This window comes from Mucilaginibacter sp. (assembly GCF_965225845.1).
GTDB lineage: Bacteria > Bacteroidota > Bacteroidia > Sphingobacteriales > Sphingobacteriaceae > Mucilaginibacter.
Window position 1 is genome coordinate 2,419,246 of sequence record NZ_CBDDBL010000002.1, and the last position, 57,671, is coordinate 2,476,916.

General features: G+C 41.9%; 51 protein-coding genes and 1 tRNA gene (2 of these 52 only partly in view). 29 read left to right on the plus strand and 23 right to left on the minus strand.

Features of this window, described 5'->3' with window-relative positions; all coding sequences use genetic code 11:
• From ACYZ0U_RS15015 to ACYZ0U_RS15025, 3 genes are all read right to left on the minus strand, one after another.
• A protein-coding gene (locus ACYZ0U_RS15015) for a RagB/SusD family nutrient uptake outer membrane protein (RefSeq protein WP_461453357.1) crosses the window boundary here: on the minus strand, positions 1 to 934 show its 5' portion. 572 nt of this gene lie to the left of the window's left edge; the window shows 934 of its 1,506 coding nt (coding positions 1–934); its start codon is at positions 932 to 934; its stop codon lies off the left edge, out of view.
• 18 nt (positions 935 to 952) lie between these two features.
• Positions 953 to 4,330 carry a SusC/RagA family TonB-linked outer membrane protein gene (locus ACYZ0U_RS15020; protein ID WP_461453358.1) on the minus strand — a complete coding sequence of 1,126 codons (3,378 nt, stop codon included), beginning with the start codon at positions 4,328 to 4,330 and terminating at the stop codon, positions 953 to 955.
• Between the two features lie 262 nt (positions 4,331 to 4,592).
• Positions 4,593 to 5,690, minus strand: coding sequence for a FecR family protein (locus ACYZ0U_RS15025; RefSeq protein ID WP_461453359.1), 1,098 nt, complete (start codon positions 5,688 to 5,690; stop codon positions 4,593 to 4,595).
• Positions 5,691 to 5,865: 175 nt separating this feature from the next.
• Here ACYZ0U_RS15025 and ACYZ0U_RS15030 point away from each other — a divergent pair, with 175 nt between their 5' ends.
• The 4 genes from ACYZ0U_RS15030 (at position 5,866) to ACYZ0U_RS15045 (ending at position 9,225) form a co-directional block, all read left to right on the plus strand.
• Positions 5,866 to 6,411, plus strand: a complete 546-nt coding sequence (locus ACYZ0U_RS15030; RefSeq protein ID WP_461453360.1) for an RNA polymerase sigma-70 factor — start codon at positions 5,866 to 5,868, stop codon at positions 6,409 to 6,411.
• A 342-nt stretch (positions 6,412 to 6,753) separates the two neighbouring features.
• Positions 6,754 to 7,413, plus strand: a complete 660-nt coding sequence (locus ACYZ0U_RS15035; protein ID WP_461453361.1) for a hypothetical protein — start codon at positions 6,754 to 6,756, stop codon at positions 7,411 to 7,413.
• A 476-nt stretch (positions 7,414 to 7,889) separates the two neighbouring features.
• A complete protein-coding gene (locus tag ACYZ0U_RS15040; protein ID WP_461453362.1) occupies positions 7,890 to 8,669 on the plus strand; it encodes a hypothetical protein in 780 nt (259 codons plus the stop codon).
• A gap of 1 nt (position 8,670) precedes the next feature.
• Positions 8,671 to 9,225, plus strand: a complete 555-nt coding sequence (locus tag ACYZ0U_RS15045) for a hypothetical protein (protein WP_461453363.1) — start codon at positions 8,671 to 8,673, stop codon at positions 9,223 to 9,225.
• Between the two features lie 96 nt (positions 9,226 to 9,321).
• On the opposite strand, the gene istB is transcribed toward ACYZ0U_RS15045, so the two are convergent.
• Together istB and istA are read right to left on the minus strand one after the other, a co-directional pair.
• Positions 9,322 to 10,074 (minus strand): IS21-like element helper ATPase IstB, encoded by a 753-nt coding sequence (gene istB / locus ACYZ0U_RS15050; protein WP_354431475.1) that lies wholly within the window; start codon positions 10,072 to 10,074, stop codon positions 9,322 to 9,324.
• Between the two features lie 20 nt (positions 10,075 to 10,094).
• Complete coding sequence (gene istA, locus ACYZ0U_RS15055; RefSeq protein WP_461449803.1) at positions 10,095 to 11,624, minus strand: IS21 family transposase; 1,530 nt, start codon at positions 11,622 to 11,624, stop codon at positions 10,095 to 10,097.
• Between the two features lie 297 nt (positions 11,625 to 11,921).
• Here istA and ACYZ0U_RS15060 point away from each other — a divergent pair, with 297 nt between their 5' ends.
• Positions 11,922 to 12,359: a hypothetical protein gene (locus ACYZ0U_RS15060; protein ID WP_461453364.1), complete on the plus strand. Its 438-nt coding sequence runs from the start codon at positions 11,922 to 11,924 to the stop codon at positions 12,357 to 12,359.
• A gap of 59 nt (positions 12,360 to 12,418) precedes the next feature.
• On the opposite strand, the gene ACYZ0U_RS15065 is transcribed toward ACYZ0U_RS15060, so the two are convergent.
• The 4 genes from ACYZ0U_RS15065 to ACYZ0U_RS15080 form a co-directional block, all read right to left on the minus strand.
• The gene (locus ACYZ0U_RS15065) at positions 12,419 to 15,601 is read right to left on the minus strand and encodes an error-prone DNA polymerase (protein WP_461453365.1); all 3,183 of its coding nucleotides are present in this window, start codon (positions 15,599 to 15,601) and stop codon (positions 12,419 to 12,421) included.
• Positions 15,598 to 17,100 carry a Y-family DNA polymerase gene (locus ACYZ0U_RS15070; RefSeq protein WP_461453366.1) on the minus strand — a complete coding sequence of 501 codons (1,503 nt, stop codon included), beginning with the start codon at positions 17,098 to 17,100 and terminating at the stop codon, positions 15,598 to 15,600. The genes ACYZ0U_RS15065 and ACYZ0U_RS15070 overlap by 4 nt, the downstream gene beginning before the upstream one ends.
• Positions 17,101 to 17,103: 3 nt before the next feature.
• A complete protein-coding gene (locus ACYZ0U_RS15075) occupies positions 17,104 to 17,826 on the minus strand; it encodes an ImuA family protein (RefSeq protein ID WP_461453367.1) in 723 nt (240 codons plus the stop codon).
• Between the two features lie 575 nt (positions 17,827 to 18,401).
• Positions 18,402 to 18,474 (minus strand) — tRNA-Phe (locus tag ACYZ0U_RS15080).
• 163 nt (positions 18,475 to 18,637) lie between these two features.
• Between ACYZ0U_RS15080 and ACYZ0U_RS15085 the strand changes: the two genes are divergently transcribed.
• Positions 18,638 to 19,948, plus strand: coding sequence for a 4Fe-4S dicluster domain-containing protein (locus tag ACYZ0U_RS15085; RefSeq protein WP_461453368.1), 1,311 nt, complete (start codon positions 18,638 to 18,640; stop codon positions 19,946 to 19,948).
• A 49-nt stretch (positions 19,949 to 19,997) separates the two neighbouring features.
• Positions 19,998 to 20,801 (plus strand): (Fe-S)-binding protein, encoded by an 804-nt coding sequence (locus ACYZ0U_RS15090; RefSeq protein WP_461453369.1) that lies wholly within the window; start codon positions 19,998 to 20,000, stop codon positions 20,799 to 20,801.
• Between the two features lie 29 nt (positions 20,802 to 20,830).
• Here ACYZ0U_RS15090 and ACYZ0U_RS15095 read toward each other — a convergent pair whose 3' ends face one another.
• On the minus strand, positions 20,831 to 21,769 hold the full coding sequence (locus ACYZ0U_RS15095; protein WP_461453370.1) for a DUF5996 family protein: 939 nt from the start codon (positions 21,767 to 21,769) through the stop codon (positions 20,831 to 20,833).
• A gap of 101 nt (positions 21,770 to 21,870) precedes the next feature.
• On the opposite strand from ACYZ0U_RS15095, the gene ACYZ0U_RS15100 reads away from it, so the two are divergent.
• From ACYZ0U_RS15100 to ACYZ0U_RS15130, 7 genes are all read left to right on the plus strand, one after another.
• On the plus strand, positions 21,871 to 22,476 hold the full coding sequence (locus tag ACYZ0U_RS15100) for a hypothetical protein (protein WP_461453371.1): 606 nt from the start codon (positions 21,871 to 21,873) through the stop codon (positions 22,474 to 22,476).
• A 61-nt stretch (positions 22,477 to 22,537) separates the two neighbouring features.
• Complete coding sequence (lpxK, locus tag ACYZ0U_RS15105) at positions 22,538 to 23,611, plus strand: tetraacyldisaccharide 4'-kinase (RefSeq protein WP_461453372.1); 1,074 nt, start codon at positions 22,538 to 22,540, stop codon at positions 23,609 to 23,611.
• Positions 23,574 to 24,389 (plus strand): purine-nucleoside phosphorylase, encoded by an 816-nt coding sequence (locus ACYZ0U_RS15110; RefSeq protein ID WP_461453373.1) that lies wholly within the window; start codon positions 23,574 to 23,576, stop codon positions 24,387 to 24,389. Before lpxK ends, ACYZ0U_RS15110 begins: the two co-directional genes overlap by 38 nt.
• The gene (locus tag ACYZ0U_RS15115) at positions 24,389 to 26,509 is read left to right on the plus strand and encodes a putative porin (protein ID WP_461453374.1); all 2,121 of its coding nucleotides are present in this window, start codon (positions 24,389 to 24,391) and stop codon (positions 26,507 to 26,509) included. Before ACYZ0U_RS15110 ends, ACYZ0U_RS15115 begins: the two co-directional genes overlap by 1 nt.
• 34 nt (positions 26,510 to 26,543) lie before the next feature.
• On the plus strand, positions 26,544 to 26,912 hold the full coding sequence (locus tag ACYZ0U_RS15120; protein WP_461453375.1) for a hypothetical protein: 369 nt from the start codon (positions 26,544 to 26,546) through the stop codon (positions 26,910 to 26,912).
• A 159-nt stretch (positions 26,913 to 27,071) separates the two neighbouring features.
• Positions 27,072 to 28,388: a DEAD/DEAH box helicase gene (locus tag ACYZ0U_RS15125; protein ID WP_461453376.1), complete on the plus strand. Its 1,317-nt coding sequence runs from the start codon at positions 27,072 to 27,074 to the stop codon at positions 28,386 to 28,388.
• A 184-nt stretch (positions 28,389 to 28,572) separates the two neighbouring features.
• Positions 28,573 to 28,872: an FtsB family cell division protein gene (locus tag ACYZ0U_RS15130; RefSeq protein WP_461453377.1), complete on the plus strand. Its 300-nt coding sequence runs from the start codon at positions 28,573 to 28,575 to the stop codon at positions 28,870 to 28,872.
• A 19-nt stretch (positions 28,873 to 28,891) separates the two neighbouring features.
• Here the strand turns inward: ACYZ0U_RS15130 and ACYZ0U_RS15135 are convergent, their stop codons facing one another.
• The 3 genes from ACYZ0U_RS15135 to ACYZ0U_RS15145 form a co-directional block, all read right to left on the minus strand.
• The gene (locus tag ACYZ0U_RS15135; RefSeq protein WP_461453378.1) at positions 28,892 to 30,364 is read right to left on the minus strand and encodes a PAS domain-containing sensor histidine kinase; all 1,473 of its coding nucleotides are present in this window, start codon (positions 30,362 to 30,364) and stop codon (positions 28,892 to 28,894) included.
• 496 nt (positions 30,365 to 30,860) lie between these two features.
• Positions 30,861 to 31,418, minus strand: coding sequence for a DUF5606 family protein (locus ACYZ0U_RS15140; protein WP_461453379.1), 558 nt, complete (start codon positions 31,416 to 31,418; stop codon positions 30,861 to 30,863).
• 86 nt (positions 31,419 to 31,504) lie between these two features.
• Positions 31,505 to 31,966, minus strand: a complete 462-nt coding sequence (locus tag ACYZ0U_RS15145; RefSeq protein ID WP_461453380.1) for a peptidylprolyl isomerase — start codon at positions 31,964 to 31,966, stop codon at positions 31,505 to 31,507.
• 237 nt (positions 31,967 to 32,203) lie between these two features.
• Here ACYZ0U_RS15145 and ACYZ0U_RS15150 point away from each other — a divergent pair, with 237 nt between their 5' ends.
• Positions 32,204 to 33,466 (plus strand): asparagine synthetase B, encoded by a 1,263-nt coding sequence (locus ACYZ0U_RS15150; RefSeq protein ID WP_461453718.1) that lies wholly within the window; start codon positions 32,204 to 32,206, stop codon positions 33,464 to 33,466.
• 261 nt (positions 33,467 to 33,727) lie between these two features.
• Here ACYZ0U_RS15150 and lspA read toward each other — a convergent pair whose 3' ends face one another.
• The 6 genes from lspA to ACYZ0U_RS15180 form a co-directional block, all read right to left on the minus strand.
• Entirely contained in the window at positions 33,728 to 34,246 is a 519-nt protein-coding gene (gene lspA, locus ACYZ0U_RS15155) for a signal peptidase II (RefSeq protein ID WP_461453381.1), read from the minus strand.
• A gap of 204 nt (positions 34,247 to 34,450) precedes the next feature.
• Entirely contained in the window at positions 34,451 to 35,746 is a 1,296-nt protein-coding gene (gene eno, locus ACYZ0U_RS15160) for a phosphopyruvate hydratase (protein ID WP_461453382.1), read from the minus strand.
• A gap of 381 nt (positions 35,747 to 36,127) precedes the next feature.
• Entirely contained in the window at positions 36,128 to 36,436 is a 309-nt protein-coding gene (locus ACYZ0U_RS15165) for a hypothetical protein (RefSeq protein WP_461453383.1), read from the minus strand.
• Between the two features lie 88 nt (positions 36,437 to 36,524).
• A complete protein-coding gene (locus tag ACYZ0U_RS15170) occupies positions 36,525 to 37,649 on the minus strand; it encodes an ABC transporter permease (RefSeq protein ID WP_461453384.1) in 1,125 nt (374 codons plus the stop codon).
• 101 nt (positions 37,650 to 37,750) lie between these two features.
• Positions 37,751 to 38,515, minus strand: a complete 765-nt coding sequence (locus ACYZ0U_RS15175; RefSeq protein WP_461453385.1) for an ABC transporter ATP-binding protein — start codon at positions 38,513 to 38,515, stop codon at positions 37,751 to 37,753.
• Positions 38,516 to 38,633: 118 nt separating this feature from the next.
• Entirely contained in the window at positions 38,634 to 38,837 is a 204-nt protein-coding gene (locus tag ACYZ0U_RS15180; protein ID WP_461453386.1) for a hypervirulence associated TUDOR domain-containing protein, read from the minus strand.
• Positions 38,838 to 39,243: 406 nt separating this feature from the next.
• On the opposite strand from ACYZ0U_RS15180, the gene ACYZ0U_RS15185 reads away from it, so the two are divergent.
• Complete coding sequence (locus tag ACYZ0U_RS15185; protein WP_461453387.1) at positions 39,244 to 39,450, plus strand: hypothetical protein; 207 nt, start codon at positions 39,244 to 39,246, stop codon at positions 39,448 to 39,450.
• A 296-nt stretch (positions 39,451 to 39,746) separates the two neighbouring features.
• Here the strand turns inward: ACYZ0U_RS15185 and carA are convergent, their stop codons facing one another.
• Positions 39,747 to 40,847: a glutamine-hydrolyzing carbamoyl-phosphate synthase small subunit gene (gene carA, locus ACYZ0U_RS15190; protein WP_461453388.1), complete on the minus strand. Its 1,101-nt coding sequence runs from the start codon at positions 40,845 to 40,847 to the stop codon at positions 39,747 to 39,749.
• Between the two features lie 642 nt (positions 40,848 to 41,489).
• On the minus strand, positions 41,490 to 41,783 hold the full coding sequence (locus ACYZ0U_RS15195) for a hypothetical protein (RefSeq protein ID WP_461453389.1): 294 nt from the start codon (positions 41,781 to 41,783) through the stop codon (positions 41,490 to 41,492).
• 12 nt (positions 41,784 to 41,795) lie between these two features.
• On the opposite strand from ACYZ0U_RS15195, the gene panB reads away from it, so the two are divergent.
• A complete protein-coding gene (gene panB / locus ACYZ0U_RS15200; protein ID WP_461453390.1) occupies positions 41,796 to 42,611 on the plus strand; it encodes a 3-methyl-2-oxobutanoate hydroxymethyltransferase in 816 nt (271 codons plus the stop codon).
• Positions 42,612 to 42,614: 3 nt separating this feature from the next.
• Complete coding sequence (locus tag ACYZ0U_RS15205; protein WP_461453391.1) at positions 42,615 to 43,337, plus strand: RluA family pseudouridine synthase; 723 nt, start codon at positions 42,615 to 42,617, stop codon at positions 43,335 to 43,337.
• Here ACYZ0U_RS15205 and yiaK read toward each other — a convergent pair whose 3' ends face one another.
• Positions 43,338 to 44,327, minus strand: a complete 990-nt coding sequence (yiaK, locus tag ACYZ0U_RS15210) for a 3-dehydro-L-gulonate 2-dehydrogenase (RefSeq protein WP_461453392.1) — start codon at positions 44,325 to 44,327, stop codon at positions 43,338 to 43,340.
• Positions 44,328 to 44,475: 148 nt separating this feature from the next.
• Between yiaK and ACYZ0U_RS15215 the strand changes: the two genes are divergently transcribed.
• The 8 genes from ACYZ0U_RS15215 (at position 44,476) to rodA (ending at position 53,457) form a co-directional block, all read left to right on the plus strand.
• A complete protein-coding gene (locus tag ACYZ0U_RS15215; RefSeq protein WP_461453393.1) occupies positions 44,476 to 44,997 on the plus strand; it encodes a hypothetical protein in 522 nt (173 codons plus the stop codon).
• A 108-nt stretch (positions 44,998 to 45,105) separates the two neighbouring features.
• Positions 45,106 to 45,684: a phosphoribosylglycinamide formyltransferase gene (gene purN / locus ACYZ0U_RS15220; RefSeq protein ID WP_461453394.1), complete on the plus strand. Its 579-nt coding sequence runs from the start codon at positions 45,106 to 45,108 to the stop codon at positions 45,682 to 45,684.
• A gap of 429 nt (positions 45,685 to 46,113) precedes the next feature.
• Complete coding sequence (purH, locus tag ACYZ0U_RS15225) at positions 46,114 to 47,640, plus strand: bifunctional phosphoribosylaminoimidazolecarboxamide formyltransferase/IMP cyclohydrolase (RefSeq protein ID WP_461453395.1); 1,527 nt, start codon at positions 46,114 to 46,116, stop codon at positions 47,638 to 47,640.
• A 104-nt stretch (positions 47,641 to 47,744) separates the two neighbouring features.
• Positions 47,745 to 48,767 carry a rod shape-determining protein gene (locus ACYZ0U_RS15230; RefSeq protein WP_091369587.1) on the plus strand — a complete coding sequence of 341 codons (1,023 nt, stop codon included), beginning with the start codon at positions 47,745 to 47,747 and terminating at the stop codon, positions 48,765 to 48,767.
• A gap of 93 nt (positions 48,768 to 48,860) precedes the next feature.
• On the plus strand, positions 48,861 to 49,694 hold the full coding sequence (mreC, locus tag ACYZ0U_RS15235) for a rod shape-determining protein MreC (protein ID WP_461453396.1): 834 nt from the start codon (positions 48,861 to 48,863) through the stop codon (positions 49,692 to 49,694).
• Positions 49,687 to 50,205, plus strand: coding sequence for a rod shape-determining protein MreD (locus ACYZ0U_RS15240; RefSeq protein ID WP_461453397.1), 519 nt, complete (start codon positions 49,687 to 49,689; stop codon positions 50,203 to 50,205). The genes mreC and ACYZ0U_RS15240 overlap by 8 nt, the downstream gene beginning before the upstream one ends.
• On the plus strand, positions 50,202 to 52,190 hold the full coding sequence (gene mrdA, locus ACYZ0U_RS15245) for a penicillin-binding protein 2 (protein WP_461453398.1): 1,989 nt from the start codon (positions 50,202 to 50,204) through the stop codon (positions 52,188 to 52,190). Before ACYZ0U_RS15240 ends, mrdA begins: the two co-directional genes overlap by 4 nt.
• Positions 52,180 to 53,457, plus strand: a complete 1,278-nt coding sequence (gene rodA, locus ACYZ0U_RS15250; protein WP_461453399.1) for a rod shape-determining protein RodA — start codon at positions 52,180 to 52,182, stop codon at positions 53,455 to 53,457. The genes mrdA and rodA overlap by 11 nt, the downstream gene beginning before the upstream one ends.
• Here rodA and ACYZ0U_RS15255 read toward each other — a convergent pair.
• A complete protein-coding gene (locus tag ACYZ0U_RS15255) occupies positions 53,448 to 54,461 on the minus strand; it encodes a hypothetical protein (protein WP_461453400.1) in 1,014 nt (337 codons plus the stop codon). The genes rodA and ACYZ0U_RS15255 overlap by 10 nt on opposite strands.
• 74 nt (positions 54,462 to 54,535) lie before the next feature.
• Between ACYZ0U_RS15255 and ACYZ0U_RS15260 the strand changes: the two genes are divergently transcribed.
• From ACYZ0U_RS15260 to ACYZ0U_RS15270, 3 genes are all read left to right on the plus strand, one after another.
• Entirely contained in the window at positions 54,536 to 55,129 is a 594-nt protein-coding gene (locus ACYZ0U_RS15260; RefSeq protein WP_461453401.1) for a thymidine kinase, read from the plus strand.
• A gap of 135 nt (positions 55,130 to 55,264) precedes the next feature.
• Positions 55,265 to 55,642 carry a response regulator gene (locus ACYZ0U_RS15265; RefSeq protein WP_461453402.1) on the plus strand — a complete coding sequence of 126 codons (378 nt, stop codon included), beginning with the start codon at positions 55,265 to 55,267 and terminating at the stop codon, positions 55,640 to 55,642.
• 196 nt (positions 55,643 to 55,838) lie between these two features.
• On the plus strand, positions 55,839 to 57,671 hold the 5' portion of the coding sequence (locus tag ACYZ0U_RS15270; RefSeq protein ID WP_461453403.1) for an alpha-amylase family glycosyl hydrolase. Its footprint extends 84 nt past the window's final position; 1,833 of the gene's 1,917 nt are visible here — the first part of the coding sequence; its start codon is at positions 55,839 to 55,841; its stop codon lies off the right edge, out of view.

Here is a 57,671-nt window from a genome sequence, read left to right on the forward strand (position 1 = left end):
AAGATACTTCGTAGTTGTTAACAAGGCTTTGCGTTGGATAGAAAAACCCATATCCTCCAATTGAGCGCGGGGCAAACCAAACATTTAAATTGTTACCCTGAAAAGGAACCAAACCTGTTTGGTGCTGAATTGAAAATATTCCCTCAGCATTATTTTTTGTTGCAGCCCTAAAATTATCTGCATAAACAGGTAATAAGCTGTAAATGCCCAGTGCATCTACTGCTTGCGCGGTTGATGCTGCAAGTGCCCATTTTTGCTCAAAAAGATAGGTTTTTGCTAACAAGGCCAAAGCCGCTCCTTTAGTAACACGGCCTAAATCACCGCCGGTCCAGCTGGTTGGCAATGCTGCAGCCGCAACCGTGCAATCCGCTTCTATCTGCGCAAAAATCTGCGCCTGTGTAGATACCGGCTTTTGAGCTTCAGCAGGTGTTTCTACCTTCAAATGCAAAGGTATCGCACCGTAAGCCACTGTTAGGTTAAAATAATAATAAGCGCGTAAAAATTCCGCCTGGCCTAATGCTTGGGTTTTAACAGTTGCCGATATAGCGGAGTTATTTGCCAGGCCATCAGTAACAACGTTACAGGTAAAAACGCCCTGGTAAAATCTTTTCCACAAGCCTTCTACGGCTGAATTCGTCGGGTTGATGTTAAAATCACTAACGGATTGAAAATCAGCCTGGTCGCCTGCGCTGCCGCCTTTTATAGCATCATCCGAAGCTACATCGCCCAATACCCAAATCGTATTAGAGGATGCATCGGTAAACGTAAGTGAGGTGTAGGCGGCATTTACCGCAAGTATGGCGTTAGCATCATTTGTAAAAAAATTCGAAGTTGAATATTGTCCTTCTATCGGCTGATTTAGTACCTTTTTGCATCCCGCTGTGGTAATAAGCAGGATGGCTGATAAGTATATTGAAATATTTTTTGCTTTCATCTTTCTATCAATTAAAAATTAGAAATTAGCACTAACACCAGCTGTTAACACGCGCGACGACGGGTACGTGCCCCAATCAATCCCCACTGCTTGTGGTGTACTACCATTGTTGCTATTGTTGTATTGCTCAGGATCCAAACCAGTGTATTTGGTAAAGGTTAACAGGTTTTGCGCGCTGACGAAAATTCTTCCGGAAGACATACCCACCGCCTTTAAAGTGTTTTTACCCAACTTATAACCCAGCTGAACGTTTTTAAGCCTCAGGTAAGATCCGCTTTCTAAAAACCGTGTTGATGGTTGCTTATTATTTGTGGCATCAGACCATGACAATATCGGCAATGTATTGCTTGTACCCGGGCCTGTCCAGCTTTGCGTAGCAGCACGCTCAGTAATATTGAACGGGCGGTAAAATCCTTCTATATCGGTAAGCACCTGGTCGTAAATTTTATTTCCGTGCACTCCCTGGAAGAACAGGCTTAGATCGAAGTTTTTATAGGTAACATTGCCTGTAAAGCCGTAAGTAAAATTAGGTATCGGACTACCTACAAATGTCCTGTCGTTTTGATCGATAACGCCATCGCCATTTACGTCTTTATACATTACATCACCCGGTCTTATGCCTGGCCCCTGGTAAGCATGTGTAAATATTTGTTGTTGGTTTTGAAATATCCCCTCCTGCTGTAATAAGTAAAATGAACCGATGGGGTGACCTACAGCTGTAAGTGTTGCATTGTAGTTATTATCGATACGTCCGTTAGAAATTGGCGGAGCTCCGTCAAGTGAAACAACGTCATCTTTTAGCGTGGCAAAGTTGCCGCTTACAGTAAAGCCCCAATCGTTATTGATCGTGTGACTGTAGCTTAGCTCCAGTTCAAAACCCTGGTCGCGAACTTTACCGGCATTAACAAATGGCGCAGATGCCTGACCGGCGCTTGATGGCAGCGATAATGGCAATAACACGTTGTTTGTGTTTTTGATATAGTAATCAACTGTTGCTGTTAAAGCATTATTAAAAAATCCTAAATCTAAACCAACGTCTTCCTGGGTGCTAACTTCCCAGCGTATGGTTGGGTTACCTATAGCGTTTATAGTATAACCCTGGTTTGTTGTACCATTAAACGGATAATAAGTGTTACCCAGGAAAGTAGATAAGTAATTATAATCTCCCAATTGATTTGAGTTACCCACCTGCCCAACATCAACCCTTAATTTTAAATTCGATATTGATTTAATATCCTTCATAAAATCTTCCTCATTAATACGCCAGCCTAATGACCCAGAGTAAACAGATTGTGATTGCGCATCAGGATCTAACTTTGAAGAAGCATCATACCTGTAATTAAAGCTCGCCAGGTACCTGTTGTTGTACTGGTAATTGATACGGCCAAATAATGAAGAATAACCATAATGCGATTCCCCGCCACCATTTTGCTCGCCAACGGCGCTTCCGTTATCTAAATATTGAAAGGTTACCCCCTGGTTAACATAATTGGTACGTGAGGCCCCGAGGCCTTGCTGATCCTGCTTTATAATTTCAGTACCCACTAAAAAAGTAAATGCATTTTTATTAAAGTTTAGGTCATAAGTAGCAGTGTTTGTCCAATTGTAGTTTAAATCGTTATTATATGACTGGGCAAGCGAGTTTGGTGAATTAGTTGTTTGGATAGGTTGCGATCCCAGGTTACCTGTATATCCGGCTCCCTGATAAGGGTCATTTGCAGGCGTACCATAAGTGGCGAAAAACTGCTTATAGGTAGACATGTTCATATCCAAGCCTACATCTGTCCTTATCTTTAAACCTTTTATAGGCGCTAACTCTGCGAAAAAGTTACCTAGAATAACGTAGTTATAGTTATTATCATTCGCGTTTGCAGCTTCCTGTACGGGATTTAAACCATCCCCTAAAAAGTTGCCTATACCGCCTGAAGTTCTGTTATCCTGGATGGGAATAGAGACGAATTGCCCGGTAGGGTCATAAACAGGAGTACCCGGTGTACGGAATAAAGCATAGCGGACAACACTGGCCGCGGCACCCGAGTAACCATCACCCGATGTTCCTACTATTCTTGTTTTTGAGTAAGCTAAATTAACGTTAGTACCTATTTTCAAATATTTACCGATGTCGCTGTTTATAGCTGTTCTTAAATTATACCTGTCGAAAGAAGAGTTTTGGATTAAGCCGTTCTGGCTAAAAATATTGCCTGAAACGATGTAATTTGAATGATCGGTACCACCGCTAACTGACAGGTTAATGTTTGTGATAGGTGCCGGTTTAAGTACTGCCTTTAGCCAATTGGTATTGGTTAATGTACTGGCTAAGCTATCAGATATACCCGGGCGGCCATCATTTGCAGCGGCCGTATTATAGGCTTTTACATATTGGGCATTATCAGCCATTTTGATCAAATGATCGGCAGACTGGACACCTGTGTAAAAATTGAAACTAAGTTTTTGTTTACCCGCGGCCCCATGTTTTGTAGTGATAATTACTACGCCACCAGCCGCACGCGCACCATAAATAGCAGCTGATGAGGCGTCTTTAAGTATATTGATACTTTCAATATCATCCGGCGCTATTTCGTTAATACCATCTACAGTAGGCACGCCATCAACTATATACAAAGGGTTAACCCCATTAATAGTTCCGATACCGCGTATATGAACTGATATTGCGTCACCAGGTGCACCTGTATTTTGTGTTACAGATACACCAGCCGCTTTACCTTGCATAATTTGCTCAACGCCACCAACAGGCAGCGCATTTATATCTTTACTGCTAATTAATGAAACGGCTCCAGTAAGGTCTTTCTTTCGTTGCGTACCGTAACCTACAACCACAACTTCATTAAGGTTACTGTCATCATCTTTAAGTGTTACCGTAATTTCCGTTTTACCGGCAACGGCAATTTCCTGGCTTCGGTAGCCGATAAATGATACTACGAGGATGGCATTATCAGGTACGGTAACCTTGAAGTTACCACCCGCGTCCGTTACTGTTAGCGCCTTTCCATTTTTTATACTGATGGTTGCTCCCGGTAACGTAGCCCCGGTTGCATCAGTAACTTTACCGTTCACAGTTATATCAGCTACACCCGCGTCAGACGCCTGTGTGATAACAATTAACTTTTGCGATAATATTCTAAAAGATAATCCGGTATTTGCTAAAGCATTATTTAGTATTTGCGGAACGGTAAAATCCTTTACGTCCACATTTACGGTTTGAGTTGGGATGGCCTGGTTATTGTATAAAAAAGTGTAATTGCTTTTTTTCTCCAGGAGTTCGAATAATTTGTCAAAACTAACGTTTTTAACGTTGACATTAATTTTGTCCTGCGAGTGTACTGCTGCAGAAACGTGCAGCAACGTAAGCAAGAGCAATGCATAGGTTAATTTCATGCACAACAGAATTTTTTTGACAATAGGTTGCTTAATGAAAGAACTAAAAGTTTTTTTCATACTTTTGAAAGTTGAGGTTAATAAAATCTAATAAAGCCTGATATCCAGCCAGATAATTGGTTGCATTGGATTAACCTTAATAAGAGGAAGTGTTCCCGCACTTCCTTATTTTTTTTTAAGGCTAATAAAATTTTGCAGAGAGTATGATTAGGTCATATCGAATTCCTTTCTTTTCATAATTTAGTTGGTTTATGATCGTTGGTTACCATATGTGTATTTGGTTATTGGTTATTGCGTAATGAAAAGGTTGGGTAAATTGGAGCGCCCGCATTACCTCATTAATATCCTGATCTTTAAATGTGCCTGTAAATTGTTTTGACCTATAGTTATCGTTATCAAAAACTATTTTAACGTTATACCAGCGTTCAAGCTGAATGGCCAAATCTGTAAAATTTTCTTTTTTGAATGTAAGGTTATCAGATACCCACCCTGTTTCCGTTATATCATTATCAGGCACAACAGGCTGTGTAACATCTCCGTTACTTATTACAAGCGAATCAACAATTGGTTTTTTAACCGAGATACGATTTTTCCTGATTGTATTCGTTTTTGTATTTATGGCAACTGTTTCATCAGGATAAAGCACAACTTTTGAACCGGGACTGGTGCTGTTTAACACTTCAACCTTTCCACGTATTAACGTTGTCTCAATAAATTTATCACCTGAGTAAGCCTTAACATCAAATGCTGTGCCTAACACAACTATGTTTAATTTACCCGCATGCACAACAAACGGATGCTTTGCATCGTGCTTAATATCAAAATAGGCTTCACCAACAAGGGTTACTTCCCGCCTGCCGTTAGCAATTAATTTATCAGCATATCTTACCGAAGAACCCGAGTTGAGCCATATAGTTGAACCATCAGGCAAAGTAGAACGAACACGTTTGCCATATTGCGCAACCAATTCCTGTTGCTGCAAATTCACGGATTTTTTAAAGTGCCCGGCAAAGTAAGCACCAATTAACAAAAGCGAAACAACAGATGCAGCGAGCATCCATGCTTTATTGTTTTTTTGTTTTAAAGGTTTAAGCTGATAGGACTTGAAAAGACCTGCTTCAATGCCATTACCCTCGCTTAAATAGTTATTGAATTTGTTAATCCCCTTCTCTAACAACCGGCGCTCCTCAAATGAAGTAACTTTCGGAGGGCTTAACTTTAACATTTTTAGATTTTCATAATCTGAACGCAATTCTGGCTTATCCTGAAAAATACCTTCAAGCTCATCAAACTCTTCAGGCGAAATTCCGCCTGATACAGCCCTCGATATTAAAAGCCAAATACGTTCTTCTGATGCCATATGACTGAAAGACACAAAAACTATTAAATACCCCCAAAGCAAATGAAAATATTTTAGATAAATTGTTTTAGTAAAATGATTTAGTAAAACAATTTATTTTTAATAAACATGGTAATTTTTTCAATTAAAATGTTCTATCTTTATTTTACAATTATAAATTATTGCGCTTCGCGATATGCAAATAGTCCTTCACGAAAATTTTGAGCAAGCTACGCTTGTTGATGAACAGGTTTTTACAGACCTGTACAGGCAATATTTTGTGAAATTATACCGCTTTGCAATATCTGTTACCCATTGTAAGGAAGCATCAGAAGAAATAGTGCATGATGTGCTGATGAACCTGTGGAAAAAACGGCATTCTTTTAAGGAAATAGAGAATTTAAATACTTACTTATACGTGTCAGTAAAAAACTTATCTCTTAACTACCTAAGGAACCAGGGAAAACACATATATGTAGATGTAGAGATACTGTCAGCCGAAACCACTTATATATCCGTTGATCCGGAAAGTGTAATGATAAGTAAGGAACAGGTGAATGATCTTAATCTGTTAATAAATAACCTGCCCGTGAAATGCAGGATTATATTTAAGCTGATAAAAGAAGACGGTTTAAAATATAAAGATGCAGCCGCTTTGCTAAATATTTCTGTTAAAACGGTTGAAAATCAAATGGCTATAGCGCTAAAAAAAATATCTTCAGCTTTCCGCGTGCAGAAATAATATTAACACTTATTTTGCGGGGCCGTTTGCAACTCATTACCGGTTTTTTGAATCTGGTAAACAGGCTCAGGTGGGGGTCGGGTTTAGTATCGGCAATTCTCACGCTTATTTTACGATCGTCTATTTCGGCGCCATCAACTGCTGCTATAGCCTTTTCAGCCCCGGCCTCGTCATTCATATGGATAACACATCTGCTCTACAATAGGATCTTAGCCAACTTTGCACCATGTCAAGGTTTAATTAGTAACAGATTAGCTGAGTTATTGAAAACTGGAAAGATAAGCAGTTTAATACGTAGCTGGCCGAGCTTCTCAAGGTGAATACATTATATGTTTAGAGGATGTGCCCGAACTTGAAGAAACCAATCAGCTCCTAAGATGGGCATCTTCTTTAAAGCACAGTTACTCTGATTGGCTACCTGGATTATCGCCTCCTGCTGACAAATCAGATCTTATAATAATAGTCAACGCTTTTTTCTGTGGTGCCGTCCAATTCATCATGTATCACGAGGTGGCGCACCTTGCAGGAAACCATAAAGAATACCTTGAACTACGCAAGTTAGTAGCCAAGAGTGAGCATGTAACTGTTGATGAAGCAACAATTCTAAAGCAACTCGAAACCGAGGCAGACAATTATGCATTTGAATGTATGGTATCAAACACCAATGAGGAGGTCAGCGTATCTATTGGTATGGCCATATTAATTGGACAATCAGCCCAACTGTACCTGATCAGAGAAGCTTTTCAATTGACACCACAAACTTATCCAGATATCGACACGCGACTATTCAACATTAAGCAGAAGATCAAGTCCGAGAATCAGGAAGAGCAAAGTGTCTTCGATCTTATCCACAACGTTGGTCTTACGCTCTTTCTTAATCACTTACACCTTAAATATCATCCTGTAGCGGAAGACGCTTCTTCGGGAGAAAACTTGTTAGATGCACAATACAAAGCTTTCGATTTATTTAAAGCTGATCTAGCTAGAGGTCTTAAAATCTGAAGGATGGATATAGAAGACAACAATATTGGCATGTCTAAATCTCTATACAAGTTAGCCGAGTCATCAGCATACAACCACTTCGTTTCGAGGTATTAGCACACAATGGGTTTCCCTCAACCTCAATGCCAGTTGCTCGTCCAGATACTATGCAGTCGCGTTGCACGCTACTTCTGCATAGACCTTTTGCTTAGCTCACAACCACCTGCGTTGCTATGTGGTGGTTTGTGATGCTCGTAGAGTTGAACTTTTTGCTACCCATAGTTACTATATGTTTGCTATCTTATGAGAATGATGAAATATTGTAAGCCCAATACGAGTGCGAGATTACGGAAGCATCAAGTGGTTCAAGTCTTGGTTTAAAGGCAGTTACAAGTTATCACGTAACTTGTACTGGACTAGCTTTGGATAAGTCTTTTAGCTGGTGTGCATTGGATCACAAATTAGAGGATGTGTTAAAGCCGTACGTGCATAAGTTCATGTCGGTATTAGCTAACGGCGCTCGGTTAAGCAACACTATAGTATATACCGCTGATAAGCTGATAGAATTCATCGAGAGTAACTACCTACACTTAACACCTGATGCAAAACTCAATAGTATACTAGAATACATTAGTGATAGAACCAGCTATGAGGGTCAGGACATTAGATTACCTATTGTCGAGCCACTTGAAGCTGTAAAAATGTGGTTCGCCACCCCTGATGAATGGTGGTTCTATCTCGAAAGTGCCTTAGACCAAGGTCTGATCAGGAAAGTTGACACTGAAGAGGTTGTACATTGGCAGTACGATTCAACCCCCTTATATAATCATGGTCTAACTGTAGCTGGCCTAAGCAGATTAATCAAGACAAACGAAAAGGAGAACTTAAATCTGTCTTTTATTGCCATGGCTTTTTCATCCGACATGTTCTTGGTATTGGAAGCTGCGATAAAACCAGCACTACAAGAATGCGGCTTTGGTCATTATATAGTTAGTGAGGATCATGTTGACTCTGACAAGACTATAAATGATGCAATTTTAGCTGGCATTAAGAAAGCCAGGTTTACTATAGCAGACTTCACACACCACAGAGGAGGTGTATATTTCGAGGCAGTGTATGCATTAGGAAGAGGTCAAAAGGTGATATACACATGTCATCATGAACACATGGACAAAGCTCACTTTGATATCCGGAATTATCAGCACATTGTTTGGTCTGATGCGACCGATTTCAAAAGGCAACTCATCAACAAGATAGAAGCTTTCATAAAAGAGTAATATGAAAGAGTTAACAGCACAGGATAGAATAAATACAGTATATGGCGGCGGCGGTCATGTTGTATTGCTCGGTGCAGGAGCAAGTATAGCGTTTACAATCAGAAATCCAGAACTCCACAATAAAACTCTGCCGTCTATGGACAATTTTATTAATGTTGTGGGGATTCAGGACATAGTGGACTCGCTACCAAAAAAGTTACAAGTTGCTAACTTTGAAGACCTCTACAGTAAGCTCTATGACGAAAACCCTAACTCAAATGGAATACGTTCCATTGAAGCAAGAGTAAGAGCTTACTTTAGTGATATGCAACTTCCTGATGAAGCAACTCTATACGATTACCTTGTACTTTCTCTTCGTCCTAGGAATTTAATCGCTACTTTCAATTGGGATCCATTCTTATATCAGGCATGGTGCAGGAACAAACATATTGGAGACTTACCATATGTAGCTTTTTTACATGGCAATGTTGCCATAGGTTATGATGACGTAGATAAAAGGTGTGGACCGTCTGGAATGATCTCTAAGATAACATACTTGATATTCCGGGGATGTTGACCACCTGATTCCGTGGCAAAGTGACCAGGCGATTAGCTGGCGAACGATAGCAGCGAGAGCTGTAAAAGCGTTTTCAAAGTTAGTTATTAAAAGTGGTTATTGATAACTGACCTCTTTATCATCAGTTCTTCGTTTCTTTCTCATTGATTCCCCCTTCAGTTCGATACGGTGTGCACTATGTACAATCCGGTCCAGTATAGCATCAGCAATTGTCTTTTCACCGATCACATCGTACCATTTACTTACAGGTAGCTGAGAGGTAATGATCAGCGAGGTCTTTCCATGCCGGTCTTCAATGATCTCCATTAGCGCAGCCCTGCTTTGCGCATCAAAAGGCTGTATACCGAAGTCATCCAATATCAGTAGTTCTTGCCGCTCGATCTTCGCAACCTCTTTGAGATACGAACCATCGGCCTTCGCCATTTTGAGTTTAGAGAACAGTTTGGGCGTACTGGCATAAAAGACCCTGTAGCCCAGTGTGCAGGCCTGGTACCCAATAGCAGAAGCGATATAGCTTTTACCGATACCTGTGCTGCCGGTGATCAGCAGATTCTCATTGCGCTCGATGAATGTACAGTCCGCCAGGCGCATGATCTGGTTACGGTCGATACTTCGGTCGGCATGATAGTGAACGTCCTCTACAGAGGCTTTGTAGCGGAACTTGGCATAATATATCTGCCGCTCGATACGCCTGTTATGGCGGTCATCCCATTCTGCATCTACCAGGTGCGCCAGTAGCTCATCTGCTGTGTAATCCTCTGTTTTACCTGTTTCCAGGGTGCTTTGAAAAGCATGGTACATGCCGAAGAACTTGAGCTTCCGCATTTTGTCTAACGTGTTTGTGTTCATTCCATTGGTTGTTTAAAAGGTTATTTGTAATAGTCTTCGCCTCTGATATTATCATGGCTGGGCATAGGAAGTTCATCTGCGAACAGGCTTTCTTCGTATTGATCCATCTTCTTTTCCAGGATCATATGAATGGTCTTATAGTTATAAACGCCATAGTGAAGACCTCTTCGGCAAGCCATGATCAGGCGTTCATTACCTACTTTGCGGGAGAAGCCAAGGATACCCAGGCAGGACTTATAAGCCTGTTCAGGATGTTGTTTACGGTCGAATATATTATGGATATAAAGCCTGACATCCTCGTGTATGGATGAGGCCCAGCCCAGGAACTTATCTTTTGACCAGTCGGCCACGAACTGATGAGTGGAAGCCAGATGGTCTTTCTCGGTTGTATAAAGATATAGTCCCCTTGTGCGTTTATGCATGGCAATACGCTCATAATGGTAAAAGGCTTCTACCGAAGAACTGGAATATAGCAGCTTGATCTTTCTGCCGATAAACCGATAAGGGACGCTGTAATAATGTTTATCCGGTCCAAGGCATACATAGCCGTTCTTCATCACGGTAGCATGGAACTGCTTTTTAAGCTCGTAACGCAGAACAGGTAAAGGGTTGAGCACTTCGCGCTCTATCTCATCGAACTGCTGCCTTCGGCTGTAGTTCCTCCCTTGCAGGAACCGGTTGTTGTGCTCTTCGAGCACCACTCTTATGGCTTCGTTCAGATCCTTTAACGAATGGTAAACTACTTTTCTTAAGGGGGCATAGATCCGGGTATACATGATCTTAACCGCACCTTCTACCAATGCTTTATCACGAGGGCGGAACGCCCGAGCTGGTAGTATGGTAGTACCGTAATGATCAGCAAAGTCAGCGAATGTTTCGTTTAACGTGGGCTCAAAACGGCTGCTTTTGGTCACGGCAGCTTTCAGGTTATCCGGTACAATGGCATCAGGAACGCCACCGATATAATGCAGCGTATTCTCACAGGCCGTAATAAAGTCCTCCTTTTGCTGACTACTCACAGCTTCTACATAAGTAAGCTGGCTGGCTCCGAGTATCGCTACAAATACCTCAACGGTAATGATCTCGCCGGTCTCCTTATCGGTAATGCTCAGCTTTTGCCCTGCAAAGTCCACATACAGCTTATCACCTGCTTTGTGATCCATATGCATGGTCGGGTTGACCCTCGCTTTCCACTGGGTATAATAGAAGCAGAACTGGCTGTACTGATAGCCTTCCGGGAACTCTTTATAATACTCTGCCCATAATATATGACGGTTAACGCCGGTGCGTTTAAGCTCCTTATCTACATGCGGAAAGCACCGCAGCATAGATTGCATACGGCCTGTAGGAGGCATCTCCCTGCTTTTTCCAAAGAAGTCCTCTAGTTCCTTATCGTTCAGCGCATCAACCTCCTCGAACGTAAAGCCACTATCCTTAAACGAGGCCAGGTACTTCTTAACGGTATTCCGGGACGTATCAGCCTGGGCAGCTATCGACATGATACTGCGCCCATTGGTGTACATCCTTATTATCTTTCTGATCTTACTCATGCTAATCGTAGTGTTGGCCATGCTTTTGGAGGTTATATTAAACCTCGTAAAGATGGGTGCTTCTACAGCATTAGCTGCTCGTTCGGGGTGGTCAATTTGGCCCGGAATGCCTGGTCAGTTTGCCCCGGAATGGGGTGGTCAATTTGACGCGGAATCAATGGTCACATTCCGCCGGAATCAGGTGGTCAATATCAGCGGTATATCCAAACATACAACGAATTTAAGCCCACGCAATTGCTTTACCCCGTAACAAGCAAGAACTATAACTCGGATGGGTTTATTAAGAGTCAATGGGATATGACAGAGAGTTTTCTAACCGATAAGTCGGTAGCTCAATTCACTGTCTTCGGATACGGTGCGCCTCAATCTGATGTAGAAGCAATGAAGTTACTGAATAAGTTCTGGGGGACAGGTGAGGAGAGAGTTATGGAACAGTTTGAAATGATTGATGTACGTAGTGAAGGTGAAGTAAAAGAGAGCTGGGACAACTTTATTAACTCTCATCACTACGACTTCCGAACAAGTTACTTTGACTCATCGCTGGCTAAAAATCCTCGGAGAACATTTGAGAGCTATCATCAGCACATTCAACCCTTTACAATTGAAGAGTCTCTAAGCAAGTCAAATCCTATCCCGGAAGACATCAAGTCATTGGAAGAGCTATGGGAATGGCACAAGCCACTCATTGAAGCCGAAGAAACATGGAAGGAGCAATCAAAGAAAGGCAAGAGTTAATTCCTATAGCAACGTTACAAGTAGCGAACAACGCTAGGCTTAGTCAGCCTGGCGTTGCATCATTTAAAATTCCTACCCTTGTGAAATATGTTCCTTGCATCAGGTATTGGTGACGTTGTTTCATCACTCTTGGAGAGTGTGAGTAGTGGCAGATCTTCCTTACCTGATGCTGTTAGTTCGCCTAATAACTTAGTAAGGTTAAAGCACCGCTTTACGACTACGTGGATAACCTCACCCTCTATCTGCAACCTACCCTCCACCATCAATAAGCGTGATTGGACTATCTCTTTGCGGTAACGGTCAAATAGGTTTTCCCACACTACGAGGTTAGCAAACCCTGTCTCATCTTCAATCGTTATAAACACCACACCTTTAGCAGTTCCTGGTCTTTGCCTTACAGTAACTAATCCTGCTACTCTCACAGAGTCGCCATCTTTTAATGTATTCAGATCATTAGTTGCTGTAACGTGTAGCAGTGTAAGCTTTTCACGTGTAAAACTAACCGGATGTGCCTTTAAGGATAATCCTATGGCAGCGTAATCTTGTACAACGTTTTCCGCTGGCGACATAAACGGTAACGACATCTGCGTTTCTTTTACACTCTCCGATTGTTGGCCTGTAAACAAGCCAATTGGTTTATCACTTAACGCCGGTACTTCCCATAATGCCTCACGCCTGTTGAGGTTGATAGAGTTGAAGGCATCCGCATCGCTCAACCGCTCAATCGCGCTCTGCGATACTCCTGCATCACTCAACTGGCTGATAGTGATATAGCCCTGCTGCCTGCCAGCGATTAGCAATTGCATATCATCTTCACGCAAACCTTTTACCTGCCTGAAACCTAACCGTAAGGAGTGATACTGTCCTTCTTTCGCTTCTAAAATATTATCCCAATAGGAATAGTTTATATCTATAGGCAGCACATTAACCCCATGCTTCCTCGCATCAATAACTATCTGCGCTGGTTGATAAAAACCCATAGGTTGACTATTTAAAAGTGCAGCTGCGAACACATCCGGATAATGGCACTTCAACCAGGACGAAATATAAACCAGGTGTGCAAATGAAGCTGCGTGGCTTTCAGGGAACCCATAGCTGCCAAAGCCTTCTAACTGTTTAAATACACGTGCCGCAAATTCTTCCTCGTAACCTCTCCCCACCATACCGTCAATAAGTTTTTTACGGTGTTGGCTAACCAGGCCTTTAGCTTTGAATGTGGCCATACTTCTTCTTAACTGGTCAGCCTCGGCAGGTGTGAATCCTGCTGCAACTATGGCTATCTCCATCGCTTGCTCCTGGAATAACGGTACACCTCTGGTACGGCTGAGTATCTCCCTTAATTCTTCTTTAGGGTATTCTTCGGGTTCTTCACCATTCCGCCTGCGCAGGTAAGGGTGTACCATGTCACCTTGAATAGGTCCGGGTCTAACGATAGCAACCTCGATAACCAGGTCGTAAAACTTACGTGGCCTCAACCGTGGCAGCATCGACATTTGCGCACGGCTCTCTATCTGGAATACGCCAAGCGTATCGGCGTGACAGATCATATCATATACCTTTGGATCATCTTGTGGTACATTTTCCAGTGTCAGGTCAAGACCATAGTGTTGCTTAGCCAATTTGAAACCTTTGCGGATGCAGGTTAGCATACCCAACGCCAACACATCTACTTTTAAAATACCAAGAGCCTCTAAGTCGTCTTTGTTCCACTCCAATTGGGTACGGTCAGCCATGCGCGCATTGAGTACAGGGCATATATCCGACAGCTTGCATTGCGTTATTACAAAGCCCCCGGTATGTTGCCCTAACTGTCTCGGGAAGCCTAAAAGTTGTCCTGTTAGTTCAAGCACCTTAAACAGCATTGGTTCATCAGGGTTCAAACCTTGCGAAATGATGCGCTCCCTGTCGAAAGCTTCTTCTTCAAAACTCCATATCGCGCCTGATAACCTGTTTATGGTATCAACCGATAAGCCCATCGCTTTTCCCACATCGCGTATAGCACCTTTATGTCGCTCTTGAGTAACAGTTGCAACAATAGCAGCATGTTCCCGTCCGTAAGTATCGTATATCCATTGTATGATCTCCTCACGCCGTTCATGTTCAAAGTCCACATCCACATCGGGCCATTCATCCCTTGCTTCCGACATAAATCGCGAAAACAGCAACCTTGACTTTTCAGGATTGACAGCAGTTATACCCAGGCAAAAGCAGACAGCAGAGTTAGCAGCAGAGCCACGGCCCTGATGTAATATTTGTAACTCCTCTGCTTTTTGGGTGTACTCAAATATGCGCAGGAAGTAAGGAGCAAGCTTTCGCTTTTGGAAGAACGCAAGCTCAAAGTTAAGCTGCTCTGTAGTTTTAGAAGGTATGTTGTTATCGAACCTTTTGTTAGCCCCTGTAAAAGTATGCTCGCGCAGGTGCTCATCGGCAGTCCTGCCGTCAGGGCTTACCCATTCAGGTTCAAGGTATTTTAAAGTATCTAATGAAAATGTACAGGCATCCGCGATCTCTTTGGTACGCTCCAGTGCTTCGGGGTACTGCATAAACAGCCTTTCGAGTTCCTCAACAGGCTTCAGGTATCTTTCAGCATTACTAAGCAACTTAAAACCACCTGATTGTATGGTACACTTCTCACGTACACAGGTAACTACATCCTGTAATTCACGCCTGCCTGCTTCGTGGTAGTGTACATCACCTGTAGCAACTAATGGCACACCTAACTTTGAGAGCCTGTACATGCGTTTGGCATCATCACCATTATATATTTTATTGGCCGCGAGGTAAAGTGATGAGCCAAGTACAGCTTTATATTCCTGTACATCTTGCTTAAAAGCTTCGTCAAAGTCAAACCGTTCATTAAGTGATGATGGCGGTACGATCACAAACTTTATTCCCTCAGCATATTCGAATACATCTTGCTTATAAATGATACACTGCCCTTTTTCCGTACGCAGGTTACCTCTGGTCAGTATAGCACACATTCTGCCCCATGCGGTAATATCAGTAGGATAAGCAAGCAAACTTGTACCGTCAGCCAGGTCGAGGCGACAGGCAGGTATCAAAGTGATACCCGTTTGTTGTGCAGCTAAATGAGCACGTACTACACCTGCCACACTGTTACGGTCGGTAATGGCTATTTTCTCGTAACCTAACTTAGCGGCGTGCTCAACCAGTTCGTCGGGATGCGAACCACCACGCAAAAACGTGAAGTTACTGGTAACTTGTAACTCACTGTACCTCATGCGAAGAAACCATGAATAAACCATTGTGACCGTTCAGCATCGTAATGACCTGAACGAAATAACCAATAGCGACACCCCTCGGCATCTTCTACATAATAGTAGTCCCGGTGTTCGCCTGTTTCAAGCCACCATTCCCGTTCGATACGTTCCGGCCCATCTGCTTTCTTGATGTAATGTACGTTGCCTTTATAACGAAACAGGATAGGTGGGTAATCAGGTATGGGTGCTGTCACTTCTATTCTTTCAGGACGTGGCAATAGTAATGAAGGTCGAGGTCTGTCTGTACGCCATACGGTTAACCTCTTTTCTTGAAAGGACTGAGCCAGCCTGATAGAACGTTCAGGAAAATAACGTTCTTGTGGTAGGTAGCGATGAATGTTCGCTGCACCTATCTTGTTTCCAAGCCTGTCTAATAACTCTGCCAACGAATTATCCTCTAAACTACAACCTTCTTGCGACCATAGTACTTCTTGTCCCGGTTCCACATCATCAACCTTTGGCGCTTCTAAAACAAAAAGGTCAATACCAAGTGCAGGCTCTATCTTTTGTATATTGAGTTCAAACAGCTTAAACAGGTGTTCTATGTGATTAGTTGCACGGTTAGTGCCTATACTAACCTCACCACTGATACCATCTATACGGTAGTATTTAAGTACACCGGTACGTAAGCCTTTCCCTTCACCCTCCAACCGTTTGCATAAAGTTTCGAGTAAGGTTTTGATAGCAATTTCAATCCCGCCAACTGTCCTGATTGGTTCAAGGCAGGGCAAGCGTTCATGGTAGGGTTCAATAGGTTGTAGAGGTTGCAGGTATTCGTTCTCATTACCTAACGCCTGATTTAAACGTAGCAGGAAGTCTTCACCAAATCTTCTGCGTAAAGCTGAACGGCTTAACCCAATGAAACTTTTAATAGTATACAACCCAAGCTTTTGAAGCCGCTCTTCAATTACCGGGTCGATACGCAGTGCAACAGGTGGCATTGACAACAGTGCTTCCACATGCTCACCCTCACCAATTATCGCCTTGACCTTTCCATATCTTGCATTAGCCCAGGCAGCACCTACAGTATCTGCCATTGCAGCCCTGACATCATAACCCTTACTTCTTAGCACTTTGACGATATTGCCTAGGTAAGCACGTTCGCCACCCCATAAATGCGTACAGCCTGAAACATCCAGTATCAGACCATCGGGTAAGTCAGCAGCTATAATAGGCGTATAACGGATACACCATTCACCTAATGCTATCAGCAGTTTACCTGCTTTGCCCGGAATGTCATCTATAACTTTAAGTTCAGGGACTATGGCTTTCGCATCCGCAGCGGTCATACCAACTTTGATATTTTGTTGCTGTGCAGGCAGGTTAGTTGCGGTTATGATCATTCGGCCGCGCGTAGGTGCAGCGAAAACAAAAGGTATAGCTTTTAATTCTGGTTGGCGGAGGGCGTACCAGTCAGTCAGTAAATGACGAAACCATAATGAAACATAGCGTTTAGACATAGCTTATCCAACTTTTCTTTTCTCTTGTTTAAACGTTACTTCATTTACCTGCTGGAACCCATCCGCTGACCATTCTATCTTCCATGAGCCCGGGTTACCATTGCGCACTTTTAAAAGTTCAACATGCCAACGCGGGAAACCTACGCCTGGCATATCTTTCTCAACTTCACTTGGCAATGGCTTGATCTGCCACCTCGCTACACAAGTGCTTGCGCTTACTTTGCTTGCATCACTTCTTAGTATGAAACCGGTTACTTTACTTTTCTCTACAGCTAATTGCAGTCGCCTTGACTGCATGAAAGTTATGTCTTTCAGCTCCGCTATCACCGCTGCTAATCCATCACATTTAAGGGCTTCTTCGGTTGCCCATAACACATCCTTGTCTCTCTTGAGGTCAACGAATATGATGCGGTCAGGTTCGACATTGAAAAGTTTTAGTGAGGGTGGAAAGATCAATCTTGCGGTACTTATCCAAAGGCAAGCCCCATCATGTACCATTAAGGCTTTTAGTAAGCCTGCTATAAATCCACCTGAAGCAGCAGCATTTTCACGTTCAGCCGTAATAAACTCATGCAATGCGCCTTTAGGAAACACGCCATTTGGAAAAGCTGTATTTACAAAACTCAGACCGGTGTCATCAACCTCACCCGATGAGTGAGGTTTGAAACCCTGCATCAAAAGTATCTCTTTTTGCAGCTTGCCTATGATGTCCCTCTTTGTTTCCATATTGACTGTACAGCTTCATAGAAGCCTTGCATTTGAACACAAAGCTAATGCTAATATTATTAGCAATTCATGGTTGTTTAAAAATAGTTTGTAACTGTTGTCTTGTTGAAAGTAATGACAAGGAGATATTCTTTATACTTTAAGAAGTTGGTGGGTGAGAGTGAGTGCATAATAGCAAGCAAAGGTAGGTGTGTAGCTGCTGAAGCGAACGAAAGACTACAGCATAAACACAACCTTACCCTCTACCCTACATTTATTCCGTTTCCTTTCTTTCTTGATTGCTACAAACCTAAGTTGATGGCTTTAATTATTCAACCACTTAACTTAGATTTGAACAAATGAATTAAACACTTCATGAAGTCTTTGAACAACAAAAGTCATTAACAAACGTGCCAGCAATGCGCCAAAGTCCAATTAAAACCAACGAAAACAACACAGAAAGTAAACTTCAACACCACAGCAACCTTAACCCGAGTAATTAATTAACAGATTTATTAAACTGCGTTTAGAGCGTGGACGACACATTAGAGTATAAAAAGACCCCTTAAGATGACTTAAGAGGTCTACAGTATTTGTGGTATCAGCTGGGATCGAACCAGCGACACAAGGATTTTCAGTCCTTTGCTCTACCGACTGAGCTATGATACCGCCGTTTGAGGAGTGCAAATGTAGTTTGTTTTTTTATTTATAGAAACTTTTTTATAAAAAAGCTTTTAATTAGCTGATTTTCATTGCAGAATAATTTAATTCATACAAATATTTGCCAAATCATCCAATTAACTATATTTGAAAAATACTATGCAAGCATAATATGATTGGCCAATTAATCTTTATTATCATACTCGCAGCCGCTATTTACCTTTTCAGTAAAAACGTAGCTAAAATAAGGCGCAATATTTTATTGGGTAAAGATACTGACCGATCCGATCAGCCCGCCAAACGCTGGCGCATAATGGCCAGTGTAGCTTTGGGCCAAAGCAAAATGGTTAAACGTCCAGTGGCTGCCGTGATGCATTTTTTTATTTACGTGGGATTTGTTATCATCAACCTGGAAGTGATGGAGATCATGATCGATGGGATATTTGGTTCGCACCGCATATTTTCAAAACCATTGGGTAGTTTATATGGCTTGCTGATCGGTAGTTTTGAAGTACTGGCAGTTTTAGTACTTATCTCCTGCGTAGTTTTCCTGATCCGCAGAAACATCATACAATTAAAAAGGTTCAGCGGTGTAGAAATGACCGATTGGCCAAAGTCTGATGCGAATTATATTCTTTGCATCGAAATACTGCTGATGACAGCTTTCCTGACCATGAATGCCGCCGACTTTAAATTACAGGCATTGCATTTTGGCGAGTATATTAAAGCCGGTAATTTTCCGGTTAGTAGTTTAATAACGCCACTTTTGCCAAACAGCGCTCATGCTTTAGTTATTTTGGAACGCAGTTGCTGGTGGTTCCATATTTGCGGGATACTGGCATTTTTAAATTATTTGCCATACTCAAAGCACTTTCACATTTTGCTGGCGTTCCCGAATGTTTATTATTCTAACCTGAATCTTAAAGGCAAATTTACTAATATGCCATCAGTTACTAACGAGGTTAAGGCTATGCTCGATCCATCATTCACACATCCTGCTCCTGAAGAAGGTGAAATAAGCCGCTTTGGCGCCAGGGATGTTACCGATCTCACCTGGAAAAACCTGATGGAGGCTTATACCTGTACCGAGTGCGGCCGCTGTACATCAGTTTGCCCGGCAAATATTACCGGCAAACTACTATCGCCGCGAAAGATCATGATGGATACGCGTGACCGGGTTACCGAAGTTGGCAAAAACATCGATTTGAATGGTAAAGACCATGATGATGGCAAAACTTTATTAGATACCTACATCACTCGCGAAGAAATTTGGGCTTGCACTACCTGTAATGCCTGCGTTGAGGCTTGCCCGGTAAATATCAACCCATTGGAGATTATTACTGAGCTGCGCCGATATGCAGTGATGGAAGAAGCACAGTCGCCTGCAAGTTTAAACAACATGTTCGGTAATATGGAGAACAATGGTGCCCCATGGAAATACTCGCAGGCAGACAGGTTTAATTGGGCGGAGAACAATAAATAATGTGCAAATATGCTGATGAGCAAATATGCAGATGATAAGAACTTACAAAATGGATAATACAATAACCGAACTTAAGGTACCTACCATGGCCGAATTGCTTGCTGAAGGCAAGGAACCTGAGATTTTATTTTGGGTTGGATGCGCGGGCAGTTTTGATGAACGGGCACAGAAAATAACCCGCGATATTTGCAAGATCTTGCAGCATATGGGTATGAGCTTTGCCGTTTTGGGTACCGAGGAAAGCTGTACCGGTGACCCGGCAAAACGCGCAGGCAACGAATTCCTGTTCCAAATGCAGGCCATGACCAATATTGAAGTGCTTAACGGTTATAACATAAAAAAAATAGTAACCGGCTGTCCACATTGTTTTAATACGATTAAGAACGAATACCCGGGCCTGGGTGGCACCTATGAAGTGATCCACCATACCCAACTTATCCAGCAATTAATTGACGAAGGCAAATTAAAGGCCGAAGGCGGTGAAAGCTTTAAAGGCAGGCGCATTACTTATCATGACCCATGCTATTTAGGCCGCGGAAATGGCGTATATGAAGCCCCGCGTGCGGCATTAGAGATTTTAGATACCGAGCTTGTTGAAATGAAGCGCTGCAAATCCAACGGTTTATGCTGTGGTGCCGGCGGCGCGCAAATGTTTAAAGAGGCTGAGAAGGGTAACAAAGAAATCAACGATGAACGTATTGATGAGGTGATCTCCATTAACGCTACGGTTGTGGCAGCTGCCTGTCCGTTTTGTATGACGATGCTGACCGACGGCGTAAAACACCGTGATAAAGAAGAAGAAATTAAAGTGCTGGATATTGCCGAAATTACTGCAAGGGCTAATGGATTGTAAACAATTTAGTTATTAAAACGCTGTAAAATCTATCGCTCAAACCCTGTTAAATCGCAACAAAGTTTGTTGTCCCAATTACCGGTTTTAGCTACAGCATTGTATGTCGATCTTAAAAATTGCAGTAACACCTTTTCCGGGTTTTCGGAGCGTTGTACCACCTCATACAATAAAAAATATTCGCCCATCTCATTACTGTAGAAGGCTTCGCTCGGTTCAATAAACTGGCTGCCGAAATCTGCCGGGGTTGGGTAACAATAACTGTAAAAAGCAGGGTGCGGAAAAGCTTCGCTCCCACCCCAAAAACCTGCACTGCTTACCTCATGCGAATAAGCTTCCTGCATTACCTTAACAGGCATATTAGGCGCGCCGCCCGTATGCAATGGCGCTTCGCGGCCTGAGAAGCGGGTAACAGCCAGGTCAAACGCGCCCCAAAACAAATGAACCGGGCTGCATTTACCGGTGAATTCCGCCCTAAACCGCAGGAAAACCGCATTGATCCTTACCAAAGCCTGCCAGTATAAATTCATTTGCGTTGCATCGTAAGTTTTATGCTGTTCATCTTTTGCAAAGGGTATGGCTACTTCCAGTTCATTGGGTTTAGCATATATTTCCACTTCAACACCCATTGCGTTCAACATTAAGAATATTTCTCTATAAAAACCGGCTACCGAAAGGCCTTGCAGGGCGAAACTTTCCTTAAGCCCGTTGCTTGCAATAATTTGCAGCTCATGGTCAACAAAGTCAAAATCGATCTGAAAACTACCGCCCCCATAAGGAATATTTCCGGTAGTCAGCCCACGCGGCGAAATATAAAGCGTAACGTGCCAGCTATGGTTTATCCAGGGTGTTTTCTTCAGGCGGATCTTACCCACAATTTGCGCCCAAAGCTGCACGGTTTCTAAAGTATCCTTTAAATCTTCAAAAGCCAGCTCGGGCCATTGGGTCGGGGTTGTAATTTGTGATGCCATTATTGGAGATTTTATCTTAACAAAGATTTTTAATGGCAAAATGTTTAGTTGAAAAGGATACTACCTATATAAAAACTATTTTTGAGTAAAACTAAAACCTAATGAAACTCATAATTATCTTATTGGTAATAATTATACCGAACTTTTCATTTGCTCAAAAAAACAATAACAATTATTCAATTAAAATTGAAGCCTCAGCTCCGCTGATCGGACAGGGACATTGGTTTAATATAGTAAAGACAGAAGATTCAGTTAGGATTATTTATTCAGTTTTGGATAGTATTCGATTTCAATTATTAATAAAAGATCCTGAATACATCAAATTACAAGATTCAATAAACAAAGTTCATAATAATCCGGATTACAGGATTATAGAAAAGGTGTCTCTGGCAAAATACAAACTCACCGAAAAATATTATGTGTATGACAGTGATACGGTATGCATATCATTGAACGACTATCCTGATTACAGTAAATTGCTGGATAGTATTTATACCGGAACTAATTTTAATGATACAAAAGGCCGAACTGTACTTGATGGGGTGTATTTTTCAGTTAATGTTATATCAGCTACGGTAAATCGGGAATTCCATGCAGATAATCCGGATGAAAGTTCTAATCCAACTATTTTTCATTTAACAAACGACACTTTTAACATTTACGTTAGATTACGAAAACGTATACTTATTCATCACCGGACAAGATAGAAATTCTCAAAATATTCAACTGGCTAACCCTCATGGCATTTTCCTATCTTTACCACAAAATATGAAGTACCTGCGCTTGCTCCTGTTTCCCTTTTCACTTATTTACGGGCTGGTAGTCATTATCCGTAACTGGTTGTATGATACGGGTTTGTTTAAAAGCCGCAAGTTTTATATCCCGGTGATATCTGTTGGCAACCTTGACGTTGGCGGTGCAGGGAAAAGCCCTATGACGGAGTACCTGGTCAGTTTACTTAAAAATAAATACCGCATGGCAACTTTAAGCCGCGGTTATGGCCGTAACACTAAAGGATATTTGGTTGCAAACGAGAAATCGCCCGGTACCATAGCCGACCTTGTAGGTGATGAGCCTGCCCAGTTTCATCAAAAATTTCCCGAGATCACCGTAGCTGTGTGTGAAGACAGGGTTGTTGGCATCAAGCAATTAAAGGTTGATCATCAGTTAGTAATTATGGATGATGCTTACCAGCATCGCGCGGTAAAACCGGGGTTAAGCCTTTTACTGTTCGACTATAATCGCATTGATGAACCACTCCTGTTGTTGCCCGCGGGTAACCTGCGCGAGCCGTTTAATGGGCGTAAACGCGCAAACGTGATCATCATATCCAAATGTCCTGAAGAAATATCATCGCGCGAGCAATCAGCTGCTTTAGAAAAGATTCAGCCGTTTCAAAATCAGCAGGTTTTTTTTACGTCGATAGCGTATAAGCAATTGCAATCTTTTAAGGGCGAAGCTGTTCCGGTTAAATTAACCGAAAAAACTATCGTATTTTTAATAACTGGTATTGCCAGCGCTGATCCATTGGTGCAACACATTCAAAAACATACACAGCACATCATTCACCATAAATATCCGGATCATCATCGCTTTAGCTTAAAAAATATCATTAAACTTGCTGATGGATTTTCAGAGTGCAGATCAGCTGATAAAGTGATCATCACTACAGAAAAAGATGCCCAAAGATTGGCAGAACACAGGTTGCTGCCGGTAACAAAGGAATTACCCATTTTAGTAATGCCTATCGGTATTAATTTTTTAAACAACGAACAGGAAAAGTTCGATGGATTAGTTATTGACTATGTTAGAACGCATACAGAACACCACAAAATACATTAAAAGCCGCATTGGCGATTTTGAACCCGAAGTGGGTATAATTTTAGGCACCGGCCTTGGCGCACTTGTACAGGAAATTGAGGTTGAAAAACAACTGATGTATGGCAATATCCCTGATTTTCCGATCTCAACATTGGAATTTCATTCGGGTAAACTGATATTTGGTACGCTTGCAGGTATAAAAGTTGTTGCCATGCAGGGGCGCCTCCATTATTACGAAGGTTATAATATGCAGCAGATCACCTTCCCGGTTAGGGTGATGAAAATGCTGGGCATAAAAAAGCTACTGGTATCAAACGCCAGCGGATCATTAAACCCTGACTTTAAAAAAGGCGACCTAATGGTTATTGATGACCATATAAACCTGCAACCTCCAAACCCGCTCATCGGGCGTAATGAGGACGAACTTGGCCCGCGTTTCCCGGATATGAGCAGGCCTTACAACCCCGACTTTATAAATAAAGCATTGGATATTGCAAAGGCAAACAATATTACCTGCCATAAGGGAGTTTATGTTGCTGTAACCGGCCCAAACCTTGAAACCAGGGCCGAGTACAAATATTTAAGAATAATTGGAGGAGATGCAGTTGGGATGAGCACCGTGCCCGAAGTAATAGTGGCTAACCACATGGGGTTGCCGGTATTTGCCATATCGGTGTTGACTGATGAGGGTTTTCCGGAAGTGCTTAACCCGGTTTCGATAGAAGAAATACTGGCCATTGCGCAGCAAGCGGAGCCAAAAATGACCTTGATACTTAAAGAATTAATAGCCGGTTTTTAATGCCTCACAAATTTAAATACTTATTAATATTACTGATAGCATTATTTGCGCAGGCAGCTTTTGCCCAGGTACCTAATCAGCCAGGTTATACCGGCCCGGGATATGGTGGCCAGCCCGGTTATAACGGTCAACAAACTTCTCCGTTTGCCGATACTGCGCATCGGCAGGTAAAGCAATTATCAGCCGACCAGGAAATAGATACCTTACGTAAAAAAGAGGAATTAAGGCGTGACAGCGTTATTTTCACTTCAAAATTCATCAGGGTAACTACCGAACGTTTACTGCGGGATAGCACACAGCTTTTTCCGCTGGATACGACCATAAATAACTTCGAAAATTATAGTCCGCTTTACCAGCCGGGCGATCCTAAAATAAGTCTCGGCCACCTGGGCCTCGATGCCCGCGACCTGATGTTTGTGCCATCAAAAACCATTGGCTTTGACCCCGGCTTGCACACGCTTGATATTTACATGCTGCACCCCGAGGATATTAACTATTATAATGCCCGTGCACCTTATAGCTTACTTAGTTTAGTTACCGGGGGCACCGCAGAACAGATTTTTAAAGTAGTGCACACCCAAAATATTAAACCAAACTGGAACGTAGGTTTTAACCTTAATTTCCTGGGTTCGCGTGGGTTTTACTCTACTAATGATGTGCTCGAGCAAAATGTAAGCAACCTGAATGCAGCCTTATTTACCTGGTACCAATCAAAAAGCAGGCGCTATAACTTGTTAGCCAATGTAATTTTAAATAATGTTAAAGCACCGGAAACGGGTTCACTGTCAAGCAGCTACAATAATGTGTTCGACCAAACGCTGGTTGATAAAACCACCATCCCGGTAAAGCTCCCCAATACTTATGAAAACTGGAAAGACAACGGCATTTACATTAAACAGTTTTACTATATAGGCCATGTGGATACCGTAGCGTACGGCGGCGATACCACCAAAGTTATCCCAACGCAGCGCGTAGCATATACTTTCCACTACAATGTGCAGAAATTCGAGTTTATTCAGAACGACCAGGATACTGCACACGTGTTCCCCGATTATTATTTCAGTTCGAACAGATCGCGCGACTCATTAGTTATTCATCACCTTCAAAATGATTTTGCCTATAGTTTTGCGTTAAGAAGCAAAGCCGCTAAAAACGAGATCAAGCTGGATGTAGGGTTAACGCAGGACTTTTATCAATATTCGCAATACGTAAGCGACTCCGTAGTTAACGTTTACGGCCAGCAGGTTACACAGCAGGCACAGGTGCAAAAAACTTCGTTCGAGGATCTGACCCTGAAAGGTCGGCTCGGCTACCGGTTTAGTAACAAAGCCGCTTTTGAGGCCAATGTGAATCAGATTGTACAGGGACGGGATTTTGGCGACTTTTTATATGATTTTAAGCTGATGTTATCCGGCGGTAACAAAGCCGGTAAAATTATACTGGATGCTTATACACAAAACAGTTCGCCTCCGTTGGTTTATACCGATTGGATCTCGAATCACTACATTTTTCAGAATAGTTTTAGTAAGCAAAAAACCAACAGTGCTTCGTTCAATTATATAAACGCCCCACTGCAGCTTGATTTGAAGGCGGAATATTTCCTGCTGACCGACTACCTGTATTTTGCTTCGGATGCCGGTGGCAGCGACGCCCATCCTACACAATTGAGCACCCCTATAAACCTGATAAAAATAACGCTGAGTAAAAACTTAGCATGGAAGAGATGGCATTTTAACAATACCATCATCTACCAAAAAACAGATAACGAGGATGTATTGCGCACGCCATCATTGTACACTTACACCAGCTTATATTACACCAAATTGCTATTTAATGTATTGAATACCAGCATTGGTACCGATATCCGTTATAACACCACTTACCTGGCACCATCCTACGCGGTAGGTTTAGGCCAGTTTTACAACGGGCCCGATGTTACCTTTTCATCATACCCAAAAGCAACTGTATTTATAAAAGCAACGCTGATGCGCACCAACCTGTTTGTAATGTATGATTACGCCAACCAGGGCCTGTTCAGCAAAGGATCATACAGCGTGAACCGTTACCCGAATGAAGATGCGCAGCTTAAGTTCGGCGTTTCATGGACGTTTTATAATTAAGAGAATTTGTTTATATATTTAAGCCACCTGAACGGTGGCTTTTTTATTAACCGACATGATTATTTTTATACCTATAGTAATTCTATTTTTTTCATTAATTATAGCTTTGCAATTTCTTATTTATCGCATTATAATTAAAAATGCATTGACAAAGTATATTGAACCTAAGCTAAAAGAAAAAGGCTTTATTTTCATTGATTACAAATGGCCTGGACTTTTATCAAATGGTGAATTTAAGCCCGATGATATTGCATTATCTGTTATGAATAAAAATGGAAATGCTTCCATTTCAAATTATGCTTATATTTTTTATAAAGATGTTAATGATACGAAAAAAGTCACAGCAAAAATAGACACAACACTTTTAAGTATCACTAGCGTGTCTTTTAGTTCTGATTTTTAAATAAAATAAACCTGAATACTATCCAAATCTACAAAATCCCTTTCCCAATAAAAAAGCGTACCTTTGCGGCATAATACCCGTTCGCTTACGGTTTTGATCACTGGCAACTCTTCAGATCCGCTTATGCAATCGCGTTAGCACATATATTAAAAACATTACATGTCATTCGAAAATTTAAAATTGATTGAGCCCATCCTCAGGGCCTTAAAAACTGAGGGATATACAACACCTACGCCCATACAGGAGCAATCCATCCCCATTATATTACAACAACGCGATTTGCTTGGCTGCGCGCAAACCGGTACCGGTAAAACCGCGGCTTTCGCAATACCCATCCTGCAATTATTGTATAACGACAGGTTGCAGCATAAAGAGCAAAAAACGATAAAGGCACTTATACTAACCCCAACCCGCGAGCTGGCTATTCAGATTGACGAAAGCTTTGCCAATTATGGCAAGCACACCGGCTTAAAGCACCTGGTGATCTTTGGTGGGGTGTCACAAAACCCGCAGGCGGATGCGATCCGTCGTGGAGTTGATATTTTAGTGGCAACACCCGGCCGTTTATTGGATCTGATGCAGCAGCGCATCGTTCATCTTGACCATATTAAAATGCTGGTTCTGGATGAAGCCGACCGTATGCTGGATATGGGTTTTGTAAACGATGTTAAAAAGATCATTGCAAAAGTTCCTGTAAAAAGGCAAACATTGTTCTTTTCAGCTACCATGCCTAAAGAGATCCAAACCTTGGCTGATACCATCCTGACCCGCCCCGAAAAGGTGGAAGTTACCCCGGTATCATCAACAGCAGATACCATTCAGCAGGAGCTTTTTTATGTGGAGAAGAACGACAAGCGTGCCCTGCTTAACCACATCCTGAAAGATAAAGAAATTAAAACCGCGCTGGTATTTACCCGTACCAAACACGGCGCCGATAAGGTAGTTAAGGACCTGGTAAAGGCAGGCATTACTGCCGAAGCTATCCATGGTAATAAATCACAAAACGCGCGTCAGCGGGCTTTAACCAACTTTAAAAACCGTACTACCCGTGTATTAATTGCTACCGACATCGCCGCCCGTGGTATTGATATTGATGAATTGACACACGTTATAAATTACGAGTTACCTAACGTACCCGAAACTTACGTACACCGTATTGGCCGTACAGGCAGGGCCGGTGCAAGTGGTATAGCATTATCATTTTGTGATTCGGAGGAATTACCATTTTTAAAGGACATTCATAAACTTATTGCTAAACAAATACCCGTCAACGAAGCTCATCCCTACCCCATGAGCCCGCAAAGCATGGTAGCCAAAGCCGAAGCTGCAAAAACAGCAGGCGGTGGCCCTAAACGTGGTCGCGGATTTGGTAATAAGGACCGTGGCCGTGCAGGCAGCGGCAATAGTGGCGGCAGCGGCATGAGCGGTGCCAAAAAAAGCGGCAGCTGGGGCAACAGGGGCGGCAGAAGGGATTAAATATTTCTAAATGTCATTGCGAGGAACGAAGCAATCGCACGGAAGCAAGGTGAATATGCAAAGTTTGCGATTGCTTCGTCCCTTTCAATGGCATGATTTTACCGCCACTGTTAATAAGTTAATAATCCCTATTGCAGCAATCAAAACTTTGCCTTAATTTTAATTAATTTAATTGCCTTATTATATGCAACGCCTTGTACTACTTTTCAGGAATAAGTTTTTTTGGGTTACTGCAGCCTTTTTGGTGTGGATGTTGTTTTTTGATAAAAACGACCTGCTATCGCAATACCAATACCACCAGCAATTAAGCAAGCTAAAAACAGAGCGTGATTTTTACACTAAAGAAACCGCAAAGGTTAGCAAAGACCTGAGCGAACTAACATCCAACCCGGCACAACTTGAGAAATTCGCGCGCGAAAAGTACCTGATGAAAAAGGACAATGAGGATGTTTTTGTAATTGTAAAAGACAAATCAGATAATTGATCTCCCGGATCAATTTGTTTTAAGAAAGCTTTATTGTAAACTTAGTGCCTACATCAACGGTACTTTCAACCTTAATGGTTCCGCCTAATGATTCTACCTGGCTACGGGTAATAAATAGCCCGATACCTTTTGCATCATCATTGTTATGGAAGGTTTTATACATACCGAATACCTTGTCGCCGTGCTTATCCAAATCAATCCCAATTCCGTTATCTTCAAATATCAGGTAAATATGGCCATTCATCTGGAAGGTGTAACACTTCACCAGTAACCTGCGGTTTTTTTTACGGTATTTTATTGCATTGGTCAGCAGGTTTTGGAAAATGCTTTCCATATAAGCCGGGATGTAATTTATTTCTGTACACTTGCTAAAGTCGTATTCAATATGCGCGTCAACATCAGTAATGTTACTTTGCAGTGCGCATTTCACCTGTTCAAATATTGTTTCAAAAGAGATAATCGTTTTATCATCCTTTATTTCAGCCTGTATCTTTACTATCTCTTCCAAGTGCTTAACGGTAGTGTTCAGGCTCGAGCTGATCGATTTGATATGCTCAAAAACCTCTGTCCGTTCGTCTGCCGACTCAGTTTCGGTAAAAAGCTTTACCATAAAATCAAGGTTGCCTGTATGTGAGCGAAGGTTATGCGATACCATATAGGCAAAATTCTGCAAACGTTTGTTTTGATCGTGTGAAAGCGACAGTGAGCTTTTAGTTTCCAGCTCCTTCTTTTTACTTTCGCTGATATCTTGTAGTATTCCCCGAATGCTCACGCATCTGCCTAAATTATCTATAATCGGCATAGCTTTAAACCTCACCCAAATAAGCCTGTTCCTTGCGGTTCGGAAAGGAAGCTCCAAATCAAATGAATGGCAGGAACGTACAATGCTTTCCAATGCCCTGCTTACATCCGGGCGATATTTCGGTTCAAAAAAACTAATAACTTCATCAACCGTAAGCGTTATGTTATTATTGATCTCGAATATCTCGTAACCTTCTCCTGATAAGGTTAAATTCATCGAGTTCACCTCTATCTCCCATAGTGCAACCTTAGCCAGCTTACCTGCCTCGTTAAACCAAAGTTCCTTTTGTGATGATTGGTACTCTAATATTTTGTAGGCGTTGATATTAATTATCGACCCATAAATTTTAGGGTTCGCCAGATCATCTCCCCTTCGGCTTGAGCTTTCAAACCATTGATAACCATGTTTGGTTAAAAGGCGGATCTGTAAGGTACTGTTATCGGGATTGCGATCGGCAATAGCTTTGGAGAATATGCCTTTATCGCCGTGATAAAGCAGGTGATCATAAAAGAAGTTATAAGAAGCTTCTATCTCACCCGGCTCATAACCTAAAACACGGTAAAAGCCATCATACCACTTAACTTCGTTGGTATTGATGTTAAACTCCCATATTCCCGCATTTATATTATTTACTACATGAGTAAATTGGGATGCACTATTTTTTGAATCGTGATCTTCAGTAAAACTCATATATCAGTCAGTTCCATTCCATATAACGCTGTTGCACCTGTAAAATATGTGCCACAAGTAGCTAATACGCTTAATTAAAACCCCAGGTTGTTATTTTAGTAAAATTGATCAATATTAGGAGTCCAAATATAATAAAGGCTAAGCATAAATAGCTATAAACGTGCCATTTACAGCAATATTTTTACTCACATTTTATAGCAAAACGTAACTATTAGTTAATTATAGTTATTCAGGTTTTAACAACGGATAAGCAACCCGCCCCAAAAAAATAAAAAAGTTGGTTTACTTAATATGCAGACCATATTTTGTGGACTCAATACAGAAGCTAAATTTAATTTTTAGGCAATATTTCGATAGTATTAATTTTTATTCTTTTTTATTCGTCCTGAAAATCGGACGCAAATATTTATTTTTTTTCGCGATAAATAAAGTTTAGGCAAAAAACAAACCCCATCACTAATCAGAGCAATGGGGTTAATCCGGTATTAAAATATTATTATTCTGCTCTTCTTGGCTTGGCAGTAGCTTTAGGCTTAGCCGTGGCTTTAGGCGCAGGTTGCTTAGTAACAGCTTTTGGTGCAGTAGTAGCCACAGTTTTTTTAACAGCAACCGCAGGTTTAGTGCCATCTGCAGCTGGAGCAGCTTCTTCAGCAGCAGGTGCTTCGGTAGCAGGCTCTTCGTTAAAGAAAGGCAGGTCTTTCAAAATATGAAACCAGCTCACAATCTTCTTCATATCTGAAGCGTAAACTTTTTCCTCATCATGATCAGGTGCTACTTCCTTAAAAAAATCACGCAGCTTTTTACCGTCAGCTTTAGCATCAGGCACATTTGCGGCAGTTTTCATTTTCGCGAAAACATCAGTCAGCTTAATATCATCATCGTAACCAAAAACGGTTATCTCGTCCAAAGCAGCCAATTTAGCTGTTGACAGGTTAGCCACCAATTTAGTTTTATGTGCATCAAGGCTCTCCAATATAAAGCCAGTTTTGTTTTGCGAAAGTGCTTTCCACAATCCCGGTTTGCCGGATACGGCTACTATTCCCTGTAGGTTCATGTTATTTTGTTGAAAGTTGAAGGTTAAAAGTTAAAAGAAGCCGCAGTTAACTTTCGACTTTTTACTTTTAACTTTCAACTCTAAAATTAGTCTTCTATTACTTCTATGCTTAAAATTTTATCGTTTTGGCGGATGTCATCAACCACGTCAACATTCTCAATCACTTTACCAAAGCAAGTGTGGTTGCGGTCAAGGTGAGCGGTGTTTGCACGGCTGTGGCAAATGAAAAACTGTGATCCACCGGTGTTACGGCCTGCATGCGCCATTGAAAGCACACCACGGTCATGGTATTGATTTTCACCTGTTAATTCACAGTCGATATGGTAACCCGGGCCACCGCTGCCTGCGCGATAAGCAGTTGCTGGATCTTTAGAGAACGGGCAACCGCCCTGAACCATAAAATTAGGTATAACACGGTGAAAGGCAATGCCGTTGTAGAAACCTTCTTTAGCCAGTTTTTTAAAATTAGCAACAGTATTTGGTGCATCCTTATCATAAAACTCGACAGTCATGTCGCCTTTTTCGGTTTTAATAATCGCTTTACTCATTTGTATTTTTTTGGACTGCAAATGTAATGAAAAGAGGTGAAAGGCGAAAGTTTAAAGGTAATAGGTAATATTTTCTAAAAGCGTCATTGCGAGGAACGAAGCAATCTCTAAACCATACAGAGAAATTTGCAAAAGCTTCTGCCTATGTAAAGATTACTTCGTTCTTCAATGACGATTCTGGAGAATTTCCGTAAATTAAGTAATAATACCTTCCCTAAATATTCGTTAGCTTTGAATATGCTTCGCCCCAAAATACTTTTAACTTTTTGCTTTTTACTTTTTACTATCCTAACCAGGGCAGCTTCCATCCTTATACCGATGGATGAAGATCAAAAGGATCATTTAAAATCATATGGCATTGCTTTTTGGGTACTGAAGAATAACCAGGAAGTGGAATGGCTGCTCAATTACCGTGGTGGCAGCTTTATGATGAAATATGATAAAAAGATTGAAGACGAATGCAATATACGTGGGGTGAGTTACGAGGTTTTGGCCGATGCCAAGGCCAGCGACATCATTACTGAAGTAAGCGATCCATCCGTAAATATGGATGTGGTAAAATTGGAAAAAGCGCCAAAAATGGCTGTGTATTCACCCAAAGATAAACTACCCTGGGACGATGCCGTGACCCTGGTTTTAAAATATGCCGAGATTCCTTATGATGTGGTTTATGATGAGGAAGTGATCCGCGGCGACCTGCCTAAATACGATTGGCTGCACCTGCACCACGAAGATTTTACAGGCCAATACAGCAAGTTTTATGGCGGTTTCCGCTTTGCACAATGGTATAATGACGATGTGCGCAACCAGGAAGCTATGGCGCATAAACTGGGCTTTAAAAAGGTATCGCAAATGAAGCTGGCAGTTGCCCAAAAGATCCGTGATTTTTGCGCAGGTGGTGGCTTCCTGTTTGCCATGTGTTCCGGTACGGATACTTTTGATATTGCCCTGGCTGCTCATAATACCGACATCTGCGAAAGTATGTTCGACGGTGATGCCGCCGACCCGAATGCGCAATCCAAACTCGATTTTAGCGAGACGTTCGCCTTTCAGAATTTCACCATTGATATGAATCCGCTATCGCACAGCTTTAGCAATATTGATGTTACCCCAAGCAGGCACGTGGAGCAAAGCAATGACTTTTTTACGCTGTTTGATTTTTCGGCCAAATGGGATGTTGTTCCCAGCATGCTAACCCAGGACCATGACAAGGTAATCAAAGGCTTTATGGGATTGACCACTGCTTTTGATGAGCGAAAAATCAAGCCGGGTGTGATCATTATGGGCGAAATGAAAACCGGCAACGAAGCCCGTTACATTCACGGTGATTACGGCAAAGGCCAGTGGACATTCTACGGCGGCCACGACCCAGAAGATTACCAGCACATGGTAGGCGACCCGCCAACGGATCTGCATTTGCATCCGAATTCGCCGGGTTATAGGTTGATATTGAATAATGTATTGTTCCCGGCAGCACATAAGAAGAAGCAGAAAACTTAGGAGGTTTTAAACCCTTACAGCGAGAAACGCAGCAATCTCTGGTTCTACAGAAAATCATTACTGTCTTTTGGTATCGCTGCGCTAAGCATTACTTTCTTTTTGGCCGTCAAAAAGAAAGTAATCAAAGAAAAACTCTCGGCTACGTTCTGATCCTATGAAAGGTAGTGCTTTATCAGGGCATGTGCCACCCGGATCAGCCCTGATGCCGATTTAAAAAATTTAAGACATGGTCAGTACTATTTTCATTTTTGAATTTTCTTGTTACCCTTCCGGAACAACCTCGCTCTTGGCTTTTTCTTTCTTAAGATAGGAATCGATCAGAATAATGAACATCCCCGCCATGATCGACATATCTGCGACATTAAACACCCCGGTTTGAAATATGACGAAATCAATATGCATAAAATCGGTTACCGAGCCGTGGATGATGCGGTCATATAAATTACCGATACCGCCGCCGATGATGAAAATAATGCCTAGCAGCGTACTGCGGGTTAAATTGGTTTTGATGATAATATAAACTAATGCACCGATAAGCGCAGCCAACGGTAATATCATTAGTAAGATATACTTCACAGGGCCACCGAGGTTATCGCCAAGACTCAAGAAAGCGCCGGTATTTTCAGTTTTTTCGAGTGTGACATGGTTAGCTAAATAACCGATCACTTTGTTATCGGGCAGGTCTTTACGAACGATTGACTTCGATAGCTGGTCGCAGCCAATGTTTAGGGCGAGGATAAATAATATGATGGCAGCTCTAACGAACTTGTTTGATTTCATGGGGCAAAGATAACCGCTGATTTGGTATGATGTAATGATTTCGTTGATTTTTGTCTGAACCGGAATTTATGGAATTAATGAATTACATAATTCGATCAATTCCAAAAATTCAACTAATTCGACTTCAGACAAAAAAAGGCGGCATCAAGCCGGCTTTTCTATTCATTCAACTCAATCAACCACTCATGCAGTCAACCCAATCAACTATTTTTTATAGAATTTAAAATCCTTACCAATGAAACGGGCGTTAGCGCCTAATTCTTCTTCGATGCGAAGCAATTGGTTGTATTTAGCGATCCTGTCTGAACGTGAAGCAGAACCGGTTTTGATCTGGCCGCAATTTAAGGCTACTGCCAAATCAGCAATGGTGCTGTCTTCAGTCTCTCCTGAACGATGGCTCATTACCGAGGTGTAACCATTGGTTTGAGCAAGCGTTACCGCATTGATAGTTTCGGTTAATGAACCGATCTGGTTCACTTTAACCAGGATTGAGTTAGCAGTATCTTCGTCGATACCTCTTTGTAAGCGTTTGGTGTTGGTTACAAACAAATCGTCACCTACTAACTGAATTTTATCACCCAGTTTCTCGGTTAATAATTTCCAGCCTGCCCAATCATCCTCGTGCATACCATCTTCAATAGAGATAACGGGATATTTAGCCACTAATTCAGCAAGGTATTCAACCTGCTCAGCGCTGGTACGGATAGCACCTTTATTGCCTTCAAATTTAGTGTAGTCGTATTTGCCATCTTTGTAAAACTCAGAAGCAGCACAATCAAAAGCGATGAAAATATCAACACCTGGTTTGTAACCTGCTTTTTCAATCGCCTGCAAAATGGTTTCAACACCATCTTCAGTACCATCGAAAGCTGGTGCGAAACCACCTTCGTCACCTACTGCGGTTGATAAACCACGGTCGTGTAAGATCTTTTTCAGGTTGTGGAATACTTCAGTTCCCCAACGCAATGCTTCAGAGAATGATGGCGCGCCAACCGGCATGATCATAAACTCCTGGAACGCGATAGGCGCATCAGAGTGTGAACCACCGTTAACGATGTTCATCATCGGGATTGGCAATGTATTAGCATTTACACCACCAATGTAGCGGTATAAAGGCTGGCGGCTTTCCTGCGCGGCAGCTTTAGCGGCAGCAAGTGATACACCTAAAATAGCGTTAGCACCTAAGTTGCCTTTATTTTCAGTACCGTCTAAGTCGATCATTATTTTGTCGATGGTACCCTGGTCGAATACATCAACACCTTGTAATTCTTTAGCTATAATATCGTTTACATTGGCAACGGCTTTTAACACACCTTTACCCATGTAAACAGCTTTATCGTTATCGCGAAGTTCAACCGCTTCGTGCACACCCGTTGATGCACCTGATGGTACAGCAGCACGGCCAAAGGCGCCATTTTCAGTTAATACATCTACCTCGATGGTAGGATTGCCGCGCGAATCTAAAATCTGGCGGGCATGGACATCAATTATTAAGCTCATTTTCAATAAATTAATTTGATAGATACATAGTGTAAATAATACACCAGGTTTATATACTTTTCAAATATACACTTTCAAACAAAACTCAGGGAAAATAAATAAAGATTAACGGTAAATTAATATGTCTGAACCAGGATTAAACGGATTTTTGGGATTTAGAGGATGTAAGGTCTCTCAAAGCCTTGCAGACATTAAAGATTGGCAAATGCGTTGAAATAAATCATAAACTCTTTGGTTCTCGCAGGATCTCTCGGAGAGGACCCTGCGATGGATTGTTCAATATCATTGCGAATCAACCTTGCTCAGGTTCCTCTCCGAGAGACCCTGCGGAGACTAAAATTTTTGTACCGCAGGGTCCTTTTCAAGAGACCGTGCGAAAACTTAATCTTTAGATGTCTTCTTTATTTTTTGATAAGAGTAATTTATGTAACTGAATTCTCCATCGTCAAAACTTTCTGAATAAAATTCGCCATAATAAATAGTCAAACTATTTTCTGATGTTACATCAATACATATGTATTCGTCAATATAAGTTTTAATGATTGATAATGCTCTCGTTGATTCTATATGAATTTCATAATAATAGTTTTCATCGTAGTCTTGTTGAGGGTACCCATTTAAAACATAGTATTTTTCGTTAATCTCTGTAATAGATTCTAAGTAGAATGTTTTGTAATCTGCATTTTTCATAAGCTCAGGTTTAACTAAAAATACCTTGTAGTATAAATAATATTAACATCCTGCAAATCCCGAAAATCCGTTTAATCTTAGTTCAAACCTACTCCCACTTAAACGCCTTAACCGCCACCGCGTAAATACCAATGCCCCAAAGCAGCAGGTAAAACAATTGGTGGCTAACATCCCACAGGTTGGCGCCTTCAAAGGCTACCTGGCGCATGGCGTCGTTGAGGAACGTTAGCGGTAATATCTTACAAATAGGCTGCAGCCACGTTGGGAAAACGGTAATGGAGAAAAATGTGCCCGACAATAAGAATTGCGGCAACGTAACCAAATTGGCAATTGGCGGTACGGTACTTTCGTTTTTGGCGATGCCTGATACCGTGAACCCGAAACCCATAAATACGATCACCCCGAAAAACGACAGGATCAGCATATTGATAAAGGTGACAAAGCCATGTATCAGCGTAAATCCAAAGGCGAACCGCCCGACCAATAGTATAAAGGATGCGCCAATCAGCGCGAAAGTTATGCGAGCCAAAGCTTCACCCACAACAATACTATATCGCTTAACTGGGGTAGCGAAAAAGCGTTTAATCACCAGCGTTTGGCGCAGGCTTAAAAACACGAATGCCGTACCAAATACGCCAGTACTTAACAGCGAGAAGCCTAATTGTCCCGGTAAAATAAAGTCGATGGTTTTGTATTCGCGTACGGTAACGGTGGTTTCTTTCAGTTCAGCCAATGTCGGAACCGCGTTTCCGGCCATTGCAGCATTCATCTTAAATAACATCCCACTGATGAGCGAATTCAGGATTTTTCCCTTTTCCTGCGAAGCACTGGTATATTGTACGTTGACTGTGTATGGCGGATGATCCGGTTTACCCTGTACCGGCCATGCAGCAACATTTTTAGTGATATCCAATATCGCATCCAAATGACCTTTCGCCAAATCCTTTTTCATTTGATCGGACGACTCATCAGTAACCAAATGTATCACGCTTGTGGTTTGCAGTGCTTTGTATACCGGGTTGTTTACATCGCTTCCCTTAGCCACACCCAGGTCGACAGTTATACCCCCGCCGCCAATAAAGCCGAACACCAAAATAAATATCAGCGGAAACAAAAGCGTAAATATCACCGCCGAAGGGCTGCGCAATATGGATCGGAAACTGGCTTTGGCAATAGCCAGGGTCGCGTTGAAATTACTGTATGGTTTGTTCATAAGAGCCTCATCCTAAATCCGCCTCCGGTAGAGAGGAATTTGAAAAATTAAAGTCTATAAAAAGTCTCCCCTACCGGGGGAGATTTAGAGAGGGCCGGAACCTACCCTTCTCTCCACTCCTTGCCTGTCAGATTGATAAACACATCTTCCAGGTTGGCCAGCTTTACTTCTTTCTTGCGTTCGAAGCCGGAAGCTACCAGTTTATCAATAAAATTATCAGGTGTACCAATATCTATGATGTGGCCGCCGTCTACAAAAGCCACACGGTCGCATAGTATTTCGGCTTCGTCCATGTAGTGGGTGGTGATCACCACGGTAGTCCCGCTATCGCGGATCTCCTTGATCAGGTCCCACAAGTTACGGCGCGCCTGCGGATCGAGGCCTGTTGTCGGCTCATCCAAAAATATGATGCGCGGATCATTTATTAAAGTAGTAGCGATAGAGAACCGCTGTTTTTGGCCGCCGGAAAGTTCTTTGTATTTGGCTTTGGCTTTATCTGTCAGCGCAACTTTTTCCAGCATTTCGGTAGGCGTTTTATTTACGCCATATAAGCCGGAAAACAGCTCGATCAATTCAGAAAGGTTTAAATTCGGATAATAGCCCGCTGCCTGCAATTGCACACCGATACGCTTTTTAATGCTGGCGGCATCCTTCTCAATATCAAAACCATCAACAGTAATAGTACCGGAGGTCTTATCGCGCAGGGTTTCAATAATTTCTAAAGTAGTGGTTTTACCGGCGCCATTGGGGCCAAGCAGCCCGAAGATCTCGCCCTCGTAAACCTCAAAACTAATATCCTTTACGGCATTAAAATCGCCGTAGTTTTTTACCAGGTTATTTACGGTAATAATAGGTTGTTTAGCCATGCCGCAAAAATGCGATAGATTAATGATATAACCAAACCAGCCCCCTCTAATCTCCCCTGGCAGGGGAGACTTTGACTCTAGAGTTATAAAGCCCTCCCTCCCGGGGAGGTTGAGTGGGCTATTTCTTCAACTCGCTCCCGCTCTTCAACACCTTATTGCCGTTTTCTTGTTTAATTTCGTAGGCAGGTTCGTCCTTACTGGCATTGCGTTTTACTTTGGTGCCTTTAATGGTTTTGGTAACGGGTTTATCGTATTCCTTTACAATTTCGCCTTCGGCTTTTGATTTGCCCCAGCTCCATTCAACTTTATCTCCCTTTTTCATAATGGTATGTTTAATACCAGTTAAGCAAAACTGCTGCCAATATCCTGAACAGGTTTATTTGCAGGTAATTGTAGATGGTGATAAGCCTTGCCATAAACAGCTATTTTACCAGGTGCCCCATGTTAATCAATAACGAATGCAGGTGTTCAGCAGCCTGCAAAGCGAAGTTTATTAAGTGGATGGTGAGTAACTTTTCCATAATGTGTGATTGTTTATGGCTCAAAAATGCACACATTATGCGCTCGCCGTTAGGGCTAATTGGGGAGTCTTGAAAAATCGTCGGTGAATGGGGGGATTTTGGCGATGAATTTTTTTAGTATCGGGTAGTTAGTATCCAGTAGCAAGATTTTAGTATGGTTTTTTAAGCGCCTAAAGGCCCGACGGAAAACCGGGCCGGGAGCTCGCCTTGCGGGCTGAAGGTTTTTTCCGTCTTGATATTATTCACCAATTGTATGTTTCCAAAGGTGTTCATGAGATCGCTTCGCTTAGTTTTGCTACCTTTTGGATCAGGCCAAAAGTAGTAGCCCCCGCGGCAATGAGCGGGACAGAACAACTTATTCAGATGAAAATTTTTCTTTTAAGCGATAGCGAAGAATGCCCTGCTGTTATGTAAGCCGAATGCTTTGCCTGACGTTTACCTTTTACTGGTATCGCTGCGCTAAGCGTCACTTTTCTTTTGACCGCCAAAAGAAAAGTAACCAAAAGAAAACTCCCGGCTGCGTTCTGATCCTATGAAAGGTTGTGCTTTAGCAAGGCTTGTGCTACCCGGATCAGCCCTGATGCCGATTTAAAAAAGGTTAACGAAGGGTTCGTGTTTTTAGCTCTTATCTAATCAAATAAACAAAAAACGTTCCTAAACAAAAAAGGCCAGGATTTAATTCTGACCTTTTCAATATAACGTTGAACTAATTAATCCATCAACTTAATAAAATCATCAAACAAATACCTGCTATCGTGCGGGCCGGGCGATGATTCGGGGTGGTATTGTACCGAGAATGCTTTTTTGTCTTTTACACGGATCCCTTCAATCGACTGATCGTTCAGGTTTACGTGGGTGATCTCTACTTTTTCTGATGCTCTTACAGCCTCAGGCACTACACCAAAACCGTGGTTTTGTGAGGTTACCTCGCAATGGTTGATGATGATATTTTTAACCGGGTGGTTCAATCCGCGGTGACCATTGAACATTTTTTTGGTTGGGATATCGTTAGCCAAAGCCAACAACTGGTGGCCTAAACAAATGCCGAACATCGGTTTGTCAGCAGCTAAGATCTCTTTTACGGTATCAATCGCGTAAGGCATGGCCGATGGATCGCCGGGGCCGTTGGAAATAAAATATCCTGATGGCGAAAAATCCTTTTCCATTTCTTCGAAGGATGTTTTTGCAGGGTAAACCTTGGCAAATACGTCACGGTCGTCAAAATTGCGCAGGATGTTTTTCTTCACCCCTAAATCGAGCACCGCGACACGGTATTTAGCGTTTTCATCGCCAAAAGTATAGCTTTCGGTAGTTGATACTTGAGATGATAGCTCCAAACCATCCATTGATGGTACCTGGTCTAACTTCGCTTTTAACTCCTCAATATCCGTAATTTCTGAAGAGATGATCGCGTTCATCGCACCTTTATCGCGGATGTGGCGAACCAGCTGGCGGGTATCAATATCGCTGATACCAACAATATTTTGCTGCTGGAAATAATCCTGGATGCTTTCGTTAGCCTGTTTGCGGCTGTAATTAATATTGTAGTTTTTACAAACCAAACCGGCAATCTGGATATTGCCCGATTCAACTTCCTCATCAGCAATACCATAGTTACCGATATGCGCGTTGGTAGCCACCATGATCTGCCCGAAATACGACGGGTCAGTAAAAATTTCCTGGTAGCCGGTCATGCCGGTATTAAAGCATATTTCGCCGGTAGTAGTACCAATTTTTCCGGCAGCTTTGCCATAAAACACAGTTCCGTCAGCCAGTAATAATACCGCCGGTAGTTGGGTGAAGTAAGTCATTTGTTAAAAAAATAGAATGATTAATGGGTTGGTTAGTCCTTCGACCAAGCTCAGGATGACAAGCGGCGCCCTCAAAACAGGATGCAGAAATGAAGTAAGAAACTTCTTTTTTCACGCTGCAAAAGTAGAATTTTATTTCGGATTTCGGAAGAGTGATTGTGAATTTTATTGTAATGGGAATATCAGGTTTGTGGGGATTTGGACATTCCCGTTAGCCAACGGGCCGGTCCGTTAGCCAACGGATTATACTGCACGTAGCCTTAGTCACAGGCCGGTATCCGCGTTAATCCCTAATGCAGAATTACTCACCCGACAACGCTGCGCTGGTCGACCTCTCTATTGCTGCGCAACAAAGAGGTAAGCTGGAGATAAGTATATTTAAGATTGATATCCCCTCTTTGCCGCCTGCAGTAGAGGGTGGTCAAGCAAAGCAAAGACCGGGTGAGTAGACTCTGCGAGCGGCATTAGCGCGAATGCTCGACAAAGAGTTGACTCACCCCGAATGCGCTTCGCTGTTCGGCCCTCTCTCCGGCAAGCCGGAAAGAGGGCGAAGACATTTTAATGATTATATATATTTAATGAGTATTAAGTGTTTCACGGTGAAACAAACTACGTCTATTTCTTTGTCTATATTAGTTAACTTTATGGTAAAAACCGCACAAAAACACGCGATTTCCCATCAAAAAACAATAAAAAATCATCAAAAACAAGCGTTTTTTCATCGTTTTTCGGCCTAAAACAGGTCTTTTTTTGCTCAAAACGACCAAAAAATCGATCTAATAACCGCCTTTTGCCACTATTTTGGCCGTTTTTGTGGTGTAAAAGTGTTCCAACTGTTCCAATTGTTTCACCTGTTTCATGAAACAGTTTCATGGCCCAAATCGAAATTCCGAAATCCGAAATAAATTCGAAATAATTCCCACCTTTGTTCTCCATAAAATAAACACCATGTCGGTACACAAAGAAGTAAAGCGTATTACTACCCATACTTTGCAGGAAATGAGGAACAGCGGCGAAAAAATCGCCATGCTTACCGCTTATGATTATTCGATGGCCTCCATTGTTGATGATGCAGGCATGGATATTATATTAGTTGGTGACTCCGCCTCCAACGTAATGGCCGGGCATGAAACTACGCTGCCCATCACGCTGGATCAGATGATCTATCACGCGTCATCAGTTGTACGTGCTGTAAAACGCGCTTTGGTGGTGGTTGATTTGCCATTTGGAACTTACCAGGGTAACTCAAAAGAAGCATTGAACTCGTCTATCCGCATTATGAAAGAATCCGGCGCCCACGCCGTAAAGTTAGAAGGCGGTGTGGAGATAGCGGAATCTGTAAGCCGCATACTAACTGCGGGTATCCCGGTAATGGGGCACTTAGGCTTAACACCGCAATCTATCTATAAATTTGGCACTTACACTGTACGTGCCAAGCACGAGGCGGAAGCGCAAAAGCTAAAAGAGGACTCACTTAAACTACAGGAATTAGGCTGCTTTGGTGTAGTGCTGGAAAAAATCCCCGCTAAACTCGCCGCTGAAGTTACTAATGCATTAAGCATCCCTACCATCGGCATTGGCGCAGGCCAAAGCTGTAGCGGGCAGGTACTGGTTATTCACGACATGCTGGGTATTAACAAAGGTTTCAAACCAAGATTCTTACGCCAGTATGCGGATTTATATGATGTAATGAACGGCGCCATCAAAAACTATGTAAGTGATGTGAAAGCCAAGAGCTTTCCAAACGAAAAAGAGCAGTATTAACCAATGGCGCGAACCGAATTTAAATATACCAACTACGATATAACCGACGACGATGTGTTGTATGAAGATAACCACCTCATTGCCATCAACAAGCGCGCGGGCGATATTGTACAGGTTGATGATACCGGCGATGAGTCGTTAGATGATAAGGTTAAGAAGTACATCGCCAAAAAATACAATAAACCCAATGGCGCATTTTTAGGCGTGGTACACAGGCTCGACAGGCCCGTGAGCGGCGTGATCCTCTTTGCTAAAACCAGTAAGGCCTTGGAGCGCATTAACCAGATGTTCAAAAGCCGGGAGATGCATAAAACCTATTATGCCGTGGTACGTAACCGGCCAAACCCTGTTGAAGGAAACCTGGTGCATTACCTGATCAAAAATCCGCAGAAAAACATAACCAAAGCCCACGACCGCGAAGTTACCGGCAGCCAACGCTCTGAACTGAACTACAAATTGGTTGGCGAGTTAAACGGTTACTATTTAATAGAGGTAGACCCAATTACCGGTCGTCCGCACCAGATCAGGGTGCAGCTATCCACGCTCGGTTGCCCCATAGTAGGCGATAATAAATACGGTTATCCCCGCGGCAGCCTGCGCAAAAGCATTTGCCTGCATGCGCGTCGTTTGCAATTTATCCATCCAATAAAAAAAGAGCCTATACTAATTACTGCTCCTGTACCTAAAGATGGCTTCTGGGAGAAGTTTGAAGGGATGATGGATTAATTATAAGGCTTGCACCTTTTGCCAAATCCTATCATCCACCAAAACACCTTTTGCTAAACTTTTCTCGCGTGTTTTTAAGGTATTCTCGCCGGGATAAGAAATACTGCCACCCTCATATTCAGGCCTGCTACTCTTGGTATAATTAAGTATCTCCTCTATAATATTAGCGGTATAATCATTATCCTGCGGCTTAATGCAAATGAATACCTGTGATACCCCACTCTCCTTTTCACTTTGTGTAATTTTGCCCGTAGAGTTGCCCTGACTCAAAATACTTGCCAGCAGATCAAGCATCAACGACAATCCCGAACCCTTCCAAAATCCGATTGGCAATGCCCGTTTAGCCTCTAAAACAACTGTTGGATCTGTGCTTAACTTACCATCCTTGTCATAGCCACCCGGCAAAGGCAATTGCTCATTGTTCATTTTATATTGTTGCAGTTTACCCACCGAGTATTGCGATATCGCCATATCCAATACCACATTCCCTTCAGCCCTCGGCACAGCAATAACCAAAGGGTTATTTCCCAGGCGTGGGTCTATTCCACCCCAGGGCGGTATATTGGCAATGGTATTGGTAAAACAGATACCAATCATCCCGGCATCCGCTGCCTGCCATCCATATGTCCCCGCGCGCATCCAGTGGTTGGTATTTTTTATGGCAATGCAGCCAATTCCATTTGTTTTAGCCAGTTCAATAGCACGGTTCATGCAAAAGGTGGCATTTAAAATGCCCGGGGCCAAATTGCCATCCCATTGCTCTATCGCACCAAAACCACCAACTTTTGTCGGCTCCGCATCCGGCTTAATCAAACCTTGCTTTATCATATCAATAAATACCGGGAAACGGTTTAATCCGTGGGTATAAACGCCATCCCGGCTATTCTCAGCAAATGTTGTAGCACATTTTTCAGCTTTTTCATCAGTAAAATCAAGGCTTAGTAATACTCTTTTAAATTCAGATTTTAGCTTGGCGAACGGAATACGCATATAAATAGTTTATTGATATAAACGCAAATCTATTCATCCGGTTCGTGCTTTATTCATTCATCCTGTAATATTTACACCATAAATCAGTTATAATTACCTGCATGCATTTACAATAGCCGCAAATTTTTACTTTTGCTGATATATCGGGATGAAAAACAAAAAATTAGTCTTCTTTTTATTAACGGCTTTCACAGCAACCAGCTTATTCATCAACTCTTGTAAAAAAGATAATTCGGGCGCTGTGAATGTTTTTTTAACGCATGCACCATGGCAATTAGCATCTGTGCAGGTCTTTCATTATTTGGGCAGTAGTTTGATCAGCACAGATACCTTGAACCTTAATTGTAATAATTCGCAGATCTTCACCTTTAACATTAACAACACCTGTACCTATACTAATTTTGAATGTATACCGCAGACAACTTCAGGCACATGGGCTTTAACACCGGATCAGCTTGTGTTAAATTCCACTATGCTTTGTGCTGATACACTTGTAGGCGGGGCGCCTGACCCGGACAAGGCGATGCCCTTTAAATACACTAAAATATATAATCTTGGGCAGTATTCGCTGATATTGCAAACAGGCGACGTAAACATTTTTGTTACTTCAACCACAAGATCGAGGATTATACAATACGGCTTTGTACATCCTTCCGGAAACAACCAATAGTAAAATTTAACCATTTGCTGATAATGAGTTAAAAACAAACTCACATTAACACCGTAATTTAACAGCGAAGTTTTATATTTGGATGAATATAAATACTGATCTGTAGTTTTGAAAAAAAGAATAGCCATTTTTGCTTCAGGTTCCGGATCAAATGCCCAAAAGATCATGGAACACTTTAAGCGCAGTTCCGAAGCGGAAGTTGTGCTTATCCTCACCAATAACCCGCAGGCTTACGTTTTGCAGCGTGCCGATAATTTCGAGGTACCATCGCATATCTTTACCCGCGATGAGTTTTACAAATCCGACGATGTGATCAAATTGCTTAAAAACTTACAGGTCGATCTAATTGTATTGGCCGGTTTCTTATGGCTGGTTCCGGTATCTTTATTAAAAGCATTCCCAAATAAAATAATTAATCTTCACCCCGCCCTGTTACCCAAATACGGCGGTGCCGGCATGTACGGCGATCATGTGCATAAAGCCGTTTTAGCCAACAACGAAGAAGAATCCGGCATTACTATCCATTTTGTTGATGAGAATTTTGATGAAGGCGAGATCATTCACCAATCCCGTTTCCGGATTGAACCCGGTGATAATTTGGAAATGATAAAATTCAAAGGCCAGCAATTAGAGCACCAGCATTTCCCGAGAGTGGTGGAGAATTTATTGAAGAAGATGAAGAGTTAATTTGCGTTAAACATTAATTAGCTATCGTTTGCTATTATATCGTAGGGGTCAAATTGTTTAAAAATCAGGCCTCCATATTATTGTCAGCTAAAATTACAATAGATATTCAAATATAACATACACATCTTTTTAGTTATTTTCAATCTAAATATTTAGCAAATGCACTTTTAAGGCTTATTGAGGAAATATCATTATTCTTAAATAAATAATTCAAGCAATTCCTCATCGGTAACTTTTCTACCAATTACTTTAATCATGTCTGCTAAACATAATTCTCTTTTTTCAGGATCTTTGGTACGATTTATATCTGTCATAAACCCAAGTTAACTATAATTCTCAGTATCATTATAATTAATGAAAAAAACTACACACTAATCTCTAATCTCTAATCACAAATCCCTACCTTTGCGGCTCAAAAATTTATTGCAAATGAGCCAATCCGTTCAAATAAAAAACGCCTTAATTTCCGTTTATTACAAAGACAATCTTGAGCCGCTTATTTATGAGTTAAACCGCCTGGGGGTAAAGATCTATTCTACCGGCGGAACTGAGACTTTTATCCGTAGCCTGGGTGTTGATGTAATTGCGGTTGAGGACCTTACCTCATACCCATCTATATTGGGTGGGCGTGTAAAAACGCTGCATCCAAAGGTGTTTGGTGGTATTTTGGCCCGCAGAAATTTTGAAAGCGACGAACAGCAAATAGCACAATACGAAATCCCGGAAATTGATTTGGTTATTGTTGACCTTTATCCCTTTGAAGAAACTCTAAAATCAGGCGCAAGTGCAGAAGACATTATCGAAAAGATAGACATTGGTGGTATCTCGCTTATCCGCGCAGCGGCAAAGAATTTTAAAGATGTGGTGATTCTGGCTTCTAAAAACGATTACACCGAGTTAGAAGGCATGTTAAAAACCCAGGAAGGCACTACCACTTTTGATCAGCGTCGTACATTTGCTCAAAAGGCATTTAACATATCATCAAACTATGATACCGCCATCTTCCAGTACTTTAACCAGGAAGAACCAATGCCGGTGTTTAAACAAAGTATACAAATCAGCCAAACTTTACGCTATGGAGAAAACCCGCATCAAAAAGGCACTTTTTATGGCGACCTGGATGCGATGTTCACCAAATTGCATGGCAAGGAATTATCATACAACAATTTAGTTGATGTTGATGCTGCTGTTGCCTTAATTGATGAGTTTACCGAGCCCACCATCGCGATATTAAAACATACCAATGCTTGCGGCATAGCTTCGCGCCATTCGATTAAACAAGCCTGGTTAGATGCTTTGGCTTGTGACCCGGTGTCAGCTTTCGGCGGGGTGATCATCGCTAATGATGAGATCGATGCGGATACCGCTACCGAGATCAGCAAATTATTTTACGAAGTTTTAATAGCGCCTGCATACACAGACGAGGCGGTGCAAATTCTTCAATCAAAAAAGAACCGCATTATATTAGTTCGCCAACCGGTTGAACTACCAACCAAGCAATTTAAAACTCTGTTGAACGGTGTTATTGAGCAGGACAAGGATTCAACTGTTGAAGGACCGGCAGAAATGAAAACTGTTACCACCAAACAGGTAACGGAGCATGAATTGCATGATTTGTACTTTGCTAATAAAGTGGTTAAACATACCAAATCAAATACCATCGTTTTCGCTAAAAACAACCAGTTAATGGCAAGCGGCGTGGGTCAAACTTCAAGGGTTGATTCATTAAGGCAGGCGGTTATTAAGGCTGAAAGTTTTGGGTTTGACCTTAAAGGCGCTGTAATGGCATCTGACGCATTTTTCCCATTCCCTGATTGTGTTGAATTAGCTGCAGAAGCAGGAATTACAGCGGTTTTACAGCCGGGAGGATCAATAAAAGACCAGGATTCTATCGACATGTGCAACCAAAAAGGCATCGCTATGGTAACTACCGGCGTACGCCATTTTAAACATTAATAAAACATTACTTAATTGCATGATTTAATACGAATTATTAAAAATCAGAGTTATATTTAACAATTCGCTTTTAACCGGATCGTGCTTTAATTCAAAAAATACAAATGGGTTTATTTAATTTTTTTACGCAAGAAATTGCCATTGACTTAGGTACCGCAAATACCCTCATCATACATAATGATAAAGTTGTTGTTGACGAACCGTCAATAGTAGCTTTTGACCGTACAACCAATAAAGTGATCGCTATCGGCAGGCAGGCCATGCAAATGGAAGGCAAGACCCACGATAATATCCGCACCGTACGCCCGCTTAAAGACGGTGTAATTGCCGACTTTAACGCTGCTGAGCACATGATCCGCGGGATGATCAAAATGATCAACCCGGGCAAGGGATGGTTTTTTCCATCATTGCGTATGGTGATCTGTATCCCTTCAGGTATTACCGAGGTTGAGAAACGTGCCGTACGTGACAGCGCCGAAATTGCAGGTGCCAAAGAAGTTTACCTGATACATGAGCCAATGGCCGCTGCCGTAGGTATTGGTATCGACGTGGAAGAGCCTATGGGTAACATGATCATAGATATTGGTGGTGGTACTACCGAGATCGCGGTTATCGCGTTATCAGGTATTGTTTGCGATCAGTCTATCCGTGTTGCGGGTGATAACTTTGATTCAGATATCGTTCAGTACATCCGTCGCCAGCATAACATCATGATTGGTGACCGTACTGCGGAAAAGATCAAAATTGAGGTTGGTGCAGCTTTGCCAGAACTGGCAGATCCACCGGCTGATTTTGCCGTACAAGGCCGCGACTTAATGACCGGCGTACCAAAACAGATCATGGTATCTTATACCGAGATAGCGCATTGTTTAGATAAATCTATCTCTAAAATAGAGGAAGCGATATTGAAAGCGTTAGAGATCACTCCACCTGAATTATCAGCAGATATTTACCAGACAGGTATTTACCTTACAGGTGGTGGCGCGTTATTGCGCGGTTTAGATAAACGTGTGGCATCAAAAACCAAACTACCTGTACACGTTGCCGAAGACCCGCTTCGCGCCGTAGTACGTGGTACAGGTACAGCGTTAAAAAATATTGGTAATTTTAAATTCTTAATGCAATAATTTAGAAGTGAGATGTGAGATATGGGATTTGAGATAAACTAATTTTTCAAGTCTCATATCTTATATCTCACATCTCATATCTATCCAGGAACGATGCGTAATTTGTTGATTTTCATTACTAAGTACAACGCATTCTTTTTGTTTCTTATATTCGAGGTCAGCTCGATCATCATCTACGTTAAATACAATGCTTTTCAAAAAGCATCGGTCATCAATAGCTCCAACGAGGTTACCGGAAGGATGTACAGCCAAATAAATGGCTTGTACGATTACCTATCGCTTAAAGAAGTTAATGACAGCCTGGCCCGTGAAAACGCTCGTTTACGCAATCAGCAGAAGTCGTCTTTTTATATCGATACTATTGCCAAACATAAAATAACCGACACTATTTACAAAACTCAATACGAGTACATAGATGCCAAGGTGATCAACAACTCAACTAACCACAGTTATAACTACATCACTATAAATCGCGGCCGTAAAGACGGCATTGCGGTAGGAATGGGCGTTATTTGCAGTTCGGGCATTGTGGGTAAGGTAGTCAATGTAACCGATCATTTGGCAAATGTGCAATCCCTGTTGAATAAAGATACCCGCTTCAGCGTGATGCTGTCAAAGAACCGGGAAATCGGCTATATTCGCTGGGGCGATGACCTCGACCCTACCAAAGGATTGCTAATGGATGTGCCTAATAGTGCCCAACCTAAATTGGGCGAATTGGTAGTAACATCCGGGTATTCATTATTCCCGGTGGGGATACCTGTTGGTAAGGTATCAAACCTGCACCCAAAAGGAGGTGGCATATCATTAAATATGGAAGTAACTTTTTCTGTTGATTTTAGTAAGCTGCAATATGTTGATGTTGTAGACTATAAATTCGCTCAGGAACAAGCGGGTCTGGAGGCGCTACAGAAAAAGGATGATTAGGACAATTATAGTTAACGTGTTACGATTTATTGTACTGGTATTTATACAGGTTTTTTTGTTGAAAAACATTGCCCTTTACAATCTGTCAACACCATACCTGTATATTTTATTTATTCTGCTGCTTCCATTCGAAACGCCAAATTTATTGCTGTTTCCGCTGGCATTTTTATTAGGGTTAACCATAGACGCATTTTATGATACGCCTGGGCTGCATGCAGCCGCCTGTGTGTTGCTCGCATTGGTTCGAGTGTTCTTCATTAATATAACCGTGCAAAAAGAAGGCTTTGATAACGAGCCCGAACCCACGTTAAGCATTATGGGCTTTCGCTGGTTTATAGCTTATGTTTTGATATTGACTTTATTTCATCATTTCTTCCTTTTCAACCTTGAAGTATTTAATTTATCTGATATTCAGTTTACCTTAACCAGGGTAGTATTGAGTACGTTATTTACTGTATTTTTGATATTGATTTCGGGGTTGTTATTTTACAGGAGAAAAGAACGTAAATGAATAGTTTCTTTGTACGGCGGTACGTCATCGCGGGAATTTTTATCACCATTATTTTATTGCTTGTCGCCAAATTATTCTACATCCAGATAATTGACGATCACTATCGATTATACGCCACCAAAAACGTACTTCGCCCGATAAAACAATATCCGGCGCGCGGGCCTATCCTGGATCGCAACGGGAAAATATTAGTTCAAAACGAAGCATTTTATGACATTATGGTTACCCCCAAAGAGGTTAAGCCATTTGATACCCTTGAGTTTTGCAAGTTATTAGGAATAACCAAAGACGAATTTGATGACCGCTTAAAAAAAGCGATCAAATATTCACCAAGCCTGCCTTCTATATTTGAGAAGCAGTTGTCTGCCGAAACCTTTGCTTCCCTGCAGGAACGTTTATCCGAGTTCCAGGGATTTTTCCCAACTACACGTTATTTGCGTACCTACCCTGATTCCACTGCAGCCCAATTTTTAGGTTATATCGGCGAGGTTACCGATAGGGACATCAAACGTTCAGGCGGCCGTTATCAACCGGGAGACTACATTGGTGTAAGTGGTGTTGAAAAAGCTTATGAAGATGTTTTACGCGGGCAGGTAGGTGTAAAATATACGGTAGTAAACTCTCATGGTAAAATGATGGGCAGCTATGAAAATGGTATGTATGATACCGTTGCCCGTCCGGGTGCACGTTTAAAATCATCTTTAGATCTTCGTATCCAGAAGCTTGGCGAAGAATTGATGAACGGCAAAGTAGGTAGTATTGTGGCTATTGAACCATCGACCGGCGAAATATTGGCTTTCGTGAGCAGCCCTACTTATGATCCTAACTTACTAGTAGGCCGTGAGCGTGGTAACAACGCGGCCAAAATGTATAAAGACCCATACGACCCTTTGTTGATACGGCCGATACAGGCATATTATCCGCCGGGATCATCCTTTAAACCATTAAGTGCTTTAATAGCTTTGCAACAGGGTATCATCACCCCGCAATGGACCTATGACTGTCCAGGTGTTTATTGGGCAGGTAACCACCCGGTAAAATGCCTGGAAGTTCACGGAATTGTAAACCTGAGCGGCGCGGTTGCAGGATCATGCAATGGTTACTTTACTTTAGTATTTCAAAAGATTATTGATCTGAACGGATCCAAAAAGGTAGATACGACATTTTCTACATGGCGAAATAACGTTGCCCGATTTGGCTTAGGGTCTCGCTTAGGGATTGATATGCCAAATGAAGGCAAAGGTTTTTTGCCTACTGCCAAAACTTACGATAAAATTTACCATTATGGTACATGGCGGTCAAGCACTGTAGCTTCATTGGCAATTGGTCAGGGCGAATTATCGGCTACTCCACTGCAACTGGCCAATATTGAGTGTACTATCGCAAATCATGGTTACTATTTTACGCCACATTTAATAAAAGCAATTGGCGACAAGGAAGTAACCACACCGGAATTTAAGGCAAAACATTACGTAGGTATAGATTCTAACTATTTTGAACCTTTGATTGATGGGATGCAAGCCGTGGTTGATCATGGTACCGCTGCCGCCTCAAAAATACCCGGTATTGTAATGTGCGGTAAAACCGGAACAGCACAAGTGCACGGCGAAGATAACTCAGTATTCGTTGCCTTCGCCCCGCGTGATCATCCAAGAATTGCCATTGCCGTTGTAGTTGAAAATGCAGGTCAGGGTGCGCACTGGGCCGCTCCTATCGCAAGCTATATGGTTGAGAAATATTTGACAGATACCATTCGCAGGCCAATAGACGAGTTTAACCGCGTTAAAAACGCCAACCTGATGCCTGACCTGGCTACCTATTATTCTGCAAGCAGACGAGCTATGATGCGCGACAGCATCCGGAAAGCCAAAGCAGATAGCCTGCGCAAAAAACCGGCTATGAAAAGCGTATCAACCAAAAAAGCAAAAAATAATAATATAGCTTATGTAATGCCACAAAACAGCAGGAGGAAATATGCCGAATAATCCGCAGCGCAGTTTCTTTTTTAATGTTGACTGGATAACCGTATTTATTTATTTATGCCTGTGCACCATTGGGTGGTTTAATATACATTCGGCTGCTTTTGATGCTAAATATCCAAGCGCCTTCGATATGCATACTGATTATGGTAAGCAATTGGTGTTTATAATAGTAGCGATATTATTAGGCATTGTAATATTACTGCTGGAAAGTCGTTTTTTGGTGGCGCTCGCCCCTGCTATTTATGTTATAACAACATTATTGCTCATGGCGGTATTGGTTGTTGGGCGAAATGTTGGCGGTAACCAGGCCTGGATCTCGCTCGGCGGCGGTTTTAGGCTGCAGCCATCAGAACTGGCCAAGTTTAGTACCTGTTTGTTGCTTGCTCGATATTTAAACGGCACCAACGTTAAAATAACGGAACTTAAATCATTTTTAATATCTGCAGGAATTATATTATTCCCGATGGCGTTAATTATGCTTCAACCGGATGCGGGTTCAACACTGGTATTTAGCGCATTAATACTGGTACTGTATCGCGAGGGGCTTTCACCGTATTTTTTGATCTTGGAGGGCCTGTTTATCGCCTTGTTTGTACTGACCTTAAAGGTTGAGAATCATTTATATGTTGTAGGCGCACTTGTGGTACTGGGCGGAATTATAATGTTTTTGATCAAACGTAATAAAAAGGCCTTATCGGCTGTATTTTTAAGTATGTGCCTTTGCATAGCTTTTGTATTCAGTGTAAACTTTTTGTATAACCATGTTTTAAAGCCGCACCAAAAAGTACGTATTGATATTGTATTAGGCCTCACAACCGATTTAAAAGGCAAGGGATACAACGTAAATCAATCAAAAATCGCTATAGGCTCGGGTAAATTGTGGGGCCAGGGCTATATGCATGGTACGCAAACCAAATACTCCTTTGTGCCTGAACAAAGTACCGACTTTATTTTTTGTACCGTTGGCGAGGAATGGGGATTTGCAGGTGCTGTTACGGTGCTTGGTTTGTACCTGTTTCTAGTACTGCGTATTATTCGGATTGCGGAACGGCAGCGCGCTACCTTTACGCGCGTTTATGCCTATGGTGTAGCGGCCGTAATCTTCTTCCATGTGGTAATTAATGTGGGGATGACGATTGGTATTGTACCATCAATTGGGATACCCCTGCCATTTATTAGTTATGGAGGTTCGTCACTGGTAAGTTTTACCTTGCTATTATTCGTGTTGATAAAACTCGACTCGAACCGGATGGGTATTATTTATGCGTAACGGCGTTTTAATAATGCATAAAATTTAGCGGTAGTTTCAGGTTTGGCTTCCCATTGATTTTTTACCACGTAATTCTTTTTCAAAAATTGGTCTGCTTCTTCCAATCCGGCAAAGCGGTTTAGTATTTCAATAGCTTCGCTATATGCCAGGCTATAGCCATTAAACAGGTCTTTTATAAAAAGCAGTTTATCATTTAAATTAATGGCTTGTTTCAGGTCACTTATAGCCTGCGGCTGCAATTGCTCAGTTATCCCTTGCTTAGCCGCCATTTGTGCTGATATACGCTCATTAATGGTTAGCACCTCAGGTTTCTCAGGTTCTTTTTCAGTTGTCAGTTCACTTTTAACCGCGTATTGTGGCTCAGCTATGTAAACTTCGGTTGGTTCTTTGTACTCAGTCTCAAAAACCGGTTCACTTTCTGCTAACGCTTCAGTGTCTCTTAAGGGTTCTTGTTCAGGAAAAAACACATGCCTTGCCGGTTCGGGCGGCATATCTATTTTATCTTCTTCAAGGTCTGTCTCCTGTTGTACAATAGCCGGCGAATCCTGCTCTTCTTCCCAGTCCGCTTCGTCCAAAATTAACTCATGCCTTATAGTTTCAGTTTCATCTTCATGCGTTAAAGCGTAAGTGTCTTCTATGCTACCTGCTTCAAGGTCAATAGTTGGTACAGGTGTATCATTTATTGGTTGTTTAGGAGCTTCAATAATATTTTTTTCTTTTATCGAATGCGGCTCCGGCGTTGAAATTCGCACCAAAGGTTCAAAATAAGTTTGCTCATAAGGTGCTTCAACTTTTTGGGAAGGATCAATTTTTAAAGTTGAAGTATTTTGCGCATTTAACTTGGTCAATATTAGTAAGTGATCTGTCAGAAAGTTAGAGTTTGCCAAAAAAAGTTCTAACTCCAGTTCATTTAATGGCTCATCCGTTGTTTTCAGGTATTCATACTGATCGCTAAGCTCTTTAATAATACCGCCTATCTTTTTAAAAACTTCCTGTTGCTTCATGGCCTTTTATATTGAAAATGCTACCCAAAAATAAGATTAAATTCTGATATTAGGCACCTCAAAAAAAGTCAGGAATGCAAGCATACGACGATATATTTAAAAGAAGAAGTGAAAGCGGCGGAAGTATTGAAGTGATCTGCGGGTCAATGTTTTCGGGCAAAACCGAGGAACTGATGCGCCGACTTAAACGCGCGCGTATTGCCCGCCTGAGTGTTGGTATATTTAGCCCAAAGGCCGATACAAGATACAGCGACAGTGAATTAGTATCGCACAATGCCAACTCTATCCCTGCTATGCCGGTTTCCAAAGCGTCGGCCATATTAGCGCCCGGCAGCCAGGTACAGGTTGTGGGTATTGATGAGGCCCAGTTTTTTGATGATGAATTACCTGACATCTGTAATGCTTTAGCCAACAGTGGCGTACGTGTAATAGTTGCCGGGCTTGATATGGATTTTAAGGGGCAACCTTTTGGCCCCATGCCCGCGCTAATGGCCATGGCCGAATCGGTTACTAAACTGCATGCGGTATGTGTTATTTGCGGAAATCCCGCACTTTATTCCTATCGGCTTATAAATAATGACGGACAGATATTACTGGGAGAAAAAGAAAGCTACGAGCCCCGGTGCAGGATATGTTATCATTTGCCACAGCAAGAGCATCAGCATTAACACATAAAAAAGTTTAGCCCCTAAAACAAAAGGTATGGTTTAAGTTGTTAATAGTAGCATAAATTATATTTTCGCTATATTTATAGCTAATGGTAATTCAGGTTACAATTGAACTAAAACGAGCATCTGGTTTTTATGAAAGGTATAGCTAAAAAAATATTAGTAATTGAGGACGACAAAGACATAAGGGATACCATTGTTTACATTTTGCAGGAAGAGAATTATGAGGTAATTGCTTCAGAAGATTCTAAGATACTGAAGTCATTAAATGAACATAACCCCGACCTTATATTGCTAGATAATTGGCTAACCGACTGGAAAAGCGATGCTAACGGGCAACAGCTCAGTAAAGAATTAAAATCAAACCCGGCTACCAGCCATATCCCTGTGATTATTATTTCGGCTGTGAGTAATATCAAAGAAATAGCCGAGGCAGGCCTGGCCGATGACTTTCTGCGTAAACCTTTCGATTTAACTGAATTGATTGGTATTGTTAAAAAACACTTAAAATAAGCTTGTATATAAATTGCTAAAAATTAGTAACTTATAATTTTACTATATAAGTTTAAATTAATATTTTTACACCCATAAACTTAAAGTTGCATATTTTCATGGATAAGTAAATCACTTTATTTAGAGTGTTTTATATTATTTTGCTTAAACATGCGTTTTAAAAAGAACCAATTATTTTACCATTAATATATTTTTTATGATCAAGAACGTATACCTATTACTGGCGGGATTTTTTCTTATCAGTTTTACGGCATGTAAAAAATCGCCCAGTTCCGGGAACGATACCGGCACTACAACTACTACAACAACCAGCATTCCATCAGGCGCGGGTGACGGTGTTACACTAACCAATTCAGGTACAACAGCTACGTTTAATTTATATGCGCCGGGGAAAGGCACCGTATCTGTGATTGGCGATTTTAACAACTGGACACCAACGGTAATGAACAAAACCACCGATGGCACCCGCTTTTGGGTGACGATAAACAATCTGAATCCAAATACTGAATATAGCTATCAATATGTAATTGACGGAACTATAAAAGTTGCTGATCCGTACTCGCATAAAGTTCTTGATCCGGTAAATGACCCTGGCATTCCAACGACCGTTTACCCTAACTTGAAAGCGTATCCAACCGGTAAAACCACTGGTGAGGTAAGTGATTTTTTCGCCAACGATCCTGCTTATAGCTGGAAAGTAACAAACTTTACCCGCCCTGCCCAAAAAAATCTTGTAGTTTATGAGTTGCTGGTTCGTGATTTTGTTGCCACACATAGCTATCAAACACTTACAGACACCCTTAATTATATCGCCAGCCTGGGTGTAAATGCTATTGAACTATTGCCTGTAAATGAATTTGAAGGAAATGATTCATGGGGCTATAACTCAAACTTTATGTTTGCGCTTGATAAATATTACGGCACACCAAATGCCTACAAAGCGTTTATTGATGCCTGCCATCAGCGCGGTATTGCAGTGATACAGGATATTGTGCTGGAAGATCAGTTCGGATCATCGCCAATGGTTGAAATGTATGCCAATTCAGACGGAACGCCGGCTGCGAATAATCCATGGTTCGATCAGCAGAACATGCACCCTGACGCTGTAGGTTACCAATTAAATCATTCCGTAGCAGCCACACAATATTTTACGGAAAACGTAATGAAATACTGGATGCAAGAATACCATATTGATGGGTACCGTTTTGATGAGGCTAAAGGTTATACCCAGGTTAACTCAACCACCGAAGACGCCTGGGCCGCGTATGATGCAAGCCGCGTAGCTTTATGGACGAAATACAATAATTATATGAAAAGCCTTGATCCAACATTTTATACCATATTAGAAATGTTTTCGGCCAACAGTGAAGAACAGCAATACGTTAGCCAGGGTATGATGTGCTGGACTAATTTAAGTACTCCGGGCGAGCAAGCTACCATGGGTTATGCCACAAACCCAAGCTGGGATATTTCGGGTTTATTTTATGATCAGTATGGCTTTCCGGCAACAGGTACATCACCGTACGGCCTGGTCGCCTATTTTGAAAGCCATGACCAGGAACGCCTGCAATTTAAAAACGGAGCTTACGGAAATTCATCAGGTAGTTATAATGTACAAAATCTTGCAACGGGTTTAAAGCGAGATGAGTTAGGTGCCGTATTTATGTTCGCATCACCAGGGCCTAAAATGTTATGGCAATTTGGCGAGCTTGGTTATGATATTTCAATTGATCAAAATGGCCGCACCGGCGATAAGCCAATTTTATGGAACTATAATACCGATCCTAATCGCAGGCATTTGTATGGCGTTTATCAAAAAATGATCAACATGAAGGTTAAAAACCCGGTATTTACTACAACCACTTTTAAATATGACCTCCAAACTGACCCGGTTAAATACATTCAATTAACTGACCCAACAGCTGCTGCTAATGTTGTAGTTGTAGGCAACTTTGATGTTGTTACAAATACGGCAACAATACCATTTACCGGAACAGGAACGTGGACCGATAACATTACTGGTACTACT

Coding starts and splice junctions, on each gene's coding strand:
- ACYZ0U_RS15135 (WP_461453378.1), bottom strand. CDS start 30,364: ATGAGTTTTACTGAAGATCACGATTCAAAAAATAGTGCATCCCAATTT.
- ACYZ0U_RS15085 (WP_461453368.1), top strand. CDS start 18,638: ATGATTGGCCAATTAATCTTTATTATCATACTCGCAGCCGCTATTTAC.
- ACYZ0U_RS15095 (WP_461453370.1), bottom strand. CDS start 21,769: ATGGCATCACAAATTACAACCCCGACCCAATGGCCCGAGCTGGCTTTT.
- ACYZ0U_RS15025 (WP_461453359.1), bottom strand. CDS start 5,690: ATGGCATCAGAAGAACGTATTTGGCTTTTAATATCGAGGGCTGTATCA.
- ACYZ0U_RS15165 (WP_461453383.1), bottom strand. CDS start 36,436: ATGAAAAATGCAGATTACAAAACATTCTACTTAGAATCTATTACAGAG.
- ACYZ0U_RS15175 (WP_461453385.1), bottom strand. CDS start 38,515: ATGGCTAAACAACCTATTATTACCGTAAATAACCTGGTAAAAAACTAC.
- ACYZ0U_RS15195 (WP_461453389.1), bottom strand. CDS start 41,783: ATGGAGAACAAAGGTGGGAATTATTTCGAATTTATTTCGGATTTCGGA.
- ACYZ0U_RS15070 (WP_461453366.1), bottom strand. CDS start 17,100: ATGTCTAAACGCTATGTTTCATTATGGTTTCGTCATTTACTGACTGAC.
- ACYZ0U_RS15230 (WP_091369587.1), top strand. CDS start 47,745: ATGGGTTTATTTAATTTTTTTACGCAAGAAATTGCCATTGACTTAGGT.
- ACYZ0U_RS15115 (WP_461453374.1), top strand. CDS start 24,389: ATGCCTCACAAATTTAAATACTTATTAATATTACTGATAGCATTATTT.
- ACYZ0U_RS15205 (WP_461453391.1), top strand. CDS start 42,615: ATGGCGCGAACCGAATTTAAATATACCAACTACGATATAACCGACGAC.
- ACYZ0U_RS15065 (WP_461453365.1), bottom strand. CDS start 15,601: ATGAGGTACAGTGAGTTACAAGTTACCAGTAACTTCACGTTTTTGCGT.
- ACYZ0U_RS15150 (WP_461453718.1), top strand. CDS start 32,204: ATGCTTCGCCCCAAAATACTTTTAACTTTTTGCTTTTTACTTTTTACT.
- carA (WP_461453388.1), bottom strand. CDS start 40,847: ATGACTTACTTCACCCAACTACCGGCGGTATTATTACTGGCTGACGGA.
- mreC (WP_461453396.1), top strand. CDS start 48,861: ATGCGTAATTTGTTGATTTTCATTACTAAGTACAACGCATTCTTTTTG.
- ACYZ0U_RS15215 (WP_461453393.1), top strand. CDS start 44,476: ATGAAAAACAAAAAATTAGTCTTCTTTTTATTAACGGCTTTCACAGCA.
- purH (WP_461453395.1), top strand. CDS start 46,114: ATGAGCCAATCCGTTCAAATAAAAAACGCCTTAATTTCCGTTTATTAC.
- ACYZ0U_RS15075 (WP_461453367.1), bottom strand. CDS start 17,826: ATGGAAACAAAGAGGGACATCATAGGCAAGCTGCAAAAAGAGATACTT.
- ACYZ0U_RS15260 (WP_461453401.1), top strand. CDS start 54,536: ATGCAAGCATACGACGATATATTTAAAAGAAGAAGTGAAAGCGGCGGA.
- ACYZ0U_RS15140 (WP_461453379.1), bottom strand. CDS start 31,418: ATGAACCTACAGGGAATAGTAGCCGTATCCGGCAAACCGGGATTGTGG.
- ACYZ0U_RS15145 (WP_461453380.1), bottom strand. CDS start 31,966: ATGAGTAAAGCGATTATTAAAACCGAAAAAGGCGACATGACTGTCGAG.
- ACYZ0U_RS15180 (WP_461453386.1), bottom strand. CDS start 38,837: ATGAAAAAGGGAGATAAAGTTGAATGGAGCTGGGGCAAATCAAAAGCC.
- ACYZ0U_RS15040 (WP_461453362.1), top strand. CDS start 7,890: ATGTCGGTATTAGCTAACGGCGCTCGGTTAAGCAACACTATAGTATAT.
- lspA (WP_461453381.1), bottom strand. CDS start 34,246: ATGAAATCAAACAAGTTCGTTAGAGCTGCCATCATATTATTTATCCTC.
- ACYZ0U_RS15130 (WP_461453377.1), top strand. CDS start 28,573: ATGCAACGCCTTGTACTACTTTTCAGGAATAAGTTTTTTTGGGTTACT.
- ACYZ0U_RS15090 (WP_461453369.1), top strand. CDS start 19,998: ATGGATAATACAATAACCGAACTTAAGGTACCTACCATGGCCGAATTG.
- ACYZ0U_RS15240 (WP_461453397.1), top strand. CDS start 49,687: ATGATTAGGACAATTATAGTTAACGTGTTACGATTTATTGTACTGGTA.
- panB (WP_461453390.1), top strand. CDS start 41,796: ATGTCGGTACACAAAGAAGTAAAGCGTATTACTACCCATACTTTGCAG.
- ACYZ0U_RS15060 (WP_461453364.1), top strand. CDS start 11,922: ATGACAGAGAGTTTTCTAACCGATAAGTCGGTAGCTCAATTCACTGTC.
- ACYZ0U_RS15110 (WP_461453373.1), top strand. CDS start 23,574: ATGTTAGAACGCATACAGAACACCACAAAATACATTAAAAGCCGCATT.
- ACYZ0U_RS15100 (WP_461453371.1), top strand. CDS start 21,871: ATGAAACTCATAATTATCTTATTGGTAATAATTATACCGAACTTTTCA.
- istA (WP_461449803.1), bottom strand. CDS start 11,624: ATGAGTAAGATCAGAAAGATAATAAGGATGTACACCAATGGGCGCAGT.
- rodA (WP_461453399.1), top strand. CDS start 52,180: ATGCCGAATAATCCGCAGCGCAGTTTCTTTTTTAATGTTGACTGGATA.
- mrdA (WP_461453398.1), top strand. CDS start 50,202: ATGAATAGTTTCTTTGTACGGCGGTACGTCATCGCGGGAATTTTTATC.
- yiaK (WP_461453392.1), bottom strand. CDS start 44,327: ATGCGTATTCCGTTCGCCAAGCTAAAATCTGAATTTAAAAGAGTATTA.
- ACYZ0U_RS15265 (WP_461453402.1), top strand. CDS start 55,265: ATGAAAGGTATAGCTAAAAAAATATTAGTAATTGAGGACGACAAAGAC.
- istB (WP_354431475.1), bottom strand. CDS start 10,074: ATGAACACAAACACGTTAGACAAAATGCGGAAGCTCAAGTTCTTCGGC.
- lpxK (WP_461453372.1), top strand. CDS start 22,538: ATGAAGTACCTGCGCTTGCTCCTGTTTCCCTTTTCACTTATTTACGGG.
- ACYZ0U_RS15020 (WP_461453358.1), bottom strand. CDS start 4,330: ATGAAATTAACCTATGCATTGCTCTTGCTTACGTTGCTGCACGTTTCT.
- eno (WP_461453382.1), bottom strand. CDS start 35,746: ATGAGCTTAATAATTGATGTCCATGCCCGCCAGATTTTAGATTCGCGC.
- ACYZ0U_RS15170 (WP_461453384.1), bottom strand. CDS start 37,649: ATGAACAAACCATACAGTAATTTCAACGCGACCCTGGCTATTGCCAAA.
- ACYZ0U_RS15030 (WP_461453360.1), top strand. CDS start 5,866: ATGCAAATAGTCCTTCACGAAAATTTTGAGCAAGCTACGCTTGTTGAT.
- ACYZ0U_RS15045 (WP_461453363.1), top strand. CDS start 8,671: ATGAAAGAGTTAACAGCACAGGATAGAATAAATACAGTATATGGCGGC.
- ACYZ0U_RS15125 (WP_461453376.1), top strand. CDS start 27,072: ATGTCATTCGAAAATTTAAAATTGATTGAGCCCATCCTCAGGGCCTTA.
- ACYZ0U_RS15255 (WP_461453400.1), bottom strand. CDS start 54,461: ATGAAGCAACAGGAAGTTTTTAAAAAGATAGGCGGTATTATTAAAGAG.